Here is a 57,671-nt window from a genome sequence, read left to right as displayed (position 1 = left end):
TAATTCCATCTCGATTAGCTTCCTTAATAACAGAACGCATTTTTGTGCCAAAAATATTACGTTCATTGGCACGTCGCAAAATTTCATCCAAGTCTGGGATTGGCTTCATTAGCTGAACTCCATTTGCTTGATCTGCTAATCCTTTATCAATTTTTAAAAAGGGAAGGATGTCTTTTTTCTGTGCTAAATAATCCGCCGTATACATACCTTCAATCTTGCTATCCATCGTTTGTTCAAATAAGATTGCTCCAAGAATATATTCAGAATTAAATGCTGGGGAAGTAATAATCCTTGTCCGCATTTTGTGTACTAGATTGAACATTTCCTCATCATTCGTATAAGCACTTTCTGGCACTCCGTAATGAAGCAGCGCTTTTGGCGTACTGCCACCACTTTGGTCTAATGCAGCAATGAACCCTTTTTTCGTTTTCATTCTCTCTAATTGGCTGTTCATATTTTTATCCTCCTTTTCATTTGCACGTTCTACTTAAATTATTCACATTCGCAAGGGAGTTAAAACATTTCATTAGAAAAGAAAACGGAAATCACACTCATTTATTATGATTTTTTTTGTTTATATTTTTCATAAAAGCGTTCCACTCTACCACCACGATCGGAGAATTTTTGACGTCCAGTATAAAAGGGATGTGTATCAGAACTGATTTCTACTTTTAGAAGCGGGTAGGTTTTTCCATCTTTCCAAACAATTTCTTCTTTTGATTGTTTAGTGGATCCAGATAAAAATTGGAATCCGCTATTAACATCCATAAAAACAACTTCTTGATAATTTGGATGTATTCCTTTTTTCATACTAATCATTCCTCCAATTTTTCTTATTACCAGCTAGATTTTTTCACACCAGGTATTTGTCCTTTATGCGCATACTCTCTAAATGCAATCCTAGACATTTTGAATTTTCTTAAATAACCTCTCGGCCTTCCTGTAGCTTCACATCTATTTTTCAACCTAGTAGGTGAGGAATCTCAATCTCTCGGCAGTTTTCTTAATGCTTCAAAATCGCCCCTCTCCTTCAACTCTCTGCGAATTTCAGCGTATTTCTCCACTATTTCTCTTCTTTTTCTTTCTTTTACTACCTTTGATTTTTTTGCCAAGCTGTTTTTCCTCCTTTACCACAAATCGTCACCATTACGATTTACCTAATCAAAATTTATTTACTTTATACTTTTCTTATATATTAAAACGAAATGATTACGATTTGCAAGTTTTCTGCTTCTGCGAAATCATATTGCTGATAACTGCCAATAAAATGGATCTCTCAACTGCTGCCACTCTCCAAGAAACTCTTCTTCTGTTAATAAACATTCATCCAGTTCCTTTTTTATAAGCTCTACATTTAAATCCATTCCGATTAATACAAGTTTTGTATGTCTGTCTCCAAATTGAGGGTCCCAATTTCCGCGCAAACTAGGATTGACCTGCAAAATTTCCTCTTGCCTAACTTCTGGAAGTGCTGCAACCCAGTAAGAAATTGGCTCAATACTTACGGAAGGACCTGCCTGCGATAATAATAATGCTAAGTCATTCCTCGTCGCACACCATGCTATCCCTTTCGCCCGTACAATAGAGAGTGGCATAGAGTGGCACCAATCATTGAAACGTTCTGAATGAAATGGCTTTTTGCTAGAATAAACAAACGAGCTAATTCCATATTCCTCTGTTTCTGGAGTATGCATGCTCGGACCTAGATTTAACTCTCTGAGCCAGCCTGCCGATTCACTAGCCCTGTCAAAGTCAAATAGATTCGTATCTAGTATTTCGTGCGGATCTATCTCGCTGTTCACTGTCCGAATAATTCTAGCAACTGGCTGCAACGTTCTAATTACCTTCTCTAATTTGTCCAAATCCTCCGCTTTTACTAAATCACATTTATTCAAGATGAGAACATCGCAAAATTCAATTTGGTCGATTAATAAATCAGCGACATTTCTGTCATCCTCTTCTCCCACTGCCTCTTTTCGATCAAGCAGTGAGTCTCCTGACTCATAATCATGCCAAAAGCGATTTGCATCTACGACCGTTACCATTGTATCCAGCTTGCAAAACTTTGTTAGGTCAATCCCCATCTCTTCGTCAATATAAGAAAAAGTCTGGGCAACCGGGATAGGCTCACTAATACCCGAGGATTCAATTAAAATATAATCAATATCCCCTTCTATCGCCAGCCTTTCCACTTCAACAAGCAAATCTTCACGCAATGTACAGCAAATGCAGCCATTAGACATTTCTACAAGCTTCTCCTCTGTTCGGGAAAATCCACCTACTGTTTGCACTAATTCACTATCAATATTCACTTCACTCATGTCATTTACAATTACTGCAACCTTCAACCCATCTCGATTATGTAAAATATGATTCAGCAAAGTCGTCTTCCCTGCCCCTAAATAACCACTTAGCACCGTAACTGGTATTTTTTTCATTTTACCACTCCTCCATTTTATATAAATCGTAATCATTACGATTTATATAATAAACTCATTAATAAAAAAAAGCAAGGGTATCAAGGAAACGTTCTTCTGAGTCCCTTGCATTAAAAAAGCCCTCATTAGAATCGTCTCCTCTGATTCTCTTATTTTATCGCTAATCGAGTGACTGGTTCAAAGCCTTTAGTCTTTTTGAAATTCATTTTGTGTTCGAAAGCTTCTAAAGCGTCGGAGCAGTCGATATTAGCAAAATTTAATCTATTTAGTTTGCCTCTTTCTAATTTGACAGATAGAATGGTGATTTTCTCTATATATCCGGTTGCGGTATTTAAACGATTATCGACTGCATGGATATAGACCGTATGTAAGGGTAATAAAGCAAACATATCACGGGCAATTCGGATTACACAGCTGCATACGTAATCTTGTTGAATATCAAAGTATCTGCCCTTCGGCATTTGTTTTTTAGAAAGTTTCCCTGTTTTCGTTAAAGATAATTGTTCTTTCGGAACAACATCCTCTGTATTTACTTCAAATTCAATTTCCATTACTTTCGGGTCCTCGCAGCCAAATTCAAACCCGCTTCCAAATTCCGTTAAGTCGTCTAATGGAGCAAATTCTTCGATAACTTGAAAATATGTATCTATATCCCCTTCTAACACCTTTGTAGCAACCTGTACGTCTCGCTCCCAGGCAAGATATTCTTGTTTATCCTGTTCGCTTGCTGCTATCACTTCTTCTCGCAGCTTCTGTTCCGCAGCTTCTCGATTGAAAAGTTTAGAAAAAAGACTTGGTTTATAATTTTGCAGCTTCTGTAATGCCGCTTTTTCCTTTTCCCCCATTTCTCCACTTGGAAGTTGATAAGGTGCTTCTGAACCTCTTACTTTAATCCAATTAACAGGATCATCTGCTTCTATATGAATGCTATGGATACGCTCGATCGTATTTTCATATGCCTCCACCGCAAGCCTTGCCTGCTCTAATTCATTTAGCTTTGCTATCTCTCGTTGTCTTCTATTTATATCAGTTTGTCTTTGATAGGCAGGCGATTTTCTACTTCTGCTTCCCGATCCTGACGTACTATAAGATAATCCTGTTCCTGGAATACTTGCTGTCACTCTACTGCCTGTCCGTGAGTTCACACTGTATCTTAACCCTTTTACACCAGCGCTTATGCCCACACTTTTTTTGCCCACATTTACACGAACACCAGGAGCTATTTTAAAACTCTTGCGAAAACCGTATCCCATACTTAACGCCCCCTCTTTTTCCATATTATAACATAATCGCATGTAAACTTCGATTATAACTGATTAGACAATGTTAATGATTTATGCTTCCAATAGAATGAATCCTCCTCACGCCTGAATGGGGGATTCTTCCTATCTAACTTCTAGTTATGTATAAAGATAGATAACTATCAACTAATTAAAATTCCTTTGATGATAAAGGTAAGAACAGTTTAACACCGCGCTTATTAACTGGCAGTATTTTTAAATCAGCTAGTAGATGACTTATGTATCCGCCTATACAAGTGTAAAACAATCCATTAATATCGAGTGATGTCTCTAAATCAGCTGCAATAATTCCAAAAAAGATCACCCCTAAGATGGAGTGTGTATAACTTCGGTGGGAAGTAAAAGATGCAATCATGATATAAATTCCCAGCAGAATAATCCAGCGCTCTTCTAGAGATATTCCTCCCATCAGAACAGCGATACCAGTGATAGTAAGCATATGTTTTTGTTTAATCAAAGATGCAATAAATAAAATCAGTATACCGATTCCGACACCCATCCACCTCTCTAAAGCCGTTCTATCAAAGAAGCTATATAGAATCATCATTATTCCGATGACTTGGGCAGATAGTTGAATCATTTGATGGGGCAAAGTAATTTTCCCTCTAAGTTTCCCATCAATATCAAGATCGGGAATTAATCCAGACACTGCTCCTAAAGAAACAAACAAGAGTGTCTCTGATGGTGTGGATTGCACCGTATTAGCAACAATAAATCCAGTCGCTGATCCAATTACAGCATGTGATGTTCCATTCAAGTTGATTACCCCTCTAACATTTAATAGTTTTGCAACATTACTATTCTACACCAAAACATTTGTTCTGTTTAGTATTAATTTCATTTACAGAAAATAGATAATGTCTATTAAACTAAAAACTAGTTAATGGTAAAATAATGGTAACGCAGAAAATTAAAGTAGGTGTATGAGAATAATGTTTTTCAGAAAAATGTCTAACAGTGAAGCGGCTAATTGGCGAAAAGGAGCAATAGCCGGGTTCTACATCTATTTATTATTGTTATTTATCAACTGTACCAGCTCCCTGTTTTTCAAGAAGGAGCCTTTTAGCACAACCGTCATTTTTTGGTCAGGATTGCTAGTTGCTTTCGGTTTAGATTTCATCTTAAATTTACTGACTAAGAAAAACAAATAGTGCATAAGTCAGCATTAATAGATTCTTTCATTCACTTATGTTACACTCACTTCAAAAGGTGGTTTTGTTGATATGCAGCAATTACAATTTGAAGCTTCCTGGGATAAACAATTAGCACCTCAGGATCGAATAAATATAGAAAAAATCTTCCGAGAAACTAAGGATTTAACAAGTTTAAACATCCTTTTCTCCCCTATCCGAGAAGCATTTAATCACAAAGAAGCATTGCTTGTTTCTGTATTGGTTCATAATTTCGCAGATAGTCCACTGGTATTCCATGATACTAAATTGGCTTATTCTATTAACGGAGATATCATTGCTGAAAGGACTTTCACCCTTCCAAATTTTGTTATTCCAGCCCATACAAGTATGCCTTGGACGTTTATTTTCCCCAAAGGTTCTTATCAAATGAGCTCTTCTTTTAAGAATGGAACAATAAAGTTCAGCTAGGTGCTAAACTATAATCATTCATACGAAATGGAGGTTAACACTAAATCGTTAGCCTCCATTTTTGCTACTTTATCCCCTATAAGCAGATTAATCGTTTCAATGCTTTAAAGACTAATCCCAATCTATGTTATAGTACGCTGTAATTCCATCTATCTTGTTGCGATACTTTAAAGTGGCTAGGCAAGTATCAGTCTGCCAGCCTCGAAACATGGGCAAACGATTGTCTGTGATTAAACTAACAGCACTTTTTCTAATGAAAAATAGCCAAAAAGCTTCTATTCTAGCTTTTTTTGGCTACTTAAAATTATTTAGACTTTTTTCGTTTACCCATGGTTACTTGTTTCAGCATTGATCGCAATCGGTGTAACTGCTGTCGACTGATCAACGAAAATAAACCCATCATAACGTTCAGAAACTTTCGTCGGGACATAATTTCCATACTGTTCATATGCTGCATCATAAATAACTCCGATTGCGCGATGACCGATTATTTGGTTAAAAAAACGGCGGTTATCTTCCGTAAAGATGAATGTTTGATTAAAAGAGCCAACCCGATGAAGCTGCTCTTCCCAGCTGTTCTTTTGGGCTTCGGGTATATTCATTATTTTATAAGGATCTCCCCATTTCTCCGCTGCAATGACAGTCCCTTTATATGTACCAAAACCAATAGCATATACATTTTGCGACCCAAACTTTTCCCTTGTTATTTGTCCAACATTTACTATGCCTTCTTGCTCCATACTAGTTGCTCTCGCATCACCAATATGCGTATTATGTTCCCAAACAATTCCCTTCGCTTCCTCCCCATAAAAATGACGGATGATTTCTAAAGCTTCCACCATATGATGATCACGAATATTCCAAGATTCTGTATCATCTGTAAGCATTGTTTTATAATAGGATTCTGCATTTTTCGATACGATTCCGTTCATTTGCAAATTAAGGTAGTTTTCCCTATTCTCCTCCAAATACTGCTTTCTTTTTGACATAATGGAATGTAAAAGCTCTAGTACTTCCTCCCGACAGCTTTCTCCTAAAAATGCTGCAGACATGCCATATTGCTCTGGCCGCTTATTATATGGTTGAAAACAAGTAATGGCCTGCATTGCCTTTTCAAGATCTGGAGAATTTATTTTTTGCAAATAGGCAATAATCGCTTCCATCGATTCCCATAAGCTATAAACATCAATCCCATAAAAACCAACCTTTTCTTCTTCCTGCTTCGATTGGTTATGTTCTTTCAGCCACTCAATAAGCGGAATAATTTCTTCATTTGCCCACATCCACGTCGGCCATCGCTGGAATTGTGAGAGCACCTCCCTGGCATCGGTATAATTAGATCTTCCCTTGATGTATCGGTTCACCTCATAGCAGGAAGGCCAATCTCCTTCCACAGCAATAAAGGAAAAACCATACTCACTAATCAACTTCTTGCTTATCTCTGCTCGAATCGTATAAAATTCTGCCGTACCATGGGTGGCTTCTCCTAATAATGCATATTTTGACTTACTTGCTTTTTTGATTAAGTGCCGCAAATCTTCTATATTCTTAAATGGTTGACTATATTGTTGAATAGGCTGAAGTATTTCATTTATTTTTGTAACCACTTTTTTGCACATCCTTTAAAATACGTTTTTTCCCACCTTTTATTTTGTTCCGAAAATAATACGTTATACGCTTTTAAAATTATGCTGAAAAAGTATAAAAAAGCTATCTCTTTTTCCAACGAGATAGCCAATTTGTGATATCATACACATAAATAAATTTAAGCCTCTTTTTTAAAAGATTTAACCACTGCTTTTGTCTTCTCTGATATATGATACCAATAAGCAGCTCCTACAAAAACAGCTCCACCGATAATATTCCCAATTGTAACTGGCAGTAAATTAGCAATTAGTCCGCCGATCGATACGGTTTCAGGATGAGGAATGATGAGTGCAATAGACAACAAGGTCATATTGGCGACACTATGTTCAAAGCCTGATGTAATAAAGGCAAACAGACACCAAAAGATCATAATTAATTTCGCTGTTTCATCCTTTAATTTTACGGAACACCAAACTGCTAAACAAACGAGAATATTACAGAGAATCCCTCGAATCAATAATTCCATAAAAGGAGCATTCATTTTTGCTGCCGCTCCGTTTGTTATAAATTCTGCTACCCCTCCAATTGCCAAACCAGAATAACTAAATAATAATGCAACGATAATAGAGCCGATAAAGTTGCCGATATAGCTGTATCCCCACACTTTTCCGGTATCCTTCCATGTGACTTTATTCTCCAGCATGCCTATTGTCATTACCATATTATTACCGGTAAATAAGTCAGCCCCTGCCATAATAACTAAACTCAATGCAATCCCAAAGGAGACTCCCATGACAATTTTGGTACCTGCAAATCCGGTCGCACCAAGTAAGCCGCCAATTGTAAAAATAAGAATAATTCCTAATCCAACAAAAAAACCAGCAAGCATTGAACCAACTAAATACTTCTTTTTACTTGTATTTAAAGCATTGCTTTTCATTAATGCCGTATTACTAAATGCAGTAATAACCTCTTTCATAACGACACTCCTCTACCTTTTTGTTTTATATTGTAAGGCTCATGAATTGCTCTTCCATTCTTTCCAGCAAAACTTCCTTCATCAAATGGTCGTATTTTAAAGGCTGACAAACAATCACTTCTTTGTCGCTGTTTTCTATCTTGCTCTCGATTCTTTTTAATAACCTTCCTGTAAAAAGTAAATAAGGGACAATATAAATCTTGTTATATGCTAATTGAAGCTTTTGTAGTTCCTCATCAAAGTCTGGCTTCCCTGCTGTTAAAAATGCAGGATATACAGAGCAAGCTAATTGTTTTTGTATATGCTCACTTATTTTCTTCAGCTTCCCAATTGGTTCGGGATCACTGCTGCCCCTCGCGACTAATAGAATTACTCCATCATGATCCCATCCTTTTTCATAGATTCTTTTCCTAACTAAGTTCATCATTTTGGGATGGACATCAAATGGTTTAGAAACAGAAAATCGTACTTCTGGAAACCTTTCTTTCACTGCCAGTAATTCTTCTGGTATATCTCTTTTAAAATGAGCTGCTGAAAATAATAGAACAGGTACGACGAGAATATCCCTTGCTCCAGCCCGGATTACTTTTTCCATCGTTTCATCAATAGATGGTGACGCTAATTCTAAGAAAGCAATTTCTTGAACAGGAATATTTATTTCTTTTTTTGCTTCTTCGATAAATGCGATGAATTGTTTATTACCTTCAATTATACGGCTGCCATGGCCAATATACACAACTGCATCCATCAGCTCTCACACTTCCATTTCTGATTATCTAATACTTGCTGTACCTGTTCATCTATATGATTAAATCCCTGCTTAACAGCATACTCCTGCACCGATTGGCCGATTGCCGCGAATGACAATTCCATCGGATTCTCCGTGCTAAATTTACGCCATTCTTGTAAAAATAAATCAATAGACCGTTTATTTGGAAAAATAACCGTTTCCCATTGGTTTTCTGTCAACAAGCGTTCATTTACTTCTTGAAAACGTTCATCTATTTCAATAGTATGGCTAGGTAGTGCTAGTAAATTATCGGAGAAGGCTTGTTTCTCGATTGCTTGTTCATTTCCTATTAAAATAGCACTTCTTTTGTCATACGATGCCTTTAGACTGTGTATGCCTCTTTTTTCTAATTCCTTGCGTGTTTTATCAGACAGATGTTCTATTTGTCGAGGAAGATCCCTCACATCATAATTTGCTTTAAACAGCTGGGTAAACACAAGTTCTACTCCTTCTACGGAAGCAAAAATCAGTCTTTCCGCATTTACTATCAATTGCAGCTCCTCCGCTGTATAGGAATGAGGGTTAGATTTTATGGTAGGGAAGGCATAAGCTTCTGCACCATTTTTAGAAAAATATCTTTCTAGCACACTTTCTTCTGATGAGCTTTTTGCAATCAATAGCTTCTTTTGATAAAAGGATTTTTTCTCGAACCATGCAATAGACGATCTTAACTGGACAACATCACCAATTATTGTTAATGCTGGGTTTCCAAGCTTTGCTTCCTTTACCTTTTCTACTATTGTTTCTAAGGTTCCTTCGACTACTCGTTGTTTTCCCAGAGTGGCCCACTCAATAACTGCTGCTTTTGTGTCACTAGCCTTGCCTTGAGCTATTAAGCTTTCACAAATTCCCGGTAAGCCTTTCACCCCCATATAATAAGCAAGTGTATCTCCTATCGCTTCTTGCTTAGGCTTATGATGAATGGCAGCTTCATTTTTCTTACAAGCATGGCCTGTTCGTATCGTAAAGCTAGTACTATAATCTCGGTGTGTTACCGGAATACCGGCATAAGCACTTGCTGCAATGCTTGACGTCACACCAGGTACTATGTCAAAAGGAATATCATATGCTGCTATTGCTTCTGCTTCTTCCCCGACTCTTCCAAAAACAGAAGGATCTCCTCCTTTTAACCGCACAACATACTTTCCTTTTAAAGCTTCTGCTACTAATGTTTCGTTAATCTTTTCTTGTCTCATAATGTGATTATTTGGCAATTTTCCACAATAGATAAACACACAATCTTTGCTTGTAAAACGTAATAAGCGTGGATTGGCAAGTCGATCATACAAGACAATATCTGCTTTTTTTAAACATTCTATCCCCTTAGTTGTAATTAAACCAATATCCCCAGGCCCTGCTCCAACAAATGCTACATACCCCTTGTTCGTATTCATCTCTTACACCATTATATAAATATAATCATCTTTTATTTGTGTTTCATAAACCTCTACACAGCCATCATCTGGTTTTTGAACTTCTCCTGTGACTAAAGAAATTTTCCAATCATGCAATGGACAGAAAACAAATTCACCTGATACAATTCCTTCTGCCAATGGACCATTTTGATGGGGACAGTTATTCGCAATAGCTCTAACCTCTCCATTAGATAGATGAAATAAAGCAATTGATTTTCCTTTTAAATGAACCTCTTTACCAATTTGTTTAGGTAAATCAGCTAGTTTCATAATCTTATTCCATTCTAAAGTTGCCGTCATCATGTATTCCCTCCATTTTTGTTCTATAGCTATTAGCCTTTTATCACTTCATACATTTCTCTCTTCGTTTGGTCGTTTAAGACAGAAGACCATGCTTCTTCGTATGTTGTTTTTGCACGCTCAAATCTGCTTACAAACTGTTTCATATTTCTAGCATTTAATAGTGTTTCTTTCACTGTTTTAATCCCCATACGTTCCACCCATGGAGCCGTTCTTTCTCCATAATTCGCATTTTCACGATAATATTGAACAAATGCCTTGGCCATTGTAATTACTTCTTCTTCTGTTTGAACTGTTGTTAAGCTATCGCATTCACGTACTTCTGTTCCGCCATTTCCGCCAATATATAATTGATAGCCATTTTCTACACAAATAACACCAAAGTCTTTTGTCAATACTTCTGCACAGTTTCTTGGACAGCCTGTTACTCCCATTTTCATTTTATGCGGAGTGTCGACCATTTCTAGTTCTTGTTCTAACTTAATGCCAAGTCCCAATGAATCTTGGGTGCCGAAGCGGCAAAATCTTGACCCAACACATGATTTTACGTTACGAAGAGATTTAGAATAAGCATAACCAGAACGCATTCCTAGCTCTTCCCAAACATGTGGGACATCTTCTTTCTTCACGCCATATAATCCAATCCGGCTTGCCCCGGTAATTTTCACTAATGGCACATTGTATTTTTTCGCTACCTCTCCGATTTTCACTAAATCCTCTGCAGTAGTTGTTCCGCCATACATACGAGGAATAATCGAGAAAGTACCATCTTTTTGAATATTCCCTTCCATTTTCTCATTAACAAATCTTGATGCCTTATCGTCCTCATACTCTTCTGGGAACAGCATACGCATATAATAGTTTAACGCTGGGCGGCATTTTGAACAGCCTTCTTCACTTGCAAAACCAAGCACCATTCTAACTTCTTTTGGAGATTTAAGCTGCATTTCTTTTATTTGCGCTACTACTTCATCACGAGTAAGTGTTGTACAGCCACACATCCCTGTTTTTTGAATGGATGCATCAAAACTGTCACCAAGTGTATGCGCTAAAATCCCTTCAACTAGTGGTTTACATTTACCACAAGATGCTCCTGCCTTTGTACATCCTTTCACTTCTTCAAAAGTAGTTAATCCTTGCTCTAGGATAGAATGAACGATAGTACCTTTTGTTACCCCATTACAGCCGCATACAGTGTCATCTGCACTCATGCTTGCTGCTAAATCTTCTTCTGCGTCCTCTCCGCTCTTGCTCAATACAGAGGAACTTGTATACTCACTAATATCTGCTTGTTTCTTCAACATATTAAATAGCCGAGTTCCATCGGAAGCATCTCCGTATAAGACAATTCCAACAATTTTATTATCTGTTACTAAAATCTTTTTGTAGACTTTTGCAAAATGGTCATGAACAATAATCGCTTCCGTATTTTCATCCTCATGGATTTTCCCTCCTGAGAATAAATCACATCCTGCTACTTTCAATTGAGTAGAAAGAATTGATCCTTGATATCCTTTTCCTTCTTTGCCTGTTATATAATCGGCAAGAGCCATTCCTTGTTCATATAGAGGAGCAACTAATCCATAGGCAATTCCATTATGCTCTGCACATTCCCCTACTGCAAAGACAGATGGGTCAGATGTAACCATATGATCATTAACAATGATCGCGCGATTCACTTCTAACCCTGCCTCACGGGCAATTGCTACATTTGGTCTAATACCAACAGCCATTACGACAAGATCACAATCAACTGTTGTTCCATCTGCAAATTTCAATCCTTGAACTCGTTTATCTCCATATATCTCTGCCGTCTGTTTTTCCATTAAGAATTTCATACCTTGTGCTTCTAAATCTTTTCTAAGAAGATTTGCTGCCGCTGCATCTAATTGCTGCTCCATTAAAGTTGGTAATAAGTGAACAACATGAACTTCCATTCCACGATCTATTAATCCTCTTGCGGCTTCTAATCCTAGTAATCCTCCGCCGATAACAACCGCTTTTTTATAAGTCTTTGCTGTTTCCATCATTTTTTCCGTATCGTCAATGGTTCTGAATCCAATTACACCTTCTAAATCACTTCCAGGTATCGGTAAAATAAAGGCACTAGATCCTGTTGCAAGGATAAGTTCATCATATTCTATCGTTTTTCCTTTATCCGTAAGAACCGCTTTCTCTTCGCGAACAATCTTTATTGCTTTTTCGCCTGTTAAAAGATGAATATGATTCTCTTGATACCACTTCCAGTCATTAATATGAATATCATTTACAGTTGTTTTCCCTTGCAAAACATTTGAAAGCATAATCCGATTATAGTTTGGATAAGGCTCATCCCCAATAATCGTTATGTCAAAAAGGTCAGCATTTCTCTTCAATATTTCTTCAATCGTCCGAACTCCTGCCATTCCATTTCCAATCATCACTAATCTCTTTTTCATTTTCGTCCCTCCAAGACTTATCTAGTAAGGTAATTATTTTGTGAAATAAATCACATGAAAATCCATAATAAACAATCCGTTCATAATTTTCATAAGTCCTCTTATCACTATGCTAATGAGAATAGTCATATCCCCCAATTATCCTTCTTGACGATACACTCTATTGGAGTAAGGATTTTTTCATCATAGTGTTCAAAAGAAATAATTGAAATACATCTTTTGCAGTTTCATTATATATTCTTTTTAAGGTAAAAATGGAGTGGATTTTTGACGATTCCATGAACATCTTTTGTCATTTTTATGTCTAGCAGAAAATATAAAAAGATAATTAGACTAAAAGAAAAGCAGGCTGTTTTCGCATAGATTATTCTCACATGAAAATATGGAGATATGTATATAAAGATTTCAGTGTATATATCCATATTTCTACTGTTTTCACTGGAAAATATTATGATAAAATTAATTTAAAAATATAAGAATGTATAAGTTTCCCTTGTCTTCTTCATATTTCATGTATTAACTACTTTCGTATTTATAAACGTAAAGATTTTTTAATTTAACGAAGAGCTTTAAAACAGTCTATATAGCTATAACAGAAATAAGCTAAGGTCGTCTTAGTTTTATAGAGAGAAGGTATAAAAGTGGAAAAAGTTATAGTTGTTGGAGCTGCTGGAGTATTAGGCAAATTAATCTGTACTGAATTACTGAGAATATTTAATAATTCAATAAAGTTAGTAGTGACAGATTATAAAATTAAAAGAGGGGAAAATTTAGCAAACTCATTAAACAGTGGAGTAGAATTCCAATATTTAGATGTTGATAATGAAGAAAATATAAAAAAAGTAATTCGTAATGTGGATATTGTAATTGTTGGATTAAAACAAAAAACACCATCTATTCAAAAAACTTGTATAGAAAATAAAATATTGTGTATTGATGTCACCCCATTTTATGACTTTGTAGAGACAGTGCAGGAACTAAATCAACGTGCTGAAAAGAATAATACAGCTTCTGTTGTCATGTCCGGTTTTTTCCCTGGTTTATCTGGCTTGATCACACAAAAAGCTATTGCAGAGTTTCAGGAAATAACAGAAATAAATGTAGCATTATTACAAAATGCCAATGCCCAAGCAGGAGTTACTGGAATTTTTGATATGTTAAGTATAATTGCACAGCCAGTTAAATTTCAAAATAATGTCCTTTCGGGATTTACCAAAAAAAGAAAGATGAATTTTCAAAATCATGCAAAAGAAAAGGTGGTAAGACTTATAGAACATTCAGAGAAAATGATTATAAAAGAGAAATTGACAGTTGCACCAATATATTATTGGACTTCTTGGAACGTCATTCCTTTTAATAAATTCGTCTCTTTACTTAGAAAGATTGGTCTTTTAAATATACTTCAAAATCTTAATAAGAAATTGGTTTCTAAAGTAGTAAAACACAACCCTAATAAGAATGAAAATGCTTTTCTTACCGTTGAAGTAAAAGGGAATATCGATAATAAAAAAATGATAAGAACAATTTCCTTATCTACTTTTTCAGATTATCATACAACAGCAATAGTTACAGCTTCATTGGCCAAGATCGCTCTAAAAACAGATATAAAAGGTGTGGTTTATCCTTTTGAAATTACAAATTTGGATGAACTATTATCTGTGACCAATTGCTCTAGTATTATAGTAGAAGATGTCAAAAAACAACAATGATATTAAATTTACGTTATCATCCTCAGAAACGTTGTTATTTTGATCTCTTTTACTATCTCAAACCTAGGAAAATGAAAGTAGACAACCTAATATTTTTTTAAACGCTTCCGAACAGCAGCAATCTATACGAAAAGAAAAGAAGGGCAAACCTGCAAATATATGCAGGTCTGCACCTTCCTAGCGATTCTCACCATTTGATTCAATTACTTCTTTATACCAATAAAAGCTCTTCTTCTTGATTCGACGAAGATCATGTGTTCCCTCTTCATGCTGATTGATATAGACAAAACCATATCGTTTTTGGAAGCCATTCAGCCAGCTTAACAGATCTGTAAAAGACCACACACAATATCCTAGCAGATCTACACCATCCGTAATAGCTTCTTGCATCGCATTTATATGTGCTCGAATAAAATCAATACGGTAATCATCATTGATGATATCGCCTTCTTCTAGTTTATCAAAAGCACCTAAGCCATTTTCACTAATAAGAATAGGAAGCTGATATCTATTTGTAATCCTGCGAAGAGCGATCCGCAATCCTTGTGGATCAATATTCCAATCCCAATCCGTTCTTTCCAAGTTTGGATTTTCGACTGTTTTAAACACTCCAGGAATTCCTGAATCCTGCGAAGTTCCCTTTTTACCAGTAGTGTTCATTTCAGCACTGCCTACTCCGCCTTCTAAAGGATTTTCCTCAAAGGTCGTTGTTTGATAATAGTTAAGTCCCATGAAATCTGGAGTGCCTTCTCGTAATAATTCAAAATCTCCCTCTTCAACCTCTGGAGCCAATCCATTTGCTTCTAAATAATTCCATGCAGCTTCTGGATATCTGCCCCAAGCATACATATCCATCCACCAATGACTATTTAATTCTTCTGCATTCTCTGCTGCAATAATATCTTCTGGCTTTGAAGTTAAAGCATATGCAGGAGAATAAGCAAAGCTAGGTCCAATTTTCCCACTTGGGACATATTGGCGGAAAGCCTTGATAACACTAGCGTTCGCTAAATTCGCATGATGGTTCACTTGATAGAATCGTTTTTCATCTGTTACTCCAGGTGGATGCACAGCCATTCGATAGCCTAAACCAGTGAAAATATTTTGTTCATTTAAACTTACCCAATATTTCACTCGATCTCCAAATTGCTTAAATAATTCAATACTATAATTCGTAAAATCCTCAATAATTTGACGCGATTCCCAACCACCATATTCATCTTGCAATGCTTGGGGAAGATCCCAATGATAAAGAGTTAGCACTGGCTCAATTTTATATTTAATTAATTCATCAATTAAATCATTATAAAAGTCAATTCCCGCTTGATTTACCTCTCCTTTTCCATTCGGAAAAATCCGCGTCCAAGCAACAGAAAATCGATATGCCTTCATTCCCATTTCTGCCATTAACTGTACATCTTCTTTATAACGATGATAATGATCTACCGCTATATCTCCATTTGTACCTTTAAATGTTTTTCCTGGTATTCTAACAAACGTATCCCAAATGGATACTCCCTTGCCATCCTCATTCCATGCACCTTCTACTTGATAAGCTGCCGATGCAGCACCCCAAAGGAAGTTACTAGGGAACGCTTTCAAAGATTGGTGAATCATTTGGCTACACTCCTTATTCGATAGACTTAACATTAATTATTTAACTATACACATTCCACTATCAAAGGTATAGTTGATTATAAAATAAGTATATACATATAATCATATTCTGGCAACTTTTGTATATTAAATAATTATGACAGTTCATGGGTAATAGACTTTTAAATGAATGCCTATATTTAGCCTAAAACTTATAATTCCATCATATATAGTGGAAGAGCTGAAACTAATTCTAAATCGCTTTTTGGTTCCAATCACAAAGATAATAAATTCAACTTTTTTAAACAGCGAAGAATGATTTACTATCAATCCCTAACTATATGCTATTATTAATTTATAACAACATTCTTCAGGAGGAATCCATCAATTGAAAAAAACAGTAAATGTAGTAGCAGGAATTATTGAAAACCATCAAAATGAAGTATTATGTGCACTTCGTTCCCCTCAAATGACTATTCCAAATAGATGGGAATTCCCTGGTGGGAAAGTCGAAAAAGGGGAGGATATCTATACTGCACTTGAGAGAGAAATTAAGGAAGAATTAGGATGTATAATAAAAGCAGACGAACTTTTCCATGAACATACACATGAATATGATACATTTATCATTACGCTAATTTGTATTAAAGCTAAAATCATCGATGGAACACCAGCTGCTAGTGAACATTCCAAACTAGTATGGTTAGAGAGAGAGAATTTAGATTCATTAAAATGGGCGCCTGCAGATATTCCAGCAGTGACAGCATTAATAAATGAAAAATAAAAAAATGCTAGGACTTCACCCTAGCATTTTTTTACACCTTTACTACAAACTCATTATAAATCCTAGTTGGTAATGTATGTTCCAACTCCATAATCACAGTAATTGGTTTATCTCCTTCGAATTCTATGGTATTCCCTTTCCCTATATAAATATAAGGTTCTGTTTTCCCATCTATCTCTTTATATTTACGAATAAATAAATGTAAATGTATCCCCCTCTCTTTATTATAAATAATATTTTTTCCTCTATCAGAACTTTGACTAGTACTATTTGGTGTTTGCCATTGGAAGGTACTCTCATCAATTATTTTATCTTTATAATTGATACTTTCTTTAATATCCTCCTCCTTATGAAGATCTATATAAAGAAAATACTCATTACCATTTGTTAGAAGTCCCGAACCTCTAAAGGAACTATGGATTTTGCGATAATTAGATAATAAAGCAGCATCTATCATTTGATATTGTTCATATAATTTAAAATGCGGGATACCATAATACGTTTCTTTAAATTCCTTTTCATATCGAAAAATCCCATACATTATACAGTCTTCTACATATATTCGAAATGGTTCCTTTTCCAATATTCGCTTAAAAGGCTCTGTTTTTACTAATTTATTATTCTCATAGATACAAAGTTGAAGCTTTCCTTTCTTTTGCATAGTATCATAATAATTTTGGTTTAAATTTTCAAAAGCATGTATAATACTATCGTCATCCACTCTTTCCACATACTTCAAAATTTCTTGTTTTGCATCTTCTAGAGTAATTTCATTTGTTTCTAGCAAATTTTTTAATATAACAAACTCATATATCCGTTTAAGGGGAAGTTTACTGGATAACTCTTTTAATACACTTTCAAAATTAATATCCGATAGTAATTCTTTAAGCTTAATATCTTTTTCTACTTTCGCAACAAATTGAAGATAACTTTTTTCTTTATCAATAAATTTGATTGGATCAGGTGATCCATCATATTTTAAATAATCCACTAAAAGGTAGGGGATTTTCCCACTGTTAAGCTTCTTAAATTCATAATATTCTTCTTTTAAATACTTCATAGAATTAAAGTTCTCTTTGTCAATTTGTGCTAGAATTCTTTCTTGAGAAATTCGATCCATTTGTATATGTGTACTACCTGGTATATTAGCAAAACTTGTTGCAATAGCAACCTTTAAGCTTTCTTTATCGTAATATCTACTTCCATTTAAAGCGATAGCAATTAAAAAAGTTTTATTATGATTTCCGATAAAATCCAATACTGTAAGAAAGCTTTTCCCCTCATACTTTCTTAACCCTCTACCTAATTGTTGAATAAATACAATTGGAGAATTAGTTGGTCTTAACATTAACACCGTATTTACCGTAGGAATATCTACTCCTTCATTAAAAATATCGACCGAAAAAATAACTTCTAATTCATCAGCATCGTCTTCTAATTTATTTATATAATGAGCCCTTTGATCAACACTCATTTCTCCAGTTAAACATGCACTTTTATAGCCTCTTTTGTTGAATTCTTCTGTCATATATCTTGCATGTTCTATACTAGCACAGAAACCTAAACACTTTCTTTTTTGTCCATCATGTTGATAAAAGCGCATTTTCTCAATAATAAAATCTACTCGCTCATTAACTTTTAATCTTTTTGTTATCTCAGTAATATCATTAATATCGACACCACTTAAATCAACTTCTTCTATATCCGTGATTCCAAAATAATGAAAAGGAACAACTAATTCATCATCTAACGCCTCATGTAGTCGTACTTCAATGGCAACATTATTGTCAAAAAGATCAAAAACATTTTGATTATCTGTTCTCTCTGGAGTAGCTGTCATTCCAAGTGTAAATTCTGGATCAAAATATTGTATGACCGATTGATAACTATTACTAGTTGCATGATGCGCTTCATCGAAAATAATGTAATCAAAATGATCTTTACTAAATTCACTATAGCATTTGGATAAAGTCTGGATCGTAGTAAATATGTAATCAGCATTTTTATCTTTATGATTTCCTGTTAATAAACCAAATTTAAAGTTCTCATTTGGTAATAGTTTTTCAAACGTTTCTTTAGCCTTCTTCAATATTTCTTCTCTATGTACAATAAACAACATTCGTTTTGGCTGATATTGTTTTACATCGAAAGCGGACATATAAGTCTTACCGGTACCAGTAGCAGCAATAACCAACGCCCTTTTTTCACCGAAAGAACGTAATCTATTAAGGTTTTCCATTGCTCTTTTTTGCATTCTATTAGGAATGATATACTCACTTTGTTCATATATAAGCTGAGGCTTTTTGCCAGTATAACTGATAATAGAATTTACAAACTTCTCATAGTCATCAATAAATTGGTCATCAGCATCTGTCGTTATATCCCATAAATGATCATATTCCTTTTTAACATTATGGATAAAAGGAGTATTCTCCTTAGAGACAAGTTTCACATTCCATTCTACATTACTTTTTAATGCACTCTGAGTTATATTAGATGAACCAATAATGACCTTATAGTTCTCTTTATTTTCGAATATATATGCCTTCGTATGAAAACCTGTTTCTTTATCTGTAACATATACTTTTAGATCAATATTATTGAATTCATTAATTTTTCTTAAAGCTTTTCCTTCCGTAAAATTCAAGTAAGTAGACGTAATAATCTTCCCTTTTATACCATTCCTTTCCGCTTCCTTTAATGAATCTAAGAGCAACTGCAATCCACTAAAATTAACAAATGCAACACTAAAATAAAATCTTTCACACTCTCTAATCGCCTGTACTAATTCACTTAATAAATTTCCATTACCTGAATTCACAATTAGTTCTTTGTCCATAAGCTCTTAATATCTCCCTGTCTAGTTGTTCGATTTAATCAAATTTTTTTGGCATATACTAATTTCTCTTATTAAAATTTGTAAAATAATAAAGTACTTTTAAATGGAAATAGTCTTATTTAAAATACATAAACTTTTTATCTCTTGCACCATCTATTCCTTTCCTTCCATAGCACTAATTCGCTACTATTATTGTACTAGATAATGGTAATTAAGCTATGAGATTTTCAATTTTTTCTCTTCAGTACTAAACTTTATTAAATTCTTTCTAATTATAAACCAAAATATTTCCAATTTTATTAATTAACTTTCTTTTAGACCACAGCCCTACGTATAATCACATTAACAAAGTCCCAAACTAAAAATCGTGAAATTTTCCCCATTATGCTTCTTTATTTTTGATACAATAGAACTAATTTTTCCGATTGTGGATTATATAGAAAGGAGTAATGCACTATATATTTCTATAAAATAGAATTTTTTTAACATTAAAGGATTTTTCAAAAATGGTTCTAAATTATCTACAAATATAGGCAATTGACCTGAAGTGATTTTATACTTCTCATTTCATACCAAATGGTCATTTCTTAATAGGAAAACTATGCCTTCGAGATTAATAGATTAATTCTGCAGCCATTCCATCAATCTTTTAATTGAATATCAGCAAAACAACTTAATAGTTTTATTGTCAAAGAAGAAAGGAATTTTCAACGATGAGAAACAAAGAAAAGACAACTCGCAAAAAATCAATACGTGTTAAATTAATCGGAATTATTGGTCTTACCCTATTAATTACTATCCTAGGATCTTCTTCTCTCTACTATGGTTATTCTAACAATACTTTAAAAAATGTTTATAAAGAAGAAAACGAAGCATCTGCCGTTAGTTCAGCTAAAAGCATCCAAATCTTTTTAAGTAAACATGAAAAATCAGTAGAAGAGCTTTCTTTACATATTGCCAGTTTGTATGACGATAAAGGAGAAAATGAAACGATTCTTCAATTGTTAGAGAATACAAAGTCTCATGATGAATCACTAGTTGCTGCTTATTTTATTGATGCTGAATCAGGCAGAATGGATATTGCTCCATGGGTTGATTTTGGGAATGCATTAGATACGAGAGCATTTAAAGAAACAAAAGAAGCAGATACAACCCACTGGATGGAAGTTTACAAAGATAATGTTACAGGCGATATGATGACTTCCGTTATCACACCAGTAAAAAAGAATGGTCAGCTTATTGGGGTATTAGGATACGATATTTCATTAGATGCTATTGGTGATTTAAGAGAGCAGTTACAAAAAGGAAAAGAAAATAAATTATTGGTTTTGGATAATCAAGGGGTTGTAGTCACTTCCTTCTTGGACGCAAATGGAAAAAATCTTTCCATTCAACAGAGTGGAAAAATTAAAGATGTAGAAGATGTAGTGAAAGATAAAGCAGCCTTTAAAAGAGAATTTAATTGGGTAGACTCCTTATACGATAAAGATACAGTGGATACAACTGCATCCTTTGAAGGTACTTCTTATCAAGTAAATTCTTCAACGATTGAAGAGACTGGTTGGAAAGTGGTTTCAGTGACAGCAGATAGTGTGATTTCCAAGAAATTAAAAGGTATTACATGGATTGGATTAGGCACTAGTGCAGGTGGTTTAATCATTGGTATCATAATTGCTTACTACCTTTCCAAAATGATTCTTAACTATTTACGCAAATTTAATGAAGCAACAGAAAAAGCTTCCAAAGGGGATTTAACCGTTTCTTTGGCTATTAATAGCGATGATGAAATCGGTGAATTTTCTAAAAATTTTAATACGATGTTAGTAAATATTCGACATATGACGAAAAAAATCCAAACTGATTTTTCTAAAGTGAAGGAGACTTCCCAAAGTTTAACTGAAATTGCTTCTCAAAATAGTGCTTCCATTGCAGAAGTTACAAGCTCAATAGAAGAAATAGCTACTGCTAATAGCCAGCAATCTTCAGAAGTTGAAAAAGGCTCCATGGCCATTCAAGAGTTAAATGAAACAATTAATCGATTGGTGGCACAATCAAAAAATATGGAATTTTCCCTGCAAGATGCCCATCAAGAAGTGGGGTCTGGAAGAACAAATGTAACAAACTTAGAAAGTTCGTATCAAAATTTAGAAAGCTCATTATCAAAGGTTGCTTTCATTGTTAATGATTTAAGTGATAAATCTAAAAATATTTCCCAAGTTACTGAGGTTATTAAGCAAATTTCTGAACAGACTAACTTACTATCTTTAAATGCAAGTATCGAGGCTGCACGTGCTGGTGAACACGGACGTGGTTTTGCAGTAGTAGCAAATGAAGTACGAAATTTAGCAGAACAATCGAAGGAATCTGCTGAACATATTCAAAATATTATTTACTCTGTTATCCAAGATACTGCTCAAGCTGTAACAATGATGAAGGAAACAAATACGATTAGTGAACAGCAAAAAGATGCGGTAAATAACGTTACTGATTCCATTAATCAAATCACTAATTCTTTAGAAAAAATTGTGGAAGATATTCAAGTAGCGAATCATGCAATCCATGAAATCGATGTGCAAAAAGATGTGGTAGGTGGCATGATTAATGAAATCTCTGCTTCCTCAGAAGAAACAACTGCTTCTACAGAAGTAATCTTATCTTCTATGGAAGAACAATCTGCTTCTACAGATGAAGTGAAACAATATGCTGATTCTCTCACTACATTGATTGAGACAACAGAAGCTGAAATAGCAAGGTTCAAAACAGAATAAAAATGGATGCCGAGATCAAAACGGCATCCTTTCTTTTTTATCCTATAATTTCGCAACCTATCCTAGCGATCATCAACAAGATTTTACTATAAAAAATAAGATCAATAAAATTCTAAATTTTCCTTCTAAACTCTAAGTTTGCTAGACTAGGGCAGATTGGAATGAATGGTATAACTTTTTTCCATAAAAAAGAGCCAACTTCTAGCAGAAGTTCACTCTTAGTCATAAACTCTTGATTATTTATTTTCCTATGGCAGTTCCATCACTTCTTGGGTCGACACCACCATATAAAAATCCTTGTTCATCGATCAAAATAGCATTTGCATGCCCCATAATTCCGTCAAATGCTTCTACTCGGTTTACGGTATGACCAGCCTTTTGCAGCTTTTCCAAAACATTTGCCGAAATACGGTTTTCTATTTTTAGCTCTTCGGTTTTTTCTCCCCATGTACGCCCCCATACAAACCGTGGCTCACTTATTGCTCTTTGGGGATCAAGTCCATAGTCAAGCATTCTCGTAATCATCAAAGTTTGTGTCTGCGGCTGGCCTTCCCCGCCTTGTGTACCATACAACACATATGGTTTATTCTCTTTAAAAGCCATGGCAGGCATCAAAGTATGGAATGTCCGCTTATTTGGCTCCAATGTATTGACATGATCAGGATCAAGTGAGAAAAATGACCCTCTATTTTGCATAGTAATCCCCGTATCTCCTGCAACCACACCAGAACCAAATTCAAAATATAGACTTTGAATAAAAGAAACAGCATTCCCATCTTTATCCACAACAGCGGCATGGGCTGTATCGCTTCCAACAGGGCGCGAAGTATAATCTGCGGTATATTCCAATGAGATGGAATCCGCCATCTCCTTTGCATACTTTTTGCTTAATAGCTGCTCTAATGGAATGTCATGAAATGTCGGATCTGTCAGATGCTCATTCCGGTCTTGAAAGCTTCGTTTCACTACTTCTATTATTAGCTGATAATATTCATAGGATTCATACGGAATGGATGAAAAATCGAAATTTTCTAATATATTTAAAATCATGAGTCCCACAAAGCCTTGTGAATTGGGAGGAGCCTGATACATAGTATAAGAGCGATAGGTACTAGCAAGCGGTTCACTCCATTCCCCTTTATGTGCGGCAAAATCTGCTATTGTTAAATAGCTGCCTTTTTTCTGCAAACCAGAAATAATTCTGTTGGCCAGTTCTCCTTTATAAAAATCATCTCTTCCATTCGCTCCTAATTGTTTTAACGTGTTCGCTAAATTCTTTTGCACAAACCGAGAAAATTTTTCTGGAACCTTTCCATCTGGCAGAAAAACAGCCGCAGTTTCTTCTATATTTCTTAAAAGTCCCTCATTTTTCACCGTATTTTCATATTGATCATTAGAAAGAGGAAATCCCTTTTCTGCATATTCAATAGCAGGCTGTAAGACTTCTGCAAGAGTCATGCTTCCATATTCTTTTAAGATAGCATCCCAGCTATCCACCATGCCAGGAACAGTTAGAACACTTTCTATTCCTCGAAAAGGAATGCTCTCTTTTCCCTTAAACATTTCTCTTGTAACAGCCGCTCCTGACTTCCCACTTCCATTATAAGTACGCACTTTCCCTGTCTTTTCCTTATAAGTCAGCCAAAAAGAATCTCCCCCAAGACCAGTCATATGCGGATATACTACAGCTAAGCAAGCACTCACAGCAACAGCAGCATCAAATGCATTGCCTCCCTTTTGGAGAATTTGTTCACCTGCTTGTGAAGCTAAATAATGTGGACTTACAATCATTGATTCTGTGCCTACTATTACTTTATTCAACTTACTATTTCCTCCTTAAGTCCAACATTAATCGCTGCTTTATTGTCTTCTTTCCCTTTATCGCTTGTAAATATAAACAATATGGCACCAATGATTAATAACCCGCCGGCTAGATAAAATCCGAATTCTAGACTGCCAGTTTTATCAGCGAAATACCCCGTAATATATGGCGCAAATATAGAAGAAAGCATCCCGCTAAAGTTAAAGAATCCATAAACTCTTGAATACATAGACTTTGGAGTAATATCTGCCATATATGAAATTAATACTGGATCCAGCGCTAATTTTCCAAGCAAACCATATAAACATAATCCGACAATCAGCAAGGAATAATTGTCTGTATAAGGAATTGCAAATTGACAAATTGCTCCAGCTAATGCCAGCGCGATAATGAGCGGCTTTTTACTTTTAATGCGATCAGACAAGAAGCCAAATAGAATGGCACCTGGAATGGAAGCCCAAGGCACTAAAGAAGAAATAATCCCAGTTTGGGAGGCCTCAATGTCTCTTGCTGTTTGTAAGTAATAAGGAAGCCATGTCAGCATACCGAAAAAACCATATAAGGAACAAAAGATTAAGATATATACAAAAATATGATTTTTAGTGAAAATTTTCTTCATCTCGACTTTCTCATATTCAGATTCTACTTTCCTCTCCTTATGTGAATTGTCACGAACAAATATGCCTATTAAAATAGCAACCAAAACGGTAGGGATTGCAAAAACATAAAACGGAAACTGCCAGCCTTTATTTAATGTGTAGGTAAAATAACTAGACGACATAAATCCTAACGAAATACCAAAAGCCATTCCACTGTTAATAATGGCTGATACTAAGCCGCGATATTTCTTTGGGGTTATCGTAGAAGAGATACCATACTGTGAACCATAATAAGTACCTTCTCCTAAACCAGTAATTGCTCTCATAATTAAAAACATCGCAAACGTGGTGGAAGCACCACTTAAATAGGTACCAACGCCAAAAACGATAAAGCCAATTACTAACACCTTTACTCGCCCAAATTTATCTGCCAAAAAGCCAGTAGGGATTTGCATAAAAGCATAGGCAGCAAAAAATACTGTAGCCATTAACCCTAGTTCGGTTTGGTTTAAGTTCCATTCTTCTCCAATGCTTCCCATGACTGGTGATAGAATATTACGATCTGCATACATAAATACCCAGCCTAAAAAGAATAAAAAGATAACAAGGATAGGATGTGATTTTTTCATATTGCAATCTCCTTTTCTGAATGTTGGGACAATTGTAACATGAGTAAAATAATAAAATCTGCATCTTGTCAGAAAATCTCACACGATTTTTTCAATAAGAAAAAAATTTCAATTAAAACCTTTCGTATTGTTGTAATAATAATAGCAATCAATTCCATAAAGTTCTCCATAGAGACTTATAGGTTTCCAAACGAAAATAAAAACAATAAGTTTATGTGGATTTTCCTCTCTCCTAAAGAACCAACATATAAATCCTTATCCAAGTAGGTTTTTTCAATAAAAAAAGAGAAGCAGCAACATACTGATTCTCTCTTCTAAACTCTATAAAATAACATTCTATGTGAAATTTCTTATATAATCCCTTGTTCTATCATAGCATCCGCTACTTTAATGAAACCTGCTATATTAGCACCTGCAACTAGGTTTCCTTTCGCTGCATACTCCTCAGATGCTTGGATACTTTTACTATAAATATTTTTCATAATTGCTTGTAACTTCTTGTCTACCTCTTCTTGCGTCCAAGCTATTCGTGCACTATTTTGTGCCATTTCTAAAGCGGAGACTGCCACCCCGCCTGCATTTGCTGCTTTGGCAGGTGCAAATAATACTTTATGCTCGATAAAGGTATCGACTGCTTCAAGAGTAGAAGGCATATTTGCCCCCTCGCCTATTGCTTTTACTCCATTGGCAATTAATTTTTCAGCTGATTCTTTATTCAGTTCATTTTGTGTTGCACATGGCAGGGCAATATCACATGGAATCGTCCAAATACCTGTGTATCCTTCTTCGTAGATAGCATCAGGATGTCTATTCACATATTCATAGATTCTTTTGTTTTCCACTTCTTTTAATTGTTTCACCGTATCAAGGTTTATTCCATTTGGATCATACACATAACCGCCGGAATCGCTGCAAGCAATCACTTTAGCCCCTAACTGTATCGCTTTCTCCATCGCATAAATCGATACATTTCCCGAGCCAGAAACTACTACCGTATTGTCTTCAAAACCTAGTCCCTGACTTTTCAGCATTTCTTCCACAAAGTACACTAAGCCATATCCAGTTGCTTCTTTTCTCCCTAAGCTTCCACCATATCCGATTCCTTTTCCAGTTAAGACACCTGCTTCATAAGCACCTTTTAATCGTTTATATTGTCCAAACATATAGCCAATTTCTCTTGCTCCTACTCCGATATCTCCAGCAGGCACATCGATATCCGGACCAATATGCTTACTAAGTTCAGTCATAAAGCTTTGACAAAAACGCATTATTTCGAAATCAGACTTCCCCTTCGGATCAAAGTCAGAACCGCCCTTTCCGCCGCCTATGGGCTGACCGGTTAATGAGTTTTTAAAGATTTGCTCAAATCCAAGAAATTTAATAATACTGGCATTAACAGAAGAATGAAATCTTAGTCCTCCTTTATATGGTCCAATTGCATTATTAAATTGGACACGATAGCCGCGGTTTACTTTTATATTTCCATTATCGTCTACCCAAGGGACTTTAAAGCTAATTAGTCGATCTGGCTCAAGCATTCTTTCTAATACAGCATGTTTAATATATGTTGGATTTTTTTCAAGTACAGGAACTAAAGAATCGAGGACTTCTTTAACTGCCTGCTGGAACTCCTTTTCGTGAGGATTACGTTCTTTCACTTGATTTATTAATTGATTAATGTAATCTTTCACCGTTTGTGTTTGAAATTCTTCTTTTTTATCCAGCACTTTCATCCTTTTTCAGCCCCTATAATAAATTAATGTTAGAATATTCTCTTTTCTAAAAGTTGTTTTTATTTTATAATTTTATAATTAATAGGTACAATACTAATTTCGGATTGAATTCATGCGTTAAACGCATGAATGGAAAAGAGTGCAGACATGGAAATAAGACAAATACAGTATTTTTTGGAAGCTGCCAAAAGGGAACATATTACAGAAGCTGCCGATGCTTTGCATGTGGCCCAATCCTCTGTAAGTCGACAAATTTTCAATTTAGAAGCAGAATTAGGGGTCGAGCTTTTTATCCGTGAAGGAAGAAGCGTGAAGTTAACACCCCTTGGAAGAGTTTTTTTTGAGCGAATGAAACAAATATGGAGTATGATGGAAGACGCCAAAAGAGAAGTGGAGGAATCCCTTGATCCGGAAAAAGGGACAGTTAGAATTGCCTTTCCTATCAGTATGGCTGCCCATACGCTTCCCTCTATCATCTATTCTTTTCGTACCCGATATCCAGAAGCAAAATTCCATATGAGCAACGCCCTGTATTATGACCTTATCGATGGAGTTATTAATGGAGAATTTAATTTGGCAATGATTGCGCCAATGCCAAACCGAGAAAAGGAGGATAAAATTAACGGTGCTACATTATTTACAGAAAATATTGTTGCCCTACTTCCTCTTCATCATCCATTGAGCAATCAAAAAGAGTTACAGCTAAAAGATTTAAAGAATGATCCCTTCTGTGTCTTACCAGAAGGATTCGTATTCAGGGACCAAGTGGTTAAAGCATGTCATGATGCAGGATTTTCTCCACAGATTGCATTTGAAGGAAAAGACATAGATGCACTGAAAGGATTAGTATCTGCCGGGTTAGGAGTAGCCTTGATGCCAGAAATGACATTGGTGGATAACACACCACGTTCTACTTGCGTCATTCCCCTTTCAGATGTTAATCTGACGAGAACCGTTGGGGTTATTTATCCAAGTCATCGCAAACTACTTCCAACAGAATCACTATTTTACCAATTTCTCTTAGAGACATACGAAAGATTGAATGAGTTTAAAAAGTAAACAGCCAAAAAGGGTGTCAAAGCATATCAGCTGTGACACTCTTTTTACATTAAATCAGCAATTAACATCCCAAAATGCAAACGGAAGATGCTCCTTAGTTATCCAATCTCATAAATGAACATTTAATTTTCCTTATTTTGACTTGAATGTAACGAAATAATAGATAGTATGACAATATTTAATGATAATTACCTAAATTTCGTAATGAAGATATAGTCCCTAGTGCCATCGATTCAATTTTGTTCTTTTTGTTATCGTTTCCACTATCATCAGTAAGCGATGCCATTCAGCGGTTTAATGGATAAAACGCCAAAAATATCTCCTAGCTTTCTTTCCATCTATGTATATTGACTTATTTGTAAAAAAAGATTTAGATTTAAAGAAATGGTTTATTGAGTACTACTAAATTTTTTTAAGGCTAGATAATGATATTAATGGAAAGAAAGGAACTTCTTAATATGAAAAGCATTCAAAGCCGTTTATTTTTTATGCTTCTTGCTTTCATTATCCTGCCCTATTTTTTAACGGTTTTAATTATTTATGGATATACAAAGGATAGTGTCGAACAGCATGAACTGCAAAACAGCAAAGAACAATTAGATAAATTATCCAAAGAATTAGAACAATATTTTAACGATATGATTAACCTTCCCTATATTTTATATAGAAATCCAGACTTTTTTCGGATTTTCACTAATGGCTATGAAGATTCCATTTATTTTAATCCAATTGCTATGGAAGAAAATATTGAAACTTTTTTCCTGATGCGTTCCGAAATCCGCCAAATTCGTTTTTATTTGGATAAGAATAAAGAATCATTCACTATTTATAATGGGATGATCAGCGCAAGAAAACCGCAAAATGATTTTATGAAGCTAGACTCCATGCAAGAGCTGATTCATTCAAATTCACGTTTTTTAATAGAGCCTTCCCATACGATTGGAAACTATAATAATGCCGCGATTATACCTGAATCAGACAAAACAGAGGTTATGACTATCCATCATAAAATATTGGATCCTCTATCCAAAGAATTTCTTGGGGTTATTACAATTGATATGGATCTAGACAAGTATGCACAGATTTGCAGGAATCTATTACAGGAGAAAGGTGATTCCATTTATCTTCTTAATGAACATGATATTGTAATGTATACAAATGTTCATTCCCTAATAGGAAAAACAGCAGATGAGAAATTCCTTCATGCCAGCCAGGATAAAAGCAATGATATTATCTTATCTAAAACATTATCAAAACCACTTCATCAGTGGAAAATCGTAAAGGTGACACCTAGTGATAGATTATTTTATGATGCTAGACAAACCGCTTACACCAACATACTGGTTGGGATAGGGGTGGGGGTACTAGGACTATTAATGATCAGCATCCTTGCCTATTATATATCACGTCCTATTAAAGTGCTCAGCCAAAAGGTGCTTTCTATTAAAGGAGGAAATTTAAATATTCCTTTTACCGACAACCGCGAAGACGAAATTGGTCATCTAGAAAAGCATATGAAAGAAATGTTGGAGCGTATAAATCTCCATATTGATCGGGAATACAAATTGGAGATTGAGAATAGAAAAAATCAATTACGAGCACTTAAATCTCAAGTGAATCCTCACTTTCTATTTAATGCTCTTCAATCCATTGGAGCAGTTGCGCTGCAAAATAACTCTCCTAAAATCTATCAGCTTGTAACATCCTTATCAAAAATGATGAGATACTCTATCCGAGCAGATCAGTGGGTTCTAATTCGTGAAGAACTGGATTATATAAAAGCATACTTAACACTGCAACGGGAACGTTTTGGCAGTAAGCTAAACTACTCTATTCAGATAAGTGAAGCAATCCAAGGGATAAAAATCCCTAGTATGATACTCCAACCACTAGTAGAGAACTATTTTAAACATTGCTATGAACAAGGCCATTTTGATTCTTCTTTAAACATAACAGGCGAAATTAAAGAGGATTTTTTATATCTAATTGTTGAAAATGACTACTCAAGTTTATCAGCAGAAGAGCTGGAGACTATAAGGAGTAATATCTATCGTGCTCCTTATGCTGGCGAATTTTCTCACGAGCATATTGGTTTAAAAAATATACATGACCGTCTTCTTCTAAACTACGAATCAAAAGCAGGTTTAGAGATAGCTACAAACGAGAGACAAGGATTTATCGTAAAGCTATATATCCCGATGCAAAATTAAATAGATGGTTCATCATTGCGAACCATTCTTTTCGAGGAGGCTCATTCAATTTGAAAGTTCTTATTATAGACGACGAAATTAATGTACGATATGTTATTCGCTATATTGGTGAATGGAAAAAACACGGAATTACGACCATCTTAGAAGCTAGCAATGGAGAAGAAGCAATAAAAATCATCAAAAAACAAAAACCAGAAATTATCTTTACAGATGTGAAGATGCCGAAAATGGATGGAATAGAAATAATTGAGTGGCTAGATTCCATTTCCTATCCTGGTAAGGTTATTCTGATTACAGGATTTGACGATTATACCTATATGCGAAAAGCAATCCAGTGCAGCAGCTTTGATTATTTATTAAAACCGATTGAAGCTGAATCTTTAAACAATACTCTATCAAAAGCAGTACAATCATGGATAACCGAGAATAAAGATGCAGGTGTTTTAGAAGACGCCAAAAGACTGCGCTTGAATCAATTGGCTACACAAGCCTGTATGGGAGAAGAATTTGACTTAATAGAGCTTGCTTCTAGTCTTCCCGATACAGTTGAGTATGAACTAACGCTTATTTCTTTTTATCAGATGCACCATTCTGAGCCATATATCCAATTACTTGCCGATCAACTTATCGAAAAAGGAATAGGAAATGCTTTTACCCTTCAACATGATCATAGCCTTTGCTTAGTAATTACCACTAGCCAACAATGGCTGTCTGTTGAAGAATGGATTATTCAGCAATTCGATATCCCTATCCGAATCGTAAATGGAATGTCCCTTCTATCGTTAGGAAAAATCCATGAGTCTTATCAATCGATGCAAAAGGCAGTGGAAGAACAAAATTACCGGACGATTCACCGTTTAAATGATATAGACGATGCCAAGCGAATGCAGGATATAGTTTCATATGTGGATACTTATTATATGGAAGAATTAAGTTTAGAAAAACTTTCTAATCGTTTTTTCTTAAGTCGCGAGCATATCTCTAGAAAATTCAAACAGCAAACAGGCATGCCTTTATCCAAATATATTATGAAGCTGAGAATCGAGAGAGCTAAATACTTGCTTCGGGAAAAAGATGAAAACATTTATGCAATTGCTTTATTACTCGGTTATCAAGATGAAAAGTACTTTTCAAAATTATTTAAAAAAATGGTTGGTTTAACGCCATTTGAGTACAGAAACTGTCAAAAAACGTTGGACGCAAAGTAGATACACCATCAATAATAAATGAGAGTGAAATAGCAGGAGTGAAATTATGACAAAGTGGACATTCACATGGCTTATTGCAGGATTGTTGATTGTTGCACTTTCAGCTTGTCAGCCAAAATCAGAAGAAGACTCAAGCGAAAGAAAAACAGCCGATGAACGCATCACACTAACTATCCGAAATCCAAAAGTAGAAATTTCTACCCAATTTGAAGAAATGGTGATGGCATATGAACGCGAACATCCAAATATAGATATTCAGGTTCACACTGTAGGTGGTGCTGCTGATGATCTTGCTGATTTGAAAGCCCAAATTGCAGCGGATAATGGTCCTGATATTTTTACAAATACAGGGTATGACAATGTGAAAATATGGAGTGACTATTTAGAAGATCTTTCCGATCAACCATGGATTCCTCATGCGTACAAAGACACCTTGAAACCAGTAACAATGGATGGCAAAGTGTATGGAATGCCCCTTAATATCGAAGGATATGGATTCATATATAACAAAGATTTATTTCATAAGGCAGGAATTCATACGCTTCCTAGAACATTATCTGAGTTACAGGCTACAGCACAAACATTAGAAGAATCCGGTATTACGCCCTTTGCAACTGGATATTATGAAGAATGGAAGCTTGGCGATCATCTCTTAAATATTGCATTTGCACAACAAGATGATCCTGAAGCATTTATTGACCAACTAAACAAAGGAACCACAAAAATTACGAACAATCAAAAATTCTTAGATATTATTTCTTTACTTGATACTACCATCAAATATGGAAACCACAATCCCCTAACAACAGACTATAATACAGAAGTTGATCTCTTCGCTTCGGGAAAAGCTGCGATGATTCAACAAGGCAATTGGATTCAGCCAATGATTGATCAGCAATCTCCGAATATGAACATTGGATTTCTGCCGATTCCTATTAACGAGGAACCAGCTGATGCAATCGCTGTTAACGTTTCTAATTATTGGGTAGTAAACAAGCAATCATCTGCTGAAAAGAAGAAAGCAGCCAAAAATTTTCTAAACTGGATGGTATTTTCAGAGCAAGGAAAGTCCTTTATGACGGAACAATTTAAATTCATTCCAGCTTTTGACCATATAGAGGCACACCATCTAGGACCGCTTGCAAAGGAAATTATGAACTACTATCAGACAGGAAAAACCCTTAGAGCCAACTGGTTTTCCTTTCCTAATAGTGCACGAGAAGAATTTGGATTAGCTATGCAATTATACGTGGGCAAACAGCTAAATCGAGATCAATTGCTGCAGGAATTTCAAAAATCTTGGGAAAAGGCTGCCGCTTCGTCTTCCCACTAATTCCCGCCTTCTAATCGCTCCCTTTTGCAGGGAGCGATTTTTTAGTTTTACAAGAAATCATTCTCTCTATTTGAAATAAGGAAGATGGTCCCATTCTTCTATTATATCCCCTAGTATATTCGATTTATCTTATATCAATATAAGACTAGATTTCTATCAATCTATGCCATATGCGCAGAAACTAGATTAACCTATAATTTTATTAGAAACACGGTGTATTTGCTGCTTTGTTTTTATAAATCAGCAGTTCTACCCTGTCCTTATCTTTTGTTTCATCTAACATATTCTAGGAGGTAAACCATGAAATTGAACAAGCTTGCTAAACAAGCAACAGTCGTATCATTGGGTGCAGCTATTTTATTTGGAGGTAGTGGGTCACTAGCTTTTGCAAAGCAAAAAGAAAAGTTAGACCACAAAGAATCTTATGATATTTCACATATCACTCGATTCGATATGGAAAAAATGACGGAACAACAAAACGATTCTAAATTTAAAGTGCCAGCTTTTGATGAATCAACGATTAAAAACATCCCTTCAGCAAAGGGCTACGATGAAAAAGGTAATTTAATTGATTTAGATGTCTGGGATACATGGCCGTTACAAAATGCAGATGGAACAGTTGCAGAATATAATGGCTATCAAATTGTATTTGGATTAGCTGGAGATCCTGATAGAGGATGGGATACATTTATTTACATGTTCTATAAAAAAATTGGTGATAATTCCATTGATGCATGGAAAAATGCAGGAAGAGTATTTAAAGACAGCGATAAATATGCTACCAATGATATTATTTTAAACAATCAAGCAGAAGAATGGTCTGGTTCAGCAACTTTCACTTCTGATGGCAAAATCCGCTTATTCTATACGAATCGTCAAGGCTGGGATCCTGATCATGGATTTTTTGGAAAACAAACATTAACTACTGCCCAAGTTAATGTATCTAAACTAGATGCAAATACATTAAAAATTGATGGTGTGGAAGATCATAAATCCATCTATGATGGTGGAGATGGATCTGTATATCAAACAGTTGATCAAGCTTTTTCAGGTGGAAATTATGCAGATAACCATACATTAAGAGATCCTCACTACGTTGAAGACAATGGACATAAATATCTTGTATTTGAAGCTAATACAGGAACAGATTATGGCTATCAAGGAGAAGAATCATTATTTAATAAAATCTATTATGGGGGCAGCACTAAATTTTTCAGAACAGAAAAAGAGCAGTTATTACAAAGCCCGAAAAAGAATTTAGCAACACTAGCAAATGGTGCATTAGGAATCATTGAGATTAATGATGATTACACACTAAAAAAAGAAATGAAGCCGTTAATTGCTTCCAACACTGTTACAGATGAAATTGAACGTGCGAATATTTTTGAAAAAGACGGTAAGTGGTATCTATTTACAAGTTCCAGAGGTTCAAAAATGACTATTGATGGCATTAACGACAAAGATATTTACCTATTAGGATATGTAGCTAATTCTATTACTGGACCATATAAACCTTTAAACAAAACAGGTATTGTCTTACATCAAAATCTAGATCCAAATGATATTACATGGAACTACGCTCATTTTGCGATTCCACAAAAGAACAGTGACAATGTAGTTGTCACAAGCTATATGACAAACAGAGGATTATTTGAAGATCATCAATCCACTTTTGCTCCAAGCTTTTTATTAAATATTAAAGGCAATAAAACTTCTGTAGTAAAAAATAGCATTTTAGAACAAGGTCAAATCACTATAAATAAATAAAAAAACGAGGTTGGGATAAAAGTATTTCAATTTAATATAACCCGAACAATTATACATTCATACTAAAAAGGATTCGTATAATTGTTTGGGATTTTTATTTATTGAAGAAAAAAGGTATGTGGTAATCACCCGCAGACTGAATACACTTCGCTTTCCATGGGGCGCGCGCCAAGCCTCCTCGTTCCTGCGGGGTCTTGGACTTTCTCGCAGCTCCCATAGGAGTCTCCGTGTATTCAGTCTGCTCCATTTAGTTTCTTTTGAAAAAAATGTTGGAACGAAATACTCTTTAAAAACGGAGTGAAATGGAGTGGAAGACACTCAACTCCTGCGGGAAATAGAGCAAAGCCTAAGACCCCACAGGCTTGCCGAGGAGGCTTAGGTTGCTCCCCGCGGAAAGGGAGTGTCTGTAACGCAATGGAACGAATTGGATTCACCACTAAATTAGAGATTGTTCGTCTTTATCCATTATTTATTTTGCTTTGTCCCACCCTCTTTTACCAATAGCAAGAAATACAGGATAAGCGCGGTGATATTACTTGAAGAAACCAGCAAAGCACACACAGAAAGTCCTATTACTCTCATGCCTTATTATACTTGTTGGCATCCTCTTATTTTGGAATCAAATCACTAAGGTTTTTACTGAAACAGTAGACCAGCAAGAAAAGACCGTTGTTTCTGATGGTCAATCCTATCGTGCCAAATACCATTTCACTACACCTGACAAGTGGAAAAATGATCCGCAAAAACCAATCTATTTAGATGGCATCTATCATTACTATTATCTTTACAATGGTGATTATCCTGACGGTAATGGCACAGAATGGAGACATGCTGTTTCAAAAGATTTAGTGCACTGGAAGGATAAAGGAATTGCCATTCCAAAATACACAAATCAAAATGGAGACCCTTGGTCAGGTTCTGTCGTTGTTGATAAAGAGAATACAGCTGGATTTGGATATGGCGCACTTATCGCAATCGTCACTCAGCCGTCAGCCAATCAGCAAAAACAAGAACAGTTCTTGTGGTACAGCCTCGATAATGGCAGTACATTCACTTCATACAGTGATACGCCTGTTATGACAAATCCTGGAACCGATGATTTTCGTGATCCCAAAATCATTTGGTCAAAAGAGTATCATAAATGGATAATGCTAATGGCAGAAGGAACAAAGATTGGTTTTTATGAATCCTCTAATCTGAAAGATTGGACATACCTCAGTGATTTCTTCACAAATGATATAGGAATTGTGGAATGTCCGGACCTTTACTATATGCAGACAAATGATGGGAGCTTCAAATGGGTGCTTGGTGCGAGCGCAAATGGAAAAACAAAGAATCAGCCCACTACTTATGCTTATTGGATTGGTCATTTTGATGGAAACCATTTTACAGCTGATCATCCAGAACCCCAATGGCTTGATTATGGTTTGGATTGGTATGCTGGGGTAACATTTGAGGATGGAAGCAATAGTGATGATTACAAGAAAAGATATGCTTTTGCGTGGATGAATAATTGGAATTATGCCGACAATACCCCAACATTACAAGAAGGCTTTAACGGAATGGATTCTGTTGTTCGACAAATTCAATTAAAAAATAATGGGGAAAATTCCTATTATTTAGCTTCCCAACCAATCGAAGCATACAACAAGCTGGCCAAGACAAAAGATCATCTAAAGGAAATAGAAGTAAACGGCCAAAAGCAACTAGAGATGACAGGAGAAATTTATCAACTAGAGACGGACATCTCATGGACAGAGTTAGATAATGTCGGTTTAAGACTTAGAGAATCTTCTGATCAAAAGCGATATGTGAATGTAGGAATCTTTATAAAAGAAAAATACTCATATGTAAATCGTTCTTTGACCGAACATCCAGATCAGCAGAATACACATTCAGAAAGTACAGCACCCTTTCCCGCTGAACAAACACAAGTACATTTAAAGATCCTTGTTGATAAAAGTAGTATCGAGTTTTTTGTAGATGATGGGAAGGTTGTGCAATCGAATTTAATATTCCCTCATGCAGATGATCAAGCCATCACATTGTATTCAGATGGCGGGACAGCAATCTTTAAGAATATGACGATTACACACTTTGATTAATGGCTTTGGGCATTCTTTCTTCAGACAGAGAACCGAACATCCTTTTTCACTAATCGCCAGCTTTCTTTTTCCATATCTACTGTATGGTCTCCCCCAGGAGTGATGACATTTTTTCTTACGTGTAAGAATCTTATTTGTAAACAAAATGCTCCATACACTCTATTTAGAATCCATATAAAAGCACTTTTCCTTTTTTGCGAAAAGTGCTCTTACATACTTTATAATACTTTCATTCCCTTTTATTTTACTACCCTTATTCTAATTTCCTTTGCAATTTTCGTTTCTGGATGCTTAACCTGTATGCTTGTTACTCCTGGCTTTAATGCTTTAATGGAAATACCCTTCTCCTCGTCATCAGACTCCGTGATTTCGATTATGTCTTGTTCAGCGCTGTCCCAACTAAAAGGAGAACTGCTCTTAATCCAATCTGGCTTTAAAATCGCTTTAATAGTTTTGATTTCCCCTTCTTTAAGAGTTAAATATTCCGAACTTACTACTATACGTTCGACTTCATTTTCCTTTGGGCGTTCTCTCCAGGTTGAATATAAAGGATAAAAGTCTAGTGAAACAACCTTCATACTACCACCTTTTGTATATAACTCTATTCCGTTGCTCGTAGGCTGGGAATAGATTAATTTCGTAAAGACATATTCCCCGTCGTTTATAAACACCTCAACAGATGATTCATCAACAAATCCTCTTATCTTTATTCGTTTCTCCTCAACAGGGTAAGTAGTTGTATGGTTATTGCCAAATTGAAATGGATTCCCATTTCGATCCAATAACGTTTCTAATCCAGCACGAGATCTATCTAAGAATAGTTTTTTACCTAACGTATTTACACCTATAACCGTATTTTCGTCCTCTGATTGTCGAACGCGAATACCGAATTCCTCTACGTTTTCCCATTCCAGCACAGCTTCAAATTCATAAGTGGTACCAGAAAAATCAGGAATTGACTGCTCCCCATTGACCTCCATAGGATCAATAGCAATATGATTAACACGTAAACTTTCTAACTCCCTAACCGGTTCTTGAAATAACTTAATACTTCCATCCTTAACTGTTTGTAATTGCAGTTCACGTGGAACCGACATAGATCCCTTCCATGCTTCCGTCGGCGATTGATAAGGATATCTCCAATTCGCCATCCAGCCTAACCATATTCGGCGGCCATCTTTTTCCGGGATATCAGAAAAGGACTGAGCTGCATAAAAGTCTTGCCCAAAATCTGTTGTCAAAATAGTTTCTGGCGCATTATCATTAATAAATTGTGTTCCGTCAAACTCTCCAATAAAATATTGAGCAGTTGATCCATTTGTTTCTTCATTATCTCCAACACTAACTTGCAAAACCCATTTCTTATTATTCTCATCACCATCTACAGGCAATTCGAATAAATCAGGACATTCCCATACAGCTGCATGAGATCCCTCCTTATCCCCAAATTGACTCTGAAACTCCCAGTCAATCAAATTATCAGAACGATAAAACGCCACACTTTGATTTGTCGAAACAACCATTACCCATTTTTTAGTGCTCTCATGCCAAAATACTTTTGGATCGCGAAAATCCTTTATTCCTGGGTTGGGGATAACCGGGTTTCCTTTATATCTTTCCCATGTTCTCCCATTATCTTTACTATAAGCAATACTTTGGGATTCTCCTCCCTCTGTATTTGTATAGATGGCAACTAATCCGGCTTTCCCATCAAAAAATCCTGTGGAATCATTCCAATCCACCACAGTGCTTCCAGATAATGCTTGCCCTAGGTTATCATGTTCTAACGCAATCGGCAAATGCTCCCAATGTAATAAATCCCTGCTCACTGCGTGTGCCCAATTACCATTTTTTTGATGAAACAGATGATACTCTCCCTCAAAATAGATGAGTCCATTAGGGTCAGCTAAATTTCCTGAAGGGGTTGAAAAGTGATATTGAGGTCGATACAATTCTGTATAATAATCAGAAGTGGCAGCTTCCATATTATCCGGTCTCAAGGCATCCAAATTTTTCTCTTCCTTTCCCATTTGATGGATACTACAGCCAGTTAATAACCATGCAACAGACAAAACAGCTGTCAAGATTCTTTGTCTCAATTTGCTTCTCCTCCTCTCCTCCTTTTTAGCACCATTTATCCTCCCTTTTTATTGACTACTATAAAGTCTTCGATTTGGTGAAGAGTAGGCATGGCTGGAATTCCACCTTTATTTGTTGCCACATATGCTCCCATCGCATTTCCGAAATTCAATATTTGCTTTAATATATCTTCGCGTATTTTAAAATTCAATAAATCCCTCTTTAATAATTCATATAGCACGCCAGCAAGAAATGCATCTCCGCATCCAGTTGTATCAATTGCTTTTACAGCTGCTCCTGGGACAAATACTAAGCCATCCTCTCCATATGCATAGCTTCCCTTATCTCCCACTGTTACAAAAAGCAGCCGTAAATCAAACTCTTTAAATAACTGCTTTGCTCCTGAAAAAATATCTGTTGTATTCGTTAAAAATGCTAATTCTTCTTCCGAAACTTTGACTATATCCGCAAAATGCAAGACTGCTTCGATTTGCTCTTTTGCCTCCTCTAAGCTTTGCCATAGTAAGGGACGAAGATTTGGATCAAATGAAATAATCTTATGTTGTTCTTTCGCATAATTTAATGCTACTAAAGTTGCTTCTCTTGCTGGCTCATTTGTCATGGATATTGATCCTACATGGAATATTTTAGCATCTGCTATTAATGAAAAGTCCACATCGTCCTTAGATAACATCATGTCCGCACCAGGCTGTCTATAAAAATCAAATGAACGATCCCCCTGATGATCAATATGCACAAATGCTAGTGTCGTTTTTATTGGGGAATAAACAATTCCATTTGTTTGCACCCCTTTATTCTGTAAGGTAGCAACGAGTAATTCCCCAAAATAATCATTTCCTACGCTCCCCATAAATTCTGTTCTCAGCCCTAAACAGGATAAAGCCACTAGAACATTTCCCGGGGCTCCACCTGGATTTGCAACAAGAATCGGAAACCCCTGCTCATTTTCTCCTTGGGGAGTAAAATCAATTAAAATTTCTCCTAATGCTGCTACATCGATCATATCTCTACACCACTTTTCTAACTTTTTTCCATTGAGTTTCGTATAAAATAGCCAGAGGATAGATTTATCCAATCCTCTGGCTTTCCATTATATATCAACTTTTAGAAGGAACAGATACCTTGCCATATACTAGATTTACTTTCCCTTCTTCTGCAAACAAACATATTCGTTTGCTTACTTTATCAGGGAAAATTAAACTTGTTAATGCTTGCTCTCCGCCATTGATAAATAATTCTAAGGAGGCAGAATCTACAATTATTCGTAAATCAAGTGAAGAAGAATCCTCAAGACCAACTCGCTGCAGTTTAGGAAAAATATCGGAAAAATCAACCACCCCAGATTTTTCACGAGACAGACTCAGTACATTTTCTTTCGCATCAATAGTAATAGTTGTATGCTGTGAATCTGTATGTTCTATCCTTAATCCATACTTATTTGCATTTATATTCTTGAAGGATAGGATTATCTCTGTGTATTCATGATCTACTTCAAAAACAGTGCTTTCTTTGGCTGTAATGATTGTGTCTGTTCTTTCTTCTTTTCTATCAAAATAGGTTTCTAATTCTCTTACTAAATGTTGGACGAGATAATACTCTCCCATCTTCTCACGCAGTTCCAGCTCTCTAGGAAGAGTCATCTGACTTCTCCATCCTTCTGTCGGAACTTGATTAGCATAACGCCAATTACTCATCCAGCCTAAATAAATTCGTCTTCCATCTGCTTCAGGAATATCAGAAAAGCTTACCCCAGCATAGTTGTCCTTCCCATAGTCCAGCCATTTTATATCTTCATGTTCTGGCGTAAATTCCTTTCCATCAAATGACCCAACAAAATATTGCGTGCGAGATCCTTCATCATATTGAGGATTATCGCCAATACTGACAATAAGCACCCATTTTTTATCATTTGTATTGTCTATTGGTAACTCAAATAAGTCTGGACATTCCCATACCCCTTCGTGACAGCCGCAATTCTCTCCAAATTCACTTTCAAACTGCCAATCCTTCAAATTTGAAGAGGAATAGAAAGAGATTGTTTGTCCTGTAGCTAAAACCATCATCCACTTTTGGGTATCTTTGTGCCAAAAAACTTTAGGGTCTCTAAAATCAGGATTGGTAGGGTGAGCAAGTACGGGATTACCGTCATATTTAATCCATGATCTTCCCTTATCTATGCTATATGCCAAACTCTGTGTCTGAACAGCCTCCTTGCCGTGATCTGGCTCCGAGTGATGGGTAAAAATAGCCACCAACCCGGGTTCTTCGTTAAAAAAGCCTGTTGTATTATTCCAATCCACAACTATGCTGCCTGAAAAAATGGTTCCATTCTCATCAGGATGTAAAGCTATCTCTAATTCATCCCATACAATTAAATCTTTGCTGACTGCATGCCCCCAATGCATGGCCCCCCATGTGCTGCCATGCGGATTATGCTGATAAAATAAATGATATTCTCCTTTGAAAAACACTAACCCATTCGGATCATTCATCCAATTTTTTTGGGGAGAAAAATGCAAGGCTGGTCTGTATTTTTCGAGTTTAGTAATCTTCAATGTCATGCCTCCAATTAATTTACTGTTTTACTGTTCTGTCATAGCCATCTTGCTTAATTTGCAACCAAGTGCTTAGACCGAGTCTCTCTAATTCTTTCAAATAATCTTCCCATTCTTCCTCAATTTTTCCATTACTCATCCATTCGGCTCTTTTTCTATTTACATAAGCAAATAAATCTGTTTCAATTTTTGCCTTTTCATCTGCTTCCTCTAGTGAGAAAAATACAGGTGGATAAAAGTTCTCAGCTTTAATATGAGGAACCATATTTTTTTCTAAAATATCTAATCTCCAAGCAGCATCTTCTGGTTTTGTCGTATATACGCCGTAATACTCATCTAATATCGCCAGCGGTCCTGCGATATTTGTTTTTTCTCTTATTTCGACTGGTGCCGCGCCTTCTAAAGGAAGATGCTTTAACATACCAGCTTTCTCATCAAATTCAAAAATATTTTGCTGTTTCGTATCCCCATATGTTCCCCAGTTATCTTGAACAGATTGCAGTGGTTCATACAGTTGATCAATCCATTTAGCTGTTAACTCTAAATTCTTATTCGCACTTGTGATAACCATTCTTCCTCTATCAAGACCAAAGCCATTAGTTTGCGCCACATTTTTTTCACCATTTGGTCCTTCTAATGGTGGCATTACATCATAAGTATCGTTCATGCCACTAATATTTCCTTTATCCCATGTAAAGTAAAGACCGTATTTTGAATCTTTTCCTTTCGCTACATATTTATTCCAATCTTGTTCATATGCTTCTACATCAATTAAACCTAAATCATTTAGTTCATTAAAGAATTTTAACGCTTCTTTATATCCTTCTTCTGCTGCAGTAAAAATAACTTTCCCTTCATTGGAAACAACCGTGTGATCCCAGTTATCGCCTAGACCAAAGGAAGCAAATAAGAAGGCTGGGTCCTCTCCCCCTTGATTTACAATAAAAGATAATGGTATTTCATCTGCTTCGCCATTACCATTTGGATCTTGTGTTTTAAAAGCAAGAAGTACCTCTTTTAGTTCTTCTGTTGTTGTTGGCATTTCCAGCCCTAAATTATTGAGCCATTCTACATTTATCCAAGGAAGGCAGTCAACTACTTGAATGCGGCTCTTTCCACTGCCAAGCTCTTCAATCCAAGGAAAACTGTATATATGTCCATCTGGAGCTGTAATCATCGATTTATATTCTGGAGCTTCTTCCAGCACCTTTTTAAAATTGGGCATATACTGATCAATTAAATCTTCAACTGGTATGATGGTTCCATCCTTCGCATATTTCAGTAAATCATAATCACTGAAAGCAGCATCTAAAATGGCATCTGGCAGCTCCCCACTTGCCAACGCTAAATTCCGCTTCTCCACAAATTGGTCTTTCGTATAGTTTTTCCAATCTATATGGACACCTGTCTGTTCCTCTAATCTTTGATAAATTAGCTTTTCATTCGGGTCGGTTGGTGCCAAAGCTGAGCTTTGTGTCATAAAACGAAGTGTAGCTTTCTCTTTCAAAGGAAATGTAACATCAGTTAGTTTTAAATCTTCTGTTGAAGCACTTTTACTTGTCTTATCGCCACTGCAGCCTGTTAGAACAAGACCGGCAACAATAAAAGTGGAAAGAAGCTTATTGATTTTCCCCATAAATGAACCCTCCATATGCTTTTATTTAAATTATTTTAAAGATCCTACCATAACACCTTTTTCAAAGTATTTTTGGAAGAATGGATACATGATTAGAAGTGGTAGACTTGAAATGACAATAGATGCATATTTTATTTTTTCCGCTAATTTACTTAACTCAGCCATTGCTAATTGATCATTAATCATTCCAGGCTGAACTTGGTTTTGAATCAGAATGGAACGTAAAACTAGCTGCAATGGATGTAATTCTTGGTCCTCTAAATAAATCATTGCATCAAAGTAGGAATTCCATTGTCCAACAAAGGCATATAAAGCGATTACAAAAATAATAGGTTTAGACAAAGGCAAAACTATTTTCAGAAATATTTTCAATTCAGAAGCACCATCGATTTTTGCTGCCTCAAACAGCTCTTTTGGAAGCCCTTTAAAAAAGGTTCGTGCTAAGATAATATTCCAGACACTAATTGCTCCTGGCAGAATAATCGACCAAACGGTATTTAGCATTCCTAAATCCTTTACTATTAAATAGGTAGGAATCAACCCGCCATTAAAGAACATCGTAATGAGAAAGAAAACCATAATTATATTCTTCCCTTTAAATCCATCAAGAGAAAGTGGATATGCAGCAAAGATCGTAATAACAATAGTGACAATTGTAAAGCCTAATGAATAAATGACTGAATTGATAAATCCTTTTATCATTAATTCATCTTGTAAAATCCGTTTATAGCCTTCCAGACTCCAATCAGAAGGATTTAAGGAAAAACCTTTACTAAGCAGCACATTGGGGTCTAAAAAGGAAGCCAATAAAATATAAAGTAACGGTAATAACACGATTAAAACGAGTAATATTAAAATTATTTTGTTACTAAAAAGAAGCATTTTATCTGTTTTGGAATGATTTTTCAATGGGTATCCCCCCTTTATTAATATAACCCTTCACCTTCATTTAACTTCTTCACTACAAAATTCACAAATACCAATAAAACGACGTTAATAACAGAATTAAACAAACCTACCGCTGTTGAATAGGCATAATCCCCGGCCTGCAGCCCTACTTTATACACATAAGTCGGCAGAATCTCTGAAGTTGGCAGATTCATAGAGGTTTGCATTAAGTAAGCCTTTTCAAATCCAATCGCCATAATTCCACCTGCTCCTAGAATAAACAACACTGCCATGATTGGTTTTAGAGTAGGAAGATCAATATGCCTTATCCTCTGTAATAGTGTTGCTCCATCGATTGTCGCCGCATCATGTAATTGAGGATCCACATTTGCAAGTGCTGCTACATAAATAATCGATGACCAACCTGCCGCTTGCCATATTCCTGATAAAATATAAATGGATCTAAAATATTCAGGATCTGTCATAAAGGAAACTGGTTTATCGTTAAATACCGATAATAGTGAATTTATTGGACCTGTAGGTGACATAAAGATAAATAACATTCCTGTAATGACAACAACAGATATAAAATTCGGTGCATACAATATTAATTGGATATTCTTTTTGATAGCAGCTCGCCGTACTTGATTAAGGCTAAGTGCTAAAATAATGGGTACTGGAAAGCCCAGTATTAAACCATAGAAACTTAATTTAAGCGTATTCATAAAAATCTCTTTGAAATTGGGAGAAGTTAAAAAATCTTTAAAGTGTGTTAAGCCTACCCAATCGCTGCCGATAATTCCCTTCATTGGGCTAAAATCCTTAAAAGCGATGATTGCTCCATACATTGGGATATATTTAAATACAATTGTTAAAATAATGGCAGGTACTAAAAATAAATACAACGCATAATTTTTTTTGAAATATTGAATAAAATTTTCTTTTTTTTGTTCAGGAAAAAATTCACCTTCTACTTTATGGGAAGTTTTCTTATTCGTTTTTTTCGTTTCAGGTACTGAAACTGACATTTTATTTCGCCCCCTTCTTGAAAAAAATATTGAATGATTAAAATGTCAACCGCTTGACATATTTCTAAATCTCCCTTCTCAGATTATGTATATCAACCGCTTTCAAACTTTTTTCTGTCAACCGCTTGATATATTTGATTTTAAACGCTTTCAATCAATGTGTCAACCGCTTGACTTACTTATTTTTAAAAAAAATACAATCTAATTTTTTAGATTATATTTTATCAAAGGAAACTATTAGATTAGGCCGTCTCACTCTTTAGCAATTGAACAGGTAAAATAACTTCCATTCTTTCATCCTTATTTACTTCATTAATAATGTCCATTAATCTTAATACAGCTGATTGCGCAATTTCCTCAATTGGTTGTTTAATTGTTGTTAATTGAGGTAACAACCTCCTTACACTTTGCGTGCCATCATATCCTATAACTTTTAATTGATTAGGAATCTGAATTCCTAGTTCACTCGCTACTTTCAAACAAGTAGATGCTATTAAATCATCACTAGCAAAAATCCCATCCGTTTCAGGGTGTTCTTTGAAAATCTTTTTAATTGTTTCTGCAGTCGCTTCCTCATCGAAAACGCTATTTAGTTCATAGGTTATGGGGTGAGCTACTTGGTCTTCATAGGCTTTTCTTCTATTTTGGGTTGGTGTTTCTAAATCGCTTGGTCCATTTATATGAACAATTGCTTTACAACCTTGGTTAAGTAAATGTTGAACAGCCAATTTTCCTCCCTCATAGTTATCAGAACCTATTACAGGAATTGTCGGTGATAAGTAATGGTCAATTGCGACAATAGGAAGCTTGGAGTTCTTATATATTTCAATTCCACGATTATAGGAACAAACAATGATACCATCAACTTGGTGCCTGATAAGCATTTCTGCATATGAAGTTTCTTTTGCCACTTGCCCTAAACTATTACAGAGAATAACTTTAAAATCATGATTGGAGCATATATTCTCTATATATAAAGCTAATTCACTAAAAAAGGGATTATTAATGGTCGGCAAAATAAGGCCAATAAAATTTGTCCGTTTTTTAAAAAGAGAGCGTGCTATATCATTAGGATAATAATTTAAATCTTTAATGGCTTGTTCCACTTTTTCTCTCGTTTTTTCACTTATATATCCCCGATTATTCAAAACACGGGAAACCGTTGTTGGAGATACACCTGCCAACTCTGCTACATCTTCTAATTTTACTTTCATGCTAACCACCCGAAAAAACATAGATTATTTTCATCTTAAACTTTATATGTTAACCGTTTTCATACATATTATCATAAACTTGCTCTTTTTGCATCCTCCATCTATCCAATATATTCCTTCTGTATATATAATCTAGATTCTAACAAGCACATTTTTAGTCTTATAAACTCAAAGAAATATTTTTCAAACGCTCCTTACTTTCAATTACAAAGGCATTCCTTTTCATTTTGGCTCTTAATTATGAAAATTCACCTTTTACTTCGCGGGTATTTTTTTCCTTCTCTATGTCTATTATGAAATATAGTACATAAAAAAGAAAAATCATTCCACAACTGTTTTTAGTATGAGGTGAGATATGGAAAACATAAGTAAGAAGAAAGTATCCAGTCATTTGGATCAGAATGTTGGATACCTTAAGGAAGAATTGGGTGTAGGACAAAACTTTGACATAATCCATTTAGATGTGGAATATGCTGGCATTCGAATGGCTATGTTTCTTGTAGATGGATTAGTAAAAGATGATATATTACATTTGCTCATGAAGTTCCTTGCAAAAGTAAAAAAAGAGGAATTAAGAAAAGATGTTTTAAAGAAATTATTGAGTACCTATATACCTTATATAGAAATCAGCACTGTTGATGATCTAAATAAGGTTGTCGATAATGTGCTCTCAGGTCCAACAGCACTCCTTATCGAAGGTATTGACGAAGTCCTGCTGATTGATGCGAGAACCTATCCTGTCAGAGGACCACAAGAGCCTGATACAGAGAGGGTCGTCCGTGGTTCCCGGGATGGCTTTGTAGAAACAATTGTGTTTAATACAGCGCTGACAAGAAGAAGAATCAGAGATCGGACGCTGCGAATGGAATTTATGCAAGTAGGGCGTCGTTCCAAAACGGATATCGTTATTTGTTATATTGGTGATATTGCAGATCCAGATATGGTCGAACAATTAAAGAAAGCGATGTCCCATATTGATACCGATGGATTACCGATGGCAGAAAAAACAATTGAGGAATTTATTTCAGGAAACAACTGGAATCCTTTCCCAAAAGTACGTTATACAGAACGACCTGATACAACGGCCATCCATCTTTTTGAAGGGCATATATGTATTTTTGTAGATGGCTCGCCGTCTGCCATGATCACCCCCGTCACTTTCTGGCATCATTTACAGCATGCTGAAGAATATCGAAACAATCCGCTTGTAGGTGCCTATTTACGCTTTGTTCGCTACCTAGGTGTGTTTGCTTCCCTTTTCTTATTACCTTTGTGGTATTTAGTGAGTATAGAACCAAGCCTATTGCCTGGATCTTTATCCTTTTTGGGACCGAATGAATTAGGGCAGGTTCCCTTAATTATTCAGTTTCTTTTAATAGAAGTTGGACTGGATATGCTTCGTATGGCCGCCATTCATACACCTACATCGCTTGCAACCGCATTAGGACTTGTGGCTGCCTTAATGATTGGACAAGTCGCAGTAGAGGTTGGGCTGTTTTCAAACGAAGTCATTTTGTATTTCTCCATTGCTGCCATCGGAACTTTTGCAACACCTAGTTATGAGCTTGGTTTAGCAAACAGACTTGTCCGGATTGTGCTGTTAATTTCTACCGCTATCTTTAAAGTTCCAGGATATATCGTTGGGGTAGCTCTGTTTATTATCTTCCTTGCAAAAACGAAATCATTTGGAGTTCCCTATCTATGGCCTTTCATTCCATTCAATTACCGTGCAATGAGAGATATTCTTGTCAGAACACCAATTCCTTTAAAGAATCGCCGTCCCCGTATTTTAAATCCAAATGATCCTGATCGATAATTGTCATTCCAGCAATTTCTGCATTTGTATGGTCTTTTTGCCTTAGGTAATCTAAGGCTGTTTTTTTATGTGCTGTAAAGTTCTTTGTCCGAGGATCCTTCCTAAATGGTTAACTACTCCCTCCCCTTCATTCTAAATTCCCTATTTGATAAAACAAAAAAGAAATTATATCTAAAAAAACTAAACAGGTACCTAATAGTATTCTTTGCATAATTTATAAAGAACTAAAGTCCAGACAGAATATGTGGATATGCTATGTTAAAAAAATGGTTGGTTTGAATGATGAAACAGTCAACTTTTCAGAAAGAAAAATATATGTACGTTAATGCCTAACTAGTGATTGATGGCAGAGAATATCATCTTCTACAAGCTTCCTTAACATAGCTGACAAATAAAATAAGAGTATGAGGAGATGATGCTTCTATATGAAAAAAAGAAAGAAAACAGTCGCTTTAATCTTAGGATGTATGCTGCTTTTATCTACCATTTTTCTTTCTGCTTGTTCATTACCAAAACCACCAGGTGAGAATAGTAGCTATGATAAGGTATTCCGTATTGGTTATCAAAAAAATGGACCACTCCTTATTTTGAAGGAGCTAGGTACCCTAGAAGAACGTTTAAAGCCACTTGGATATAAAGTAGAATGGTATGAATTTCAAGCAGGCCCAGCTTTACTTGAAGCATTAAATGCCGGAAGTATAGATTTTGGTCGGTCAGGTGATTCTCCTCCAATCTTTGCTCAAGCTTCTGATTCTACCTTACAGTATGTTGCTGCAGGAAAATCAAAGTTTGAAGGTTCTGGCATTTTAGTGAAGAATGATTCTTCCATCAAGACATTAGTAGACCTGAAAGGAAAAAAAATCGGTTTTGCCAAAGGAAGTAGTTCCCATTATTTATTAGTAAAAGCATTAGAAAAAGCTGGTTTAAACTATAGTGACATAGAACCTGCTTACTTATCGCCTGGAGACGCAAGAATTGCTTTTGAAAAAAAGGAAATTGACGCTTGGGTTATATGGGATCCTTTTACCGCAGATACACAGTTACAAGCTGATGCAACACTATTAGTAAATGGAAAAGGTCTAACTAGTGACCGCGATTTCTTTCTAGCTTCCTCTGACTTTCTTCAGGAAAACAAAGAGATTATTAAAGTAGTGATGAAAGAAATACAAAAATCATGTCAGTGGGCAAATGAGCATCCGGAAGATTTAACAAAAATGCTTTCCTCTATTTTGGGTATTGATGAAGCCTCTATGAACATGGCTGTGGAAAGAAGAGTGTATGGAGTAGAAGAAATAAGTGCATCGATTATAAAAGAACAGCAAGAAATTGCAGATACCTTTTATAACCTCCAACTTATCCCGAAGAAAATAAAGGTGAATGAAAACGTCTATACAATTGATTTAAAGGATGAGGAACAGTGAAGAAAACATCTCTCTACTTCATAAAAAAAATATTGCCGTGGGGTATTCCTATTTTATTGCTAATTAGCTGGCAATGGATTATTAAAGCAGGGATTATTTCCTCGCGAATACTTCCCGCTCCATCGGATGTCTATGTGGCTGCCATCAATCTCTTTCAAACGGGAGAATTAACCCATCATGTATGGATTAGTTTATGGAGAGCGTCTATTGGATTTCTGATCGGTGGTACGATTGGATTTGTATTAGGTTTATTAAACGGCTTATTCCGATTTACAGAGCTATTACTTGACACCTCTATTCAAATGTTACGAAATATTCCCCATTTAGCTCTAATACCATTAGTCATTCTTTGGTTTGGGATTGGAGAAGAAGCAAAAGTATTTCTTGTAGCTTTAGGGGTTTTATTCCCCATCTATCTTAATACTTATCATGGTATTAAATCCGTTGATAAAGGATTAATCGAAATGGGAAAAATGTATGGGCTAAATGGCTTTTCTCTTTTCCTAAATGTTATATTTCCAGGCGCTCTTTCTTCCATTCTTGTAGGTTTACGATTTTCATTAGGAATCATGTGGATTACTTTAATTGTTGCGGAAACAATATCCTCTACTTCTGGGATTGGTTATATGGCAATGAATGCAAGAGAATTTATGAGGATGGATGTAATTGTATTAAGTATTCTCCTGTATGCATTACTTGGAAAACTTTCTGATGTAATCGCTCGTTTTATGGAAACACGATGGCTTAAATGGCATCCTAGCTACCACAAACATTCCTAAAGTAAAGGAGGATTGGAAGATGAGGAAAGAAAAAATATATCTAGAAATAAAAAATCTTGAAAAAAGCTATAATGATACCAAAGTCTTAAAATCTCTAAATCTTAAAATAAATCGAGGCGAGTTCCTTGCAATTGTCGGAAAGAGCGGCTGTGGAAAAAGCACGTTACTTCGCTTACTGTCAGGGTTAGAAAAACCAACTAAAGGCGAAATACTCATCGACGGAAAACCTTTAAATAGTTTAAACAGGGAAGCATGCATGATGTTCCAGGATGGGCGCTTACTTCCATGGAAACGCGTATTAGATAATGTAAAATTAGGACTAAAAGGGAATCGCCGGGAGGAAGCCATTCAGGTTTTGCGTGATGTTGGATTAGAAGACAAGAAAGATGAATGGCCAGCAAATCTTTCTGGCGGACAGAATCAGCGTGTAGCATTAGCTCGGTCGCTTATGCATAAACCAAGACTGCTGTTACTCGATGAACCCCTTGGAGCATTAGATGCTCTTACCCGTCTAGAAATGCAATCTATGATTGAAAATATTCAAATGACCCACGGATTCACCTCCTTATTAGTAACGCATGATGTCGAAGAGGCTGTAGCGCTTGCTGATCGAGTCATTGTTCTTCAGGATGGCGTCATTGCTCAAGATATACCAATTACTCTAGAAAGGTCACGCCAGCGAAATCATGCTGCTTTTGCCTCTTTAGTTAACGATATATTGAAAAAAATCCTCCATCCAACCGACGAAAAGTCTCATCGAATGATTGAGGAGGAACGAAACCTAGCATTAAAAACGATTCCAAAGCTAAATTAATGAGGATTAGTGGAGGAGGCTGACTTTTTTTGTCTGGTCTTCTTCTTTTCTTATTTAGCGTGGTAACAAAACAAACCTAATACCCCCATCACTGAGGATGTGTTAAGCGAACAGTCCCTTGAAAGAAAGACTCCCAATTCCTATAATAAAGGTCATTCCTTTTCATGTTTCTGCATACACTTGTTATTATAGTGGACATGCATATTAAATGAGGGATGATTTTTTTGAGAAAAAAAAAGCCGGTAGCTTATTCACCTTATCGATTTAGAAGAATATGTAGACAATACTCCTTCATTTTGCTTGGTGCAATTATTCAAGGATGTGCAATGGGTATATTCCTTTTTCCAAATTCTATCCCTTCTGGGGGAGCTGGCGGTTTAACTGTTCTCTTCCATTTTTTTTTCAACATCCCCCTAAGTATTATTCTTTGGATGATCAATTCTTCTATGCTCCTTTTTGCCATCCATTTCTTAGGCGGCAGCAGTGCAGTTGGAACATTATTTGGAATTACGATCACTTCTATAGCCGTTAATCTTTCCCAAACCTATTTCAGTACACCCTTTTCCAATGTCTGGATAGATATGCTTATTGGATCCTTAGTACTAGGTACAGGAATTGGCATTCTCTTAAGGCAAGGTGTTTCGAATGGTGGAATCGGAGTTATTGCCTTAATCATCTCCAAATATAGAAATATTAATCCTGGTAAACCATTATTTTGGATAAATGGGGTAATATTTGTCATCACTGCTTATATTATCGATTGGCAAATTGTGATACAAGCCCTCATCTGTCAATGGTTCTCTACAAAAATTGTTGCCTATCTCTATAATTTAAGAATTCGTCTACCCATCTCTGGTCCTGCGTTTGCCTGGCGGAAAAAATAAGGATGTTCGGGATAATCCCAAACATCCTTATCATCTTCCATCAATAGGCTCTAAAAAAGGAATGACTTCTTTCGTATCCTCTTCTTTTTTGTCTTTCTTCCCTTTTTCTCCCTGCTGCTGTTTGTTATCCTCTCCTTTGATTAATAGCAGGGCAAGAAGACCAACTAGACAAGTAAATCCAGCTATTGATAAAAACATACCTAAACGGGACCAATCCATCAGCCTACCGAAAATTGGCGGTCCGATTGCAACTCCCAGGAACCGCACAGAACCATATAAAGAAGTAACGAACCCCCTTCTTTCTTGGCCAACAGCACCTGTAATAAAACTATTAATACACGGCAAAATCAAACCAGTTCCAACACTGCTGACTGCAAGGACTGCTATAAAAGGAACAAGGCCCTTAAATAAACTTAAGCTTGCATAAGATGCAGTGACAAAAATAAAACCAAGAACGATTAACTTTTTCATTAATTTTTGATTTTTTCCTATTTTACTTCCTGTAATATAGGATGTTGTACACATTATTAATAAGGGAATTGCTAGTATTAACCCCTTGATAATTCCATCAATTTTATGCGTTTTCTCTAATGTATCTGATAAATAGAAAAGAATACCGAAGAGCGTAAATAAACAGGTTGCCCCTGCTAAGTATGCCGTAAATAACCATTTTCCTTCATGTTTAAAAACACTTACTAACCCTTTTATATATTTGCTTGGAGATGGAGGCTTTTTACTATGTTCTTTCTCTCTAATGAATATCCATGACAAGATAATAGAAATTAATACAACCATTGGAAAAGCAAAAAATACGCCATACCAAACAATTAAGGCAATGGCAGAACCTAGTATAGGAGAAAGCACTTTCCCAAATCCATTGGATGCTTCCACAAGTCCCAATATCCTACTTTCTTTCGCTCCTTTATATAAATCGGCCGTTAATGCCATTGCTATCGGCGCGGTTCCAGCAGCACCTATCCCTTGTAAAGACCGTCCTACTAAGATCCATGTATAAGCATGGGAAAATTTCGCCGCAGCAAATCCAGCTAATATACCTCCAACGCCATATAAAAACAAAGCAGGAAGAATAACAGATTTTCGTGTAAAACGATCCGATAAATAGCCTAAAATAGGAATAAAGAAAGCGGCAACTACAGAAAAAACCGTTATCGTCATACTAGCTTGAAAAGCAGAAAGATTAATTTCCGATTGCATTTTTGGCAGTATTGGTATTAACATGGAATTTCCTAGTGTCATGATAAGCGGGATAGAACCAATCGCTACTGCAGTCATTTTTGTATTTTTTTTCTTTTCCACAAATACTACCTCCGTTACTGTACAGCATAATCCATTACTTTTATGATTGAGGGATCTTTAGTTAGATTATCCGTACATGGAAAAGTTATTCTGTCTTACAAAATATGTTTAATTCCAGAATACTAACACTTAGCAAGAGGAAAAATACATTAGGTGAGTGTTATAAAACTTGGACAACGGAGGAAAAAAATTGAAGTTATTTATCGAGTATATCCTGGATGAAATAGAACAAATTGGATTAAAAAAAGGCTTTCGCACCTCCCTTTCCTCTAGTAAGAATGAGGAGAATTACCTTAGAGGCACATTACAGTATTTTGATAAAGACTTTTTTATTCACTTTGTCCTATTCTTCAGTTATCCAGAAAAAAACCCAAATTTAACTTATACCTTTTGGATATTAACTCATCATGGCAATGAACAGCTGCTAAAAAACGCTAATGACAAAGAAAGCGAAGAGGCTGAGAACAAAAAGAAAAAGATAGATTTAATTAAAGAACATTGTCTGAGTGAAATAAATGTCAATATTTCTAAAGGCGAGGAAATACAAAAATTATTTAAGAAAATCGAAACTGTTCTCGCAAAGGAAGTCATTATGTCCTAATGCTTTTTGCGATATTAACCAAAAGCTAAAATAAATTGCCTTTTGACCACCTGAACAGGAGAAAAAGGCAATTTTTATTGATTATTCGCTTTTCACCCCATATATAATCAGCCCAATCCCCAATAATATCCATATCATTTTAGCAAAGGATATTTTATCTGTTAAACCCCATAAGCCAACAAAGGTAGTTGCTATAAGTACAAGAGGACCAATAATTGCTAAGGAGCTATTGATTATAAGCGCCTTTTCTATTTCATTTGTCTTCAGCATCAAAAGCGCTGCAGTAATTTCTATGCTTCCAGATAATAATCTTAGGATAACCATTCCGAGAACTGCTTTTTCAATGAACGATAACATATACTCCTCCCACCAATAGCAAAATTTACTACCATTATATGCAGAGGGATGTTTAATAGGACATGTTTTTGAAGCTCGAAAGAGAAATCCTGATGACGAACGGAATGATAAAACCAAATCTATTGTTGAAAAGAACACTGTCTTTTTTTATCCAACTCCCTTATACATGAATTACAATAACCTAATTCCCCATCAAATTTATACCACTGTTTACACTTCAGGCACTTCTTATGTAAAATTTCATTAATCATCAAATCATATCCATAATATGTCATGACTTTTTCAATTTTCATTCCATCTCTTCCTTTCTCCTCTTTCTCCTTTGTTAAAGTATGCAGATTGCTATCAAGTCGTGATAGCAATAAGGATTTTTTTGAAAAAGAAAGAGAATAGTAACCTAAAAAAACTGCACCCTAAATAAAGGTGCAGTTCTTTAGCATGTATTTTTAGTGCTGCTTATTTGGTAATTTGGCCTCTGGATGTCCTTTACCATGCTTTTTATTTTTTTCTTGCTTCTTTTGATCATCCTTTAGTTTTTCCACGAATTTACCTGTGTCTTCCATTTTTAATCCTCCTCAAAGTTGTTCTTGTTATTTTAACCGATTAGCGGATTTACATTCTTGAAAACAAATTAATTCTTATTTAAGGATGATATATTTTATCGTGGCCATCGTTCTTCTCTTAAAGGGAAAACAGGAAATGGCTCATGAGGCAATGTCTGATACCAATAAGCAACAGTAGAAACATCATCCTGTCTCTCAAACAAACCACGATGGCTGACACCAATTTGTTGTACGGTTATCTTGAGATCCTCTTCAAAGCGAATAGGATCCATAATATGCCAGCGATAAAATCCACGCATTGGCGGTACATCATCATTATGGTAAGGATTAACAACTGTATTATCCTGTTTAGCATAAAACGGATAACCTAAAAAAGGTGTAGAATAAGTTGTTTCGTCCATTTTGCCATGCTCATTATATGTTGCAAAACTCCAAGCACCACCAAAATAATCCTCTGTTCCAGTTCCGCAAATTGTCGGATATTCTTTATCTCCATCTAGAAAAACCTTTACCTCCCCTTCTCCCCACCAATATCTTTCTAATGTAGATAATGCCATATACGTACCAACATACTGCCCTTTTCCTTTCACACCATCTAAAATAATATAATCCTGCCCTTTTTCAGTAATACTCTGTCTTCTCCATTGGGCATGAAAATAAGCAATTTCTTTTGGCAAAGAATCATATAAGCAATAGTCTACTTGATAAAAAAAGGCAGGAATTGCATCCTCACATTGATTTTCGATCGTAATGCGTGCTTTTTTATGAAAAGGCATAGAAAAATAACTATTCATTCCTCTGTTCGGATTAACGGCTATAGGCATGGAATTCACTAAACAGCCTTGCCCAAATCCACAGCAAAAGAAATCTCCCAAAGGGCTTTCAACTGATGGATTCTCTTCATCATCCCAATACATTCTGAGAATAATATCTCTCAATACAAACGGATTTTTATCATTTATTTTCGCAGGAACCGTTATCCAAATATGTTCAATAACACCTGGTCCATCAATTTCAGCTAAAACTTTTATTTCGCCTGATTTAATATCTCTTAAACACGGAGCCCCTTTTCTCGAAGGTCCAAGATTACTAGCTGCCTTCCCGCCACCTCCTTTTTCACCAGTAGGATTTTCCGCATTAATCGCTCTTGTTCTTCCATTATTTAAAATAGGTAAAGTAGATAATCCATTAAACATCGTATCACTCCAATTTTTTTATTGTTTAACTCCTCCAGCGATAATTCCTTCCATAATGTTCTTTTCAAATATCATCACAAATAAAATAATAGGTAAAGTAATGAACCAACCCATGGAACTTATTAAATCCCAAGGCACTTCAAAGTTACTTGTTCTTGGAATCGTTGTAATCCCCACACTTAATACTTTAATTTTGTAAGAAAAAAATAAAGGTGTAAAAAACTCATTTAAACATTGGATAAAGTTAATAATACTAACAGTAGCTATAGCTGGCTTCATCAGCGGAAAATACACTTTGAATAATACTTGTAAAAAATTCGCTCCATCTACTTGAGCAGCTTCTTCCAAAGATGGAGGAATTTGTTTAACGAAATTATAGAGAATTAGTACAGAGAAAGGGAGCAAGGAACTTGTATATAAAATGGTTAACCCCAAATAGGTATCAACCAATTGTACAGACTTCATAAAATCGTATAGAGGTCGCGCAGTTATAACAGGTGGGATTAGTGCTGAAAACAACAGCAATTTATATCCCCAGCTAACTCCTCTCGAATAGTCATATCTGGCAAACCCATATGCTGCTGCCGTACCAAATATAATAGAAGCAACTAGAGATAAACCAGTAATCAGCAATGTATTAATCGCCATTTCCCCAATTCCCAATTGAATAAATAAATCTTTATAGTTTTGAAAAGTAATGATCTTAGGAAAGTAATCAATAGGAGTTTGGAATAGAGAACCCTTTGGTGTTATAGATGAAATAAAAATCCAGTAAAGAGGTAGCAAGATAATAATTGCTACAACAAAGGTCAATCCCCATCTAAGAAAAAAATAAAAACTTTTCATCGACCTTATATTCATTCTTTACATACCTCCTAATAGTCATTTTTCTTGATCCCTAATAAACTTATACTGCTGATAATAATCATCATCAAAAATAAAAGTACTGCTATAGCAGAGGCATAGCCAATATTTAAGTTCGTGAAAGCTTCTACTGCAATTCTATATGCTAGTAAGCTTGTCGAATCACCAGGTCCTCCAGTAGTCATGGCATAGACAATATCATAGCTTACAATTCGCCACATGGTGAAAAAGATACATAGTGTCAACAAATTCTTCATTATTAGTGGAATTGTAATAGAGAAAAATGTTCTAACCATATTTGAACCATCCATTTTAGCAGATTCATAAATCTCTTCTGGGATAAACTGAAGTCCTGCTAAAACGAGAATCGCAAAGAAAGGAACATCTTTCCATAAGTCCACCAAAATCACCGCAATTCTTGTAGATTCTGGGTGAATCAGCCAATCGAAGTGAAATGTAGTAAAGATTCTTCGTATTAAATCATTCACCAAACCATAGCTATCATTAAATGCCCATCTTGCTGCTAACCCTGTTACAACCATAGGCATTGCCCATGGTATTAAAACAATTGTTCGTAAAAACTTCTTTCCTTTAAACTTCTGATTTAATAAAACAGCTAAGAATATAC

General features: G+C 35.6%; 45 protein-coding genes and 1 pseudogene (2 of these 46 only partly in view). 16 read left to right on the top strand and 30 right to left on the bottom strand.

All coding sequences use genetic code 11. From position 1 onward, the window contains the following. The 6 genes and pseudogenes from NSS71_RS01500 to NSS71_RS01475 form a co-directional block, all read right to left on the bottom strand. On the bottom strand, positions 1–454 hold the 5' portion of the coding sequence (locus NSS71_RS01500; RefSeq protein WP_047941461.1) for a fructose bisphosphate aldolase. The gene continues 437 nt to the left of window position 1, outside the view; the window shows 454 of its 891 coding nt (coding positions 1–454); it begins with the start codon at positions 452–454; the stop codon falls past the left edge of the window. A gap of 104 nt (positions 455–558) precedes the next feature. Next, positions 559–810, bottom strand: coding sequence for a type B 50S ribosomal protein L31 (locus NSS71_RS01495; protein WP_047941460.1), 252 nt, complete (start codon positions 808–810; stop codon positions 559–561). A gap of 26 nt (positions 811–836) precedes the next feature. Continuing rightward, positions 837–1,112, bottom strand: a pseudogene (gene rpsN / locus NSS71_RS01490) (30S ribosomal protein S14). Between the two features lie 129 nt (positions 1,113–1,241). Beyond that, positions 1,242–2,438, bottom strand: a complete 1,197-nt coding sequence (locus NSS71_RS01485) for a GTP-binding protein (RefSeq protein WP_341151248.1) — start codon at positions 2,436–2,438, stop codon at positions 1,242–1,244. A gap of 149 nt (positions 2,439–2,587) precedes the next feature. Beyond that, on the bottom strand, positions 2,588–3,691 hold the full coding sequence (locus tag NSS71_RS01480; protein ID WP_144581151.1) for a DUF4236 domain-containing protein: 1,104 nt from the start codon (positions 3,689–3,691) through the stop codon (positions 2,588–2,590). A 178-nt stretch (positions 3,692–3,869) separates the two neighbouring features. Beyond that, the gene (locus NSS71_RS01475) at positions 3,870–4,496 is read right to left on the bottom strand and encodes a metal-dependent hydrolase (protein WP_047941456.1); all 627 of its coding nucleotides are present in this window, start codon (positions 4,494–4,496) and stop codon (positions 3,870–3,872) included. Positions 4,497–4,962: 466 nt separating this feature from the next. Between NSS71_RS01475 and NSS71_RS01470 the strand changes: the two genes are divergently transcribed. After that, complete coding sequence (locus NSS71_RS01470; RefSeq protein WP_172865105.1) at positions 4,963–5,340, top strand: SLAP domain-containing protein; 378 nt, start codon at positions 4,963–4,965, stop codon at positions 5,338–5,340. A 323-nt stretch (positions 5,341–5,663) separates the two neighbouring features. Here NSS71_RS01470 and NSS71_RS01465 read toward each other — a convergent pair whose 3' ends face one another. From NSS71_RS01465 to nirB, 6 genes are all read right to left on the bottom strand, one after another. After that, positions 5,664–6,947, bottom strand: a complete 1,284-nt coding sequence (locus NSS71_RS01465; RefSeq protein ID WP_341151247.1) for an erythromycin esterase family protein — start codon at positions 6,945–6,947, stop codon at positions 5,664–5,666. Between the two features lie 158 nt (positions 6,948–7,105). Continuing rightward, complete coding sequence (locus tag NSS71_RS01460) at positions 7,106–7,906, bottom strand: formate/nitrite transporter family protein (RefSeq protein WP_061800207.1); 801 nt, start codon at positions 7,904–7,906, stop codon at positions 7,106–7,108. Positions 7,907–7,931: 25 nt separating this feature from the next. Then, positions 7,932–8,654 (bottom strand): sirohydrochlorin chelatase, encoded by a 723-nt coding sequence (locus tag NSS71_RS01455; RefSeq protein ID WP_341151246.1) that lies wholly within the window; start codon positions 8,652–8,654, stop codon positions 7,932–7,934. After that, on the bottom strand, positions 8,654–10,090 hold the full coding sequence (cobA, locus tag NSS71_RS01450; RefSeq protein ID WP_047941451.1) for a uroporphyrinogen-III C-methyltransferase: 1,437 nt from the start codon (positions 10,088–10,090) through the stop codon (positions 8,654–8,656). Before cobA ends, NSS71_RS01455 begins: the two co-directional genes overlap by 1 nt. Before the next feature lie 3 nt (positions 10,091–10,093). Beyond that, entirely contained in the window at positions 10,094–10,411 is a 318-nt protein-coding gene (nirD, locus tag NSS71_RS01445) for a nitrite reductase small subunit NirD (protein WP_047941450.1), read from the bottom strand. 32 nt (positions 10,412–10,443) lie between these two features. Continuing rightward, entirely contained in the window at positions 10,444–12,849 is a 2,406-nt protein-coding gene (gene nirB, locus NSS71_RS01440; RefSeq protein ID WP_341151245.1) for a nitrite reductase large subunit NirB, read from the bottom strand. 641 nt (positions 12,850–13,490) lie between these two features. Between nirB and NSS71_RS01435 the strand changes: the two genes are divergently transcribed. Further along, complete coding sequence (locus NSS71_RS01435; protein ID WP_095257835.1) at positions 13,491–14,558, top strand: saccharopine dehydrogenase NADP-binding domain-containing protein; 1,068 nt, start codon at positions 13,491–13,493, stop codon at positions 14,556–14,558. A 177-nt stretch (positions 14,559–14,735) separates the two neighbouring features. Here the strand turns inward: NSS71_RS01435 and NSS71_RS01430 are convergent, their stop codons facing one another. Then, complete coding sequence (locus NSS71_RS01430) at positions 14,736–16,175, bottom strand: glycoside hydrolase family 1 protein (protein WP_341151244.1); 1,440 nt, start codon at positions 16,173–16,175, stop codon at positions 14,736–14,738. A gap of 367 nt (positions 16,176–16,542) precedes the next feature. Here NSS71_RS01430 and NSS71_RS01425 point away from each other — a divergent pair, with 367 nt between their 5' ends. Beyond that, complete coding sequence (locus tag NSS71_RS01425; protein WP_047941446.1) at positions 16,543–16,938, top strand: (deoxy)nucleoside triphosphate pyrophosphohydrolase; 396 nt, start codon at positions 16,543–16,545, stop codon at positions 16,936–16,938. Positions 16,939–16,969: 31 nt separating this feature from the next. Here NSS71_RS01425 and NSS71_RS01420 read toward each other — a convergent pair whose 3' ends face one another. Then, on the bottom strand, positions 16,970–19,777 hold the full coding sequence (locus tag NSS71_RS01420) for a DEAD/DEAH box helicase (protein ID WP_095257836.1): 2,808 nt from the start codon (positions 19,775–19,777) through the stop codon (positions 16,970–16,972). A 713-nt stretch (positions 19,778–20,490) separates the two neighbouring features. On the opposite strand from NSS71_RS01420, the gene NSS71_RS01415 reads away from it, so the two are divergent. Continuing rightward, a complete protein-coding gene (locus NSS71_RS01415) occupies positions 20,491–22,545 on the top strand; it encodes a methyl-accepting chemotaxis protein (RefSeq protein ID WP_341151243.1) in 2,055 nt (684 codons plus the stop codon). Positions 22,546–22,785: 240 nt separating this feature from the next. Here NSS71_RS01415 and ggt read toward each other — a convergent pair whose 3' ends face one another. The 3 genes from ggt to gdhA form a co-directional block, all read right to left on the bottom strand. Beyond that, positions 22,786–24,366 carry a gamma-glutamyltransferase gene (ggt, locus tag NSS71_RS01410; protein WP_341151242.1) on the bottom strand — a complete coding sequence of 527 codons (1,581 nt, stop codon included), beginning with the start codon at positions 24,364–24,366 and terminating at the stop codon, positions 22,786–22,788. Beyond that, positions 24,363–25,595, bottom strand: a complete 1,233-nt coding sequence (locus NSS71_RS01405) for an MFS transporter (RefSeq protein ID WP_047941442.1) — start codon at positions 25,593–25,595, stop codon at positions 24,363–24,365. Before NSS71_RS01405 ends, ggt begins: the two co-directional genes overlap by 4 nt. A 350-nt stretch (positions 25,596–25,945) precedes the next feature. Continuing rightward, positions 25,946–27,328, bottom strand: coding sequence for an NADP-specific glutamate dehydrogenase (gene gdhA, locus NSS71_RS01400; RefSeq protein WP_061800233.1), 1,383 nt, complete (start codon positions 27,326–27,328; stop codon positions 25,946–25,948). A 147-nt stretch (positions 27,329–27,475) separates the two neighbouring features. Here gdhA and NSS71_RS01395 point away from each other — a divergent pair, with 147 nt between their 5' ends. The 6 genes from NSS71_RS01395 (at position 27,476) to NSS71_RS01370 (ending at position 37,010) form a co-directional block, all read left to right on the top strand. Next, positions 27,476–28,387, top strand: a complete 912-nt coding sequence (locus NSS71_RS01395) for a LysR family transcriptional regulator (protein WP_016204111.1) — start codon at positions 27,476–27,478, stop codon at positions 28,385–28,387. 458 nt (positions 28,388–28,845) lie between these two features. Further along, positions 28,846–30,597: a cache domain-containing sensor histidine kinase gene (locus NSS71_RS01390; RefSeq protein WP_341151241.1), complete on the top strand. Its 1,752-nt coding sequence runs from the start codon at positions 28,846–28,848 to the stop codon at positions 30,595–30,597. Positions 30,598–30,647: 50 nt separating this feature from the next. Next, the gene (locus NSS71_RS01385; protein ID WP_061800237.1) at positions 30,648–31,805 is read left to right on the top strand and encodes a response regulator transcription factor; all 1,158 of its coding nucleotides are present in this window, start codon (positions 30,648–30,650) and stop codon (positions 31,803–31,805) included. Positions 31,806–31,851: 46 nt separating this feature from the next. Next, positions 31,852–33,138: an ABC transporter substrate-binding protein gene (locus tag NSS71_RS01380; RefSeq protein WP_095320309.1), complete on the top strand. Its 1,287-nt coding sequence runs from the start codon at positions 31,852–31,854 to the stop codon at positions 33,136–33,138. Between the two features lie 300 nt (positions 33,139–33,438). Continuing rightward, entirely contained in the window at positions 33,439–34,905 is a 1,467-nt protein-coding gene (locus tag NSS71_RS01375; protein WP_095321733.1) for a glycoside hydrolase family 68 protein, read from the top strand. Between the two features lie 536 nt (positions 34,906–35,441). Further along, the gene (locus NSS71_RS01370; RefSeq protein ID WP_341151240.1) at positions 35,442–37,010 is read left to right on the top strand and encodes a glycoside hydrolase family 32 protein; all 1,569 of its coding nucleotides are present in this window, start codon (positions 35,442–35,444) and stop codon (positions 37,008–37,010) included. Between the two features lie 239 nt (positions 37,011–37,249). Here NSS71_RS01370 and NSS71_RS01365 read toward each other — a convergent pair whose 3' ends face one another. The 7 genes from NSS71_RS01365 to NSS71_RS01335 all read right to left on the bottom strand — a co-directional run bounded on the left by NSS71_RS01365 (position 37,250) and on the right by NSS71_RS01335 (position 46,431). Further along, positions 37,250–39,109, bottom strand: coding sequence for a glycoside hydrolase family 32 protein (locus tag NSS71_RS01365; RefSeq protein ID WP_341151239.1), 1,860 nt, complete (start codon positions 39,107–39,109; stop codon positions 37,250–37,252). 35 nt (positions 39,110–39,144) lie between these two features. After that, positions 39,145–40,113 carry a carbohydrate kinase family protein gene (locus NSS71_RS01360; RefSeq protein ID WP_047941434.1) on the bottom strand — a complete coding sequence of 323 codons (969 nt, stop codon included), beginning with the start codon at positions 40,111–40,113 and terminating at the stop codon, positions 39,145–39,147. A gap of 94 nt (positions 40,114–40,207) precedes the next feature. Then, positions 40,208–41,665 carry a glycoside hydrolase family 32 protein gene (locus tag NSS71_RS01355; protein WP_341151238.1) on the bottom strand — a complete coding sequence of 486 codons (1,458 nt, stop codon included), beginning with the start codon at positions 41,663–41,665 and terminating at the stop codon, positions 40,208–40,210. A gap of 19 nt (positions 41,666–41,684) precedes the next feature. Then, a complete protein-coding gene (locus NSS71_RS01350) occupies positions 41,685–43,301 on the bottom strand; it encodes an ABC transporter substrate-binding protein (protein ID WP_047941432.1) in 1,617 nt (538 codons plus the stop codon). A gap of 30 nt (positions 43,302–43,331) precedes the next feature. Then, positions 43,332–44,183, bottom strand: coding sequence for a carbohydrate ABC transporter permease (locus tag NSS71_RS01345; RefSeq protein ID WP_047941616.1), 852 nt, complete (start codon positions 44,181–44,183; stop codon positions 43,332–43,334). Between the two features lie 44 nt (positions 44,184–44,227). Then, the gene (locus NSS71_RS01340) at positions 44,228–45,217 is read right to left on the bottom strand and encodes an ABC transporter permease (RefSeq protein WP_047941431.1); all 990 of its coding nucleotides are present in this window, start codon (positions 45,215–45,217) and stop codon (positions 44,228–44,230) included. A 242-nt stretch (positions 45,218–45,459) separates the two neighbouring features. Beyond that, complete coding sequence (locus tag NSS71_RS01335) at positions 45,460–46,431, bottom strand: LacI family DNA-binding transcriptional regulator (protein ID WP_047941430.1); 972 nt, start codon at positions 46,429–46,431, stop codon at positions 45,460–45,462. Between the two features lie 355 nt (positions 46,432–46,786). Here NSS71_RS01335 and NSS71_RS01330 point away from each other — a divergent pair, with 355 nt between their 5' ends. From NSS71_RS01330 to NSS71_RS01310, 5 genes are all read left to right on the top strand, one after another. Next, positions 46,787–48,247 carry a spore germination protein gene (locus NSS71_RS01330; protein WP_047941429.1) on the top strand — a complete coding sequence of 487 codons (1,461 nt, stop codon included), beginning with the start codon at positions 46,787–46,789 and terminating at the stop codon, positions 48,245–48,247. Positions 48,248–48,672: 425 nt separating this feature from the next. Next, on the top strand, positions 48,673–49,668 hold the full coding sequence (locus NSS71_RS01325) for a sulfonate ABC transporter substrate-binding protein (RefSeq protein ID WP_341151237.1): 996 nt from the start codon (positions 48,673–48,675) through the stop codon (positions 49,666–49,668). Further along, entirely contained in the window at positions 49,665–50,447 is a 783-nt protein-coding gene (ssuC, locus tag NSS71_RS01320; protein WP_061800256.1) for an aliphatic sulfonate ABC transporter permease SsuC, read from the top strand. The genes NSS71_RS01325 and ssuC overlap by 4 nt, the downstream gene beginning before the upstream one ends. 19 nt (positions 50,448–50,466) lie before the next feature. After that, complete coding sequence (locus NSS71_RS01315; RefSeq protein ID WP_341151236.1) at positions 50,467–51,261, top strand: ATP-binding cassette domain-containing protein; 795 nt, start codon at positions 50,467–50,469, stop codon at positions 51,259–51,261. Positions 51,262–51,485: 224 nt separating this feature from the next. Beyond that, positions 51,486–52,145 (top strand): YitT family protein, encoded by a 660-nt coding sequence (locus NSS71_RS01310; RefSeq protein ID WP_341151235.1) that lies wholly within the window; start codon positions 51,486–51,488, stop codon positions 52,143–52,145. A 30-nt stretch (positions 52,146–52,175) separates the two neighbouring features. On the opposite strand, the gene NSS71_RS01305 is transcribed toward NSS71_RS01310, so the two are convergent. Beyond that, positions 52,176–53,438 carry an MFS transporter gene (locus NSS71_RS01305; protein WP_061800326.1) on the bottom strand — a complete coding sequence of 421 codons (1,263 nt, stop codon included), beginning with the start codon at positions 53,436–53,438 and terminating at the stop codon, positions 52,176–52,178. A 214-nt stretch (positions 53,439–53,652) separates the two neighbouring features. On the opposite strand from NSS71_RS01305, the gene NSS71_RS01300 reads away from it, so the two are divergent. Then, positions 53,653–54,063 carry a hypothetical protein gene (locus NSS71_RS01300; RefSeq protein ID WP_341151234.1) on the top strand — a complete coding sequence of 137 codons (411 nt, stop codon included), beginning with the start codon at positions 53,653–53,655 and terminating at the stop codon, positions 54,061–54,063. 81 nt (positions 54,064–54,144) lie between these two features. Here NSS71_RS01300 and NSS71_RS01295 read toward each other — a convergent pair whose 3' ends face one another. From NSS71_RS01295 to NSS71_RS01275, 5 genes are all read right to left on the bottom strand, one after another. Then, positions 54,145–54,420, bottom strand: a complete 276-nt coding sequence (locus NSS71_RS01295) for a YqhV family protein (protein ID WP_047941423.1) — start codon at positions 54,418–54,420, stop codon at positions 54,145–54,147. Between the two features lie 446 nt (positions 54,421–54,866). Further along, positions 54,867–54,983, bottom strand: coding sequence for a DUF4023 family protein (locus NSS71_RS01290; RefSeq protein ID WP_082138277.1), 117 nt, complete (start codon positions 54,981–54,983; stop codon positions 54,867–54,869). 95 nt (positions 54,984–55,078) lie between these two features. Next, positions 55,079–56,179 carry a glycoside hydrolase family 172 protein gene (locus NSS71_RS01285; RefSeq protein WP_047941422.1) on the bottom strand — a complete coding sequence of 367 codons (1,101 nt, stop codon included), beginning with the start codon at positions 56,177–56,179 and terminating at the stop codon, positions 55,079–55,081. Positions 56,180–56,197: 18 nt separating this feature from the next. After that, positions 56,198–57,040: a carbohydrate ABC transporter permease gene (locus NSS71_RS01280; RefSeq protein WP_047941421.1), complete on the bottom strand. Its 843-nt coding sequence runs from the start codon at positions 57,038–57,040 to the stop codon at positions 56,198–56,200. Positions 57,041–57,054: 14 nt separating this feature from the next. Continuing rightward, on the bottom strand, positions 57,055–57,671 hold the 3' portion of the coding sequence (locus NSS71_RS01275; RefSeq protein ID WP_047941420.1) for a carbohydrate ABC transporter permease. 277 nt of this gene lie beyond the right edge of the window; 617 of the gene's 894 nt are visible here — the last part of the coding sequence; its start codon lies off the right edge, out of view; its stop codon occupies positions 57,055–57,057.

Source organism: Niallia sp. FSL W8-0951 (assembly GCF_038006525.1).
GTDB lineage: Bacteria > Bacillota > Bacilli > Bacillales > Cytobacillaceae > Niallia > Niallia circulans.
This window is presented reverse-complemented; position numbering and strand designations above follow the sequence as displayed.

Coding starts and splice junctions, on each gene's coding strand:
- NSS71_RS01495 (WP_047941460.1), bottom strand. CDS start 810: ATGAAAAAAGGAATACATCCAAATTATCAAGAAGTTGTTTTTATGGAT.
- NSS71_RS01485 (WP_341151248.1), bottom strand. CDS start 2,438: ATGAAAAAAATACCAGTTACGGTGCTAAGTGGTTATTTAGGGGCAGGG.
- NSS71_RS01480 (WP_144581151.1), bottom strand. CDS start 3,691: ATGGGATACGGTTTTCGCAAGAGTTTTAAAATAGCTCCTGGTGTTCGT.
- NSS71_RS01470 (WP_172865105.1), top strand. CDS start 4,963: ATGCAGCAATTACAATTTGAAGCTTCCTGGGATAAACAATTAGCACCT.
- NSS71_RS01460 (WP_061800207.1), bottom strand. CDS start 7,906: ATGAAAGAGGTTATTACTGCATTTAGTAATACGGCATTAATGAAAAGC.
- NSS71_RS01455 (WP_341151246.1), bottom strand. CDS start 8,654: ATGGATGCAGTTGTGTATATTGGCCATGGCAGCCGTATAATTGAAGGT.
- cobA (WP_047941451.1), bottom strand. CDS start 10,090: ATGAATACGAACAAGGGGTATGTAGCATTTGTTGGAGCAGGGCCTGGG.
- nirD (WP_047941450.1), bottom strand. CDS start 10,411: ATGACGGCAACTTTAGAATGGAATAAGATTATGAAACTAGCTGATTTA.
- nirB (WP_341151245.1), bottom strand. CDS start 12,849: ATGAAAAAGAGATTAGTGATGATTGGAAATGGAATGGCAGGAGTTCGG.
- NSS71_RS01430 (WP_341151244.1), bottom strand. CDS start 16,175: ATGATTCACCAATCTTTGAAAGCGTTCCCTAGTAACTTCCTTTGGGGT.
- NSS71_RS01420 (WP_095257836.1), bottom strand. CDS start 19,777: ATGGACAAAGAACTAATTGTGAATTCAGGTAATGGAAATTTATTAAGT.
- NSS71_RS01415 (WP_341151243.1), top strand. CDS start 20,491: ATGAGAAACAAAGAAAAGACAACTCGCAAAAAATCAATACGTGTTAAA.
- NSS71_RS01405 (WP_047941442.1), bottom strand. CDS start 25,595: ATGAAAAAATCACATCCTATCCTTGTTATCTTTTTATTCTTTTTAGGC.
- gdhA (WP_061800233.1), bottom strand. CDS start 27,328: ATGAAAGTGCTGGATAAAAAAGAAGAATTTCAAACACAAACGGTGAAA.
- NSS71_RS01395 (WP_016204111.1), top strand. CDS start 27,476: ATGGAAATAAGACAAATACAGTATTTTTTGGAAGCTGCCAAAAGGGAA.
- NSS71_RS01390 (WP_341151241.1), top strand. CDS start 28,846: ATGAAAAGCATTCAAAGCCGTTTATTTTTTATGCTTCTTGCTTTCATT.
- NSS71_RS01380 (WP_095320309.1), top strand. CDS start 31,852: ATGACAAAGTGGACATTCACATGGCTTATTGCAGGATTGTTGATTGTT.
- NSS71_RS01375 (WP_095321733.1), top strand. CDS start 33,439: ATGAAATTGAACAAGCTTGCTAAACAAGCAACAGTCGTATCATTGGGT.
- NSS71_RS01360 (WP_047941434.1), bottom strand. CDS start 40,113: ATGATCGATGTAGCAGCATTAGGAGAAATTTTAATTGATTTTACTCCC.
- NSS71_RS01350 (WP_047941432.1), bottom strand. CDS start 43,301: ATGGGGAAAATCAATAAGCTTCTTTCCACTTTTATTGTTGCCGGTCTT.
- NSS71_RS01345 (WP_047941616.1), bottom strand. CDS start 44,183: ATGCTTCTTTTTAGTAACAAAATAATTTTAATATTACTCGTTTTAATC.
- NSS71_RS01340 (WP_047941431.1), bottom strand. CDS start 45,217: ATGTCAGTTTCAGTACCTGAAACGAAAAAAACGAATAAGAAAACTTCC.
- NSS71_RS01335 (WP_047941430.1), bottom strand. CDS start 46,431: ATGAAAGTAAAATTAGAAGATGTAGCAGAGTTGGCAGGTGTATCTCCA.
- NSS71_RS01330 (WP_047941429.1), top strand. CDS start 46,787: ATGGAAAACATAAGTAAGAAGAAAGTATCCAGTCATTTGGATCAGAAT.
- NSS71_RS01325 (WP_341151237.1), top strand. CDS start 48,673: ATGAAAAAAAGAAAGAAAACAGTCGCTTTAATCTTAGGATGTATGCTG.
- NSS71_RS01315 (WP_341151236.1), top strand. CDS start 50,467: ATGAGGAAAGAAAAAATATATCTAGAAATAAAAAATCTTGAAAAAAGC.
- NSS71_RS01305 (WP_061800326.1), bottom strand. CDS start 53,438: ATGACTGCAGTAGCGATTGGTTCTATCCCGCTTATCATGACACTAGGA.
- NSS71_RS01295 (WP_047941423.1), bottom strand. CDS start 54,420: ATGTTATCGTTCATTGAAAAAGCAGTTCTCGGAATGGTTATCCTAAGA.
- NSS71_RS01290 (WP_082138277.1), bottom strand. CDS start 54,983: ATGGAAGACACAGGTAAATTCGTGGAAAAACTAAAGGATGATCAAAAG.
- NSS71_RS01285 (WP_047941422.1), bottom strand. CDS start 56,179: ATGTTTAATGGATTATCTACTTTACCTATTTTAAATAATGGAAGAACA.
- NSS71_RS01280 (WP_047941421.1), bottom strand. CDS start 57,040: ATGAATATAAGGTCGATGAAAAGTTTTTATTTTTTTCTTAGATGGGGA.